We start from the raw sequence: 54556 nt of genomic DNA on the forward strand, positions 1-54556 counted from the left end.
GCCCCGGCCCCCGGCCGGACCAGCCACGACCAGACATCCCCCACCTGATCGTGGATCACCGGCCCGACCCCACCCGAGATGAGCAACTGACTCTGCACCTGCCGCGCGAAGTACCCCGACACCTGCACGGCATCGAACCACCGCCCACAGGGCAACACCTGAACACCCGCGTCCCTGGACGGCATCCAGACGGGGTAAGAACTCTCCACGTGCACAACCCTCCTGCGTCGTCGGTCATCAACTGACGACAGAACGTAAGGAGGGTTGGCAGAGAGCAGGGGCAGGAATCCTGGCCCCATACGTGTGTTCAGGCGGCGAGGATCCCGATCCGCACCGCGAGGGCGGCTGCGCGTCGGCGTCGGTCGGGCGACTTCGCTTCCGTTCCCTCCAGCACGATCCCCCGCGCGTAGCCGTTGTAGCGGATGGTCTCCGGTGCGGCCTCGAAAGCGGACTCCAGCGTGGCCAGGGCCGCTTCCATCTGACCGTCGAGCCGGTACCCCCGGGCCTGCTCGATGCGGTGGCGGGCGCGCCGGGGCCGTGACGGGATCACGCTCGCGTCCGCGGCGGCGGCCTGCCGCACGGCCTCTCCGCCGGCGCGCAGTTCCACGGCGACGGTCACGGCGTGGGCGCCCATGACGGGCCGGGAGAAGCTGGTCACCGGGTGGTAGTAACCGCCCGGAAGCCGGTCGGCCACCTCGCGGGCCTTGTCCCAGTGACCCCAGGCCGTTCCGGCGTCTCCCCGGCGCGCCGCCGTGTACGCCGCCTCGAACCGCAACGCGCCCGTGATCGCCAGCACCGGTGTCGCGGCGCCCGGCAGCAGCGGCTCCAGATACCGCAAGGTGTCCGACACCACCGCGTCGGCGGCCTCGTAATGCGCCGGGCCCGAGTCCCGGTGCGCCTGCGCCGCCAGCCATGCGGCCACGCCGATGGCGTGCGGGTCCCCGGACTCCTGAGCCGCCATCATGCCCCGCTCCGTCACGCGCCACAGCAGCGCGGGCTCGGGCTGATAGGCGAGGAAGAACTGCGCCAGCGCGTACACCTCCGCCAGCACCGACTGCGCCGCCCGCCGCTGCGCGCCGGACTCGGCCTGGCGCACGGCCAGTTGGGCGTCCTGGATGAGGGCGGGGAGCAACGCGCCGAGCACATCGCGGTGGTTCGGCGCGGAATGCCGAGCCGCCCAGGCCCGCGCCACCCGCGCCCGCAGATGCGCGGCGGGCGACGCCTCCCGATCACCCGCCCCCCATGACGGAAAGGCGTTGATGACGGCCGCGACGGCGGGCAGCCGCTCATGCCCCGGACCGACAAACAGCCCAACAGGAAGCGAGGACTGATCTCCGGTCAGCTCGGAGAGATCGCGAACGCGCAGCGCCTCGGCGATGCGGAGGATCATCCCGAGCTTGGGCGTCTGGATCTCCCCCCGCTCGACCTGCTTCACCCACGAGGAGGACCGCCCCACGAGCCCGGCGAGCACCACACGGCTCATGCCCCGCCTTGTGCGCAGCAGTTGCACGCGCTGGCCGAACGACAGGGGATCGGTGTACGGGACCGGAGTAGCGTCAGATGACATGCGCCCGCCTTTCTCCGAACGGCTCGACGATGCCAGCGTAGGCCGCGCGCGTGGCGCGCCGCGTACGTTGCCACCATCGACGTAGCGAGCACAGTCGTGATCAGGTCCGCGTGCTCCGGAAGAGACGCAACGAACGCTCGTTCGGTACCAGTTGCTTGCGGTTCGCCTCCTCCGGAGCTGTGCGGCTAATCTTCGCCTGTGCCTTCCCCCGCTTACGTCGCTTGGCAAACAAAACGGCGCCAGCGCATTGATGAACTTCTTGCCGCCCACCAAGCGGTGCGCGGCAACGGACCCGGGAGGCGCTGGAATACCCAGCAACTGAACTGGGCACTCGTTTTGCGGCTCGCAGCAGAATTCCAAGGCTACGCCCGTGAACTCAACGACCTTGCCTGGGACCACATTATTTCCGCCAGCGGAATCGGGGTACCCCAGGTGGAGCGGGTAATCAGAATCCAGGTGAGCGCCAACCGAAAACTCGATACAGGAAACGCGACGCCTTCGGCACTGGCCGAAGATTTCAAACGGCTTGGTATCGTCAAACTGTGGGATGTCCTCGGCCAGGTGGACAGCAGAGCGCCCGAATGGAACAAGCTGCTCTCAATTCTGAACACCGCTCGCAATGGCTTCGCCCATGCGGATGAATTCAAGGTGGCCGCACTGAAGAGAGACGGCCATTCGATCAACCTTCACAAGATCCGTAGCTGGCTGCGCGATCTGGACAACCTGGCTTCCACACTGGATGATGTGGTTCATGGCTACTTGTCCGCCCTGACAAACAAAGCCCCCTGGTAAGGAGCCCGTCGTGACACAGCCATCACTGGGAGAGCGGGTCCGCGTCCCGTGGGGAGTGGATGAGACCGAGGGGGAAGTAGTAGCGGTCTACGGTGAGGGGGCGGCGCAGCGGGTCGTGGTGCGCCTTGACTCCAAGGATGAGGGCGAGGGCGCGGAGCCGGAGACAGTGGCTGTCCGGGCCAGCGACATCCGAGCGATCGACCAGCTTCCTGGTGCTCCTAGCAGCCCTTCCTGGGTTGAGTCCGTCCGTTACACGCGGCAGCTCCGTAAGGCATTGGAGACCGTGCTGCCCCGCATCGCCACAGGGACTCAGATCACTCCTGCGGGTGACATGCCGGGCATCGGCCACAACGACGTCGGGATCGATCTGACCGTTTCAAGGGCTGGCCGACTGGTCTTGGTTGTTGAAGTGAAGGCCACGACCACAGTCCCCCTGGACGCCGCTCTCGACCAGCTGCACGCCTATCTCGCTCACGCTCCGCACGGTGTCGCCGGGCTCCTGGTATTCCCCGGCTCCCTCAAGAATGCCCCGACCGACAAGGACGACAGCCGAAACCCCATCGCGGTTGTCCAATGGCGCGATGCGCGTGATAACCAGCGGCTCTCCCGCACGCTGAAGAGCTTGCTCTTGCCACCCATGGGAGGGGAAGCTGGCAAGCGATCGGCATAGCCGGGGCATCTCGCGAGACGGACGACGGCCGCACACGGACCCGCCACCACCGCGAAAACCGGCTCCGGGCCGCCGCCGGCGACGGCGCCGGGACCGTGTGGGGGAACGGTCCCGGCGCCTGTGTGGGGGGACGCCGGCTCAGCGGGCCTGTCAGCAGGCGTAGTCGACCAGGTCGAAGGATTCGTAGTGGTCCGCCGTGTAGTAGTCCTCCTGGTGGGACTCCCCGGTCACGATCCGCCGCTCGCCGCGCGTGGAGCTGCCGGGGGTCTCCACGGTGTACTCGTGGTAGTAGCCGGTCGGTTGGCTGGGGAGCAGGCCCTCGCGGTTGTAGAACGTCCCGCCGTCCTGCGGGTACGGGAAGGGGCCGCCGGCCTCGATCAGGTCGAGGGTGTCGTGCGCTTCGGGGGGCAGGTCGCTGTAGCAGATGTCGCCGAAGGCCAGCGGCGCGACGGCGATCGCGGTTGCGGAGGTCGTGGGTGTCGGGGCGTCGGACGCGGTGGCCTGGGTGACCTGGCCGCCGAGGAGCAGGGTCGAGAGCAGTGCGCCGAGGGCGCCGGCCCGGACGATCCTGGATCGCTGATTCATGCCCATGCCAACAGTGTGACGCGCGTAGCACGCGCCGCGTCAACCACGCGTGGCGGAAATCCTTCAGGCGTTCACAGGATGCCGCGCCTGCTCCACACCCTTCACCTCGCGGCTTCTCAGCCGCAACTCAACTCCTTGTAGCGGGCGGCCAGGAGCCGCTCGCCCTCCGGGGTGAGCGAGCCGTGCAGGCGCAGCCGCGCCACGCCGCCGTCCGGGTAGACGTCCAGCCGTGCGTGCGTCGCGGGCGGAACGGCGGTGCTGTCGAGCACGAAACGGTGGACGGTGTCCGCCGACAGCCGGGTCCTGGGCAGGATCTCGTGCCACGCGCCGTCCTCCCGCCGCACCGAAAGGGCCGCCCAGCCGGGCGCGTTGCCCTTGTAGCTGCCGGTGTCGATCTCGACGGCGCGGATCACGCCCTCACCGGCGAGCCGGAACCGCAGCCAGTCGTGGCCGGTGTCGCGGCGGCGGCGGGTCTCCCAGCCCTCGTCCATGGTCCGGGGCCGGCCGGGGTAAATCGTGTGCACGGGCGGCGAGTAGAACCGGTCGGACGCGTCCTCCACCACGCCGCCGTTCTCCAGCGCGGCCAGGTCGAACGTGCCGACCGCCGCCAGCCACGCCGGGTCCGGCACGGCCTCGCCGTGGACCCGGAGCCGGGCCACCCCGCCGTCCGGATACTGCTTCAACCGCACGTGCGTGAGCCGCCGTTCGACCGCGACCGGGAAGACGTTGGCCGCGTGCCCGCCGACCCGGGTGCGCGGCACCAACTCGACCCACTCCCCGCCGTCCTCGGGGTCGGCGGCGCCCTCCAGGCCGACGGCCTGCGGGTAGTTGCCCCGGAAGTGCGCGGTGTCCACGACGACGCCGCGCACGACGCCCGCCACGCCGAGCCGGACGACGGCCCAGTCGTGGTCGCCGTCCGCCGGGTGCGGGGCGTCGGCGGAGGCGCCGCGCCGGCGCCGGGTCTCCCAGCCGTCCATGATCTTGCCCTTGTGGCCGAACGCCTCCGGGTCGAACTCCGGCCGCCCCGGCTTCAGCAGGTTCTCCCGCTCGGCGAAGAACTCGTCGCTGGCGGCGACCACCGAGCCGCCCAGCCGCCGGTCGGCCAGGTCGGGCAGGTGGGCGAACGGGACGGCGGACGGGTCCGGCGCGCGGTAGTCGGCGTACGGGTCGCCGCCGCCGTAGGGGTCGGCGTCACCGATGAAGACGGCTGGTGCGGTGGTCATGTCGGCGGTGCTGTCCTTTCGATGAGCTTCCCGGCCCGTTCGGTGACATGCCCGTGCTCCGCGATCCGACGCCCGCGCAGCCAGGTGGCGAGGACCACACCGTGCAGCAGGCGTCCCGCGTAGGCGGTGACCTGGTTGCGGTGGTGGAGGGCGGCCGGGTCCACGGTGAACGTCGCCTCCGGGTCGAGCACGGCGAAGTCCGCGTCGTGGCCGGGGGCGATGGCCCCCTTGCGGCCGGACAGACCGGCCAGCCGGGCGGGGGCGGTGGCCATCCAGCGGGCCACGTCCGGGAGTCCGAGGCCGCGCCGGCGCGCGGCGGTCCAGACGGCGGGCAGGCCGAGCTGGAGGGAGGCGATGCCGCCCCAGGCGGCCCCGAAGTCGGGCACCTTGAGGTCGGCGGTGCAGGGCGAGTGGTCGGAGACGACGCAGTCGATGACACCGTCCGCGAGCCCGGCCCACAGCAGGTCCTGGTTGGCGGCCTCCCTGATGGGCGGGCAGCACTTGAACTCGGTGGCGCCGTCCGGGACTTCCTCGGCCGTCAGGGTCAGGAAGTGCGGGCAGGTCTCGGCCGTGATCCGCACCCCGGACGCCCTGGCCTCCGCGATCAGCGGCAGCGCCTCGGCGGAGGAGAGGTGCAGCACGTGCACACGGGCGTCCAGCCGCCGGGCCAGGCCGATCAGCCGGGCGACGGCCTCGGTCTCGGCGGTGTGCGGCCGGGAGGCGAGGAAGTCGGCGTACCGGAGGCTGCCGTCGGCGGCCGGTGCGGCGGCCAGGTGGCCGGGGTCCTCGGCGTGCACGATGAGCAGGCCGCCGAACCCGGCGATCTCGCCCATGGCGGCGGCCAGTTCGTCCGGGCCCAGCTCGGGGAACTCCTCGACGCCGGACGGCGACAGGAAGCACTTGAAGCCGAACACCCCCGCCTCGTGCAGGGCCTTGAGCTCGCCGGTGTTGCCGGGGATCGCGCCGCCCCAGAAGCCGGTGTCGACGTGGACGCGCGGGCGGGCGGTCTCCCGTTTGACGTCGAGATGCGCGGGGGTGGTGGTCGGCGGCACGCTGTTGAGCGGCATGTCGATGACAGTGGTGACGCCCCCGGCCGCCGCCGCGCGGGTGGCGGTGGCGAAGCCCTCCCACACGGTCCGGCCCGGGTCGTTGATGTGCACGTGGGTGTCGACGAGGCCGGGCAGCAGCGCGGCGTCGCCGTAGTCCACGAGCCGGGCGCCGTCCGGCACGGGCGCGTCGTGCGGCGACACGGCCGTGATGCGGCCGTCCGCGACGGCCACGCTCGCCGCGCGCACACCCTCGGGCGTGATGACGCGGGTCGAGCGCAGCACGAGTCCGGTGCGGGCACCGGTCACGGCACCCTCCCTCCACCTTCGCCTGATTTTGTCATTCTTTATGATCTTCAACGATCTGTTGAAACGATCCTGCGGTGGCGGAGCGCGCGCGTCAAGCACAGGTAGGCTGCGCCATGACCGCTACTACCGAATGAGGAACGCGACGTGCCGCCCTCCGACGTGCGCAAGTCCTCCGCCAGCGGCGGGGTTCAGTCCCTGGAACGGGCCTTCGGTCTGCTGGAGCAGATGGCAGACGCCGGCGGGGAAACCGGACTGAGCGAGCTCGCCGCCAGCAGCGGACTGCCACTGCCCACCATTCACCGCCTGATGCGGACACTGGTCGCCTGCGGGTACGTGCGGCAGCAGCCCAACCGCCGGTACGCGCTCGGCCCCCGCCTCATCCGCCTCGGCGAGAGCGCGGCCCGCCCCCTGGCGACGTGGGCCCGCCCGCACCTGGCGCGGCTGGTGGAGGAGACCGGCGAGACGGCGAACATGGCGCTGCTGGACGGCGACGCCGTCGTCTACGTGGCGCAGGTGCCGTCGCGGCACTCGATGCGGATGTTCACCGAGGTCGGCCGCCGGGTGCTGCCGCACTCCACGGGCGTCGGCAAGGCGCTGCTCGCGGGCCTGCCGGACGGGGAGGTGCGGGCGCTGCTGCGCCGGACCGGGATGCCGGCGGCGACGGAACGGACGATCACGACGCCGGAGGCGTTCCTCGCGGAGCTGGGGAAGGTGCGGGAGAACGGCTACGCGGTGGACGACAACGAGCAGGAGATAGGCGTGCGCTGCATCGCCGTCCGGGTCCCCGACTCCCCCACGGCCGCCGCGATCTCGGTCTCCGGCCCGGCGGGCCGGGTGACGGACGAGGCGACGGAGAAGATGGTCCCCCTCCTGCGGGACGTGGCCACCGACCTCTCGACAGCCCTGACGGGCACGGGCGAGGACACCTGACGGCCGCCACCGCCGCACCTGTGGCCAGGGCTTTCCCGATCGAGTGATGATGCGCCGGGCGGAACGGTTCGCCCGGCGGCACGCCCACAGCGTGGTTGTGCCGCTTGATGCGCGGTGACCGGAAAGCCCAGACTGAAGGAGGAGGTGCTGCGCCATGACCACTGCTGCCCATGAGGCTCCCGGAAGCATGCCGAATCTCGATCAGGTCCTGTGGCAGGCGTGGAAAGCCATGGAACTCCCCGAGGGCTATCGTGCCGAGATCGTTGAGGGGTTCATCGAGGTGTCGCCCACCGGCCGCCACGTCCACAGCCGGGCCGTCAATGAGATGCGGGACGCCATGGCCGCCTTCCTGGCTTCCGGCCCCTACGCCGCGCGCAATGACATGAATGTGGTCCATGACCTGAAGATCTGGATTCCCGACCTGTTCGTCGCCCCGAGGGACGACGCCGAGTACGTCACAGAAGACGGCCTGGGTGTCGACGCGGCCTGCGTCGAGCTGATCATCGAAGTGGTATCACCGGGGCACGACGGCACCACCCGGGACCGGGTGCGCAAACGCCGGGCCTACGCGCGCGCCGGGGTGCCCGTGTACGTACTCATCGACGAGCACGACTGCCACGGTACGGTCACGGTCCTCACCTCCCCCATTCCCCATGAGGCCGTCTACGCCGCCGAGACCCGGGTGCCCTACGGGACCGAGGTCGTCATCCCCGAGGGACCGGCCAAGGGTTTCGTCATCACCGAGGCCATCACCGGACCGCCGAGGAACGTATGACGCCTCCCCCCGTCGCCGGGCTGTTGCTCGCCGCCGGGGGTGGGCGGCGGCTCGGGGGGCGGGCCAAGGCTCTGCTGACCTACCGGGGGCGGACCTTCGTCGAGCGGGCCGCGGAGGCGCTGCTCGACGCCGGGTGCGGGCCCGTGCACGTCGTCGTGGGGGCGGCCGGACAGGCGGTGCGGGCGCGGCTCGCGGACGCGTACACCGTCGTGGCGAATCCGGAGTGGGAGACCGGCATGGGCTCCTCCCTGCGCGCGGGGCTGGCCTCGCTGGACGGCACCGGGGCCGCCGCCGCGCTCGTGGCGCTGGTCGACCAGCCGTGGGTCGGCGCCGAGGCCATGGCGCGCGTGCGCGCCGCCCACCGGTCCCCGGCGACGCTGGCGCAGGCCGTCTACGGCGGGGAGCGGCGCGGGCACCCGGTGCTCCTCGGGGCCGCGCACTTCGCGGGGGTCGCGCGCGCGGCGCGGGGAGATCAGGGTGCGCGGGCGTATCTGCGGGAACACGCGGGGGAGATCACACTGGTCGAGTGCGGCGATGTCGCCGCGCCCGACGACATCGACGAACCCGGAGACCTCATTGATCTTCCGCAATGAGGAAACTATTATCCGTTTTTACGTCTCGTCAAAGGAGTGCCGCCCATGTCCGCCGTCACCGTCGCAGCACCGGCCACCCTGCCCCGGCAGGACGAGGTGCTCACCGAAGACGCGCTCGGCTTCCTCGCCGAATTGCACCGGCGGTTCACCCCGCGCCGCGACGAGCTGCTCGCCCGGCGGGCGCTGCGGCGGGAGGAGATCGCCCGCACCGGGCGGCTGGATTTCCTCCCCGAGACCAAGGACGTCCGCGACGCCGCGTGGACCGTCGCCCCCGCCCCGCCCGCCCTCCAGGACCGGCGGGTGGAGATCACCGGCCCGACCGACCGCAAGATGACGGTCAACGCCCTCAACTCCGGCGCGAAGATCTGGCTCGCCGACTTCGAGGACGCCTCCTCCCCCACCTGGGCCAACGTCATCGGCGGCCAGCTCAGCCTGGCCGACGCCTACCGCCGCCGCATCGACTTCACCGACGAGCGCGGCAAGGAGTACGCCCTCAGGCCCGACGCCGAGCTGGCCACCGTCGTCATGCGCCCGCGCGGCTGGCACCTGGACGAGCGGCACCTGACCGTCGGGGACCGGGCCGTGCCCGGCGCGCTGGTCGACTTCGGGCTCTACTTCTTCCACAACGCGCGCCGCCTCCTCGACCTCGGCAAGGGCCCGTACTTCTACCTGCCCAAGCTGGAGTCCCACCTGGAGGCGCGGCTCTGGAACGACGTGTTCACGTACGCGCAGGAGGCCCTCGGCATCCCCTACGGGACCGTCCGCGCCACGATCCTCATCGAGACGATCACCGCCGCCTTCGAGATGGAGGAGATCCTCTACGAGCTGCGCGACCACGCCTCCGGCCTCAACGCGGGCCGCTGGGACTACCTGTTCTCCATCGTCAAGAACTTCCGGGACGGCGGCGAGAAGTTCGTGCTGCCGGACCGCAACGCCGTGACGATGACGGCCCCGTTCATGCGCGCCTATACCGAACTGCTGGTCCGCACCTGCCACAAGCGCGGCGCGCACGCCATCGGCGGCATGGCCGCGTTCATCCCGTCGAAGGACGCGGCCGTCAACGCCGTCGCGTTCGAGAAGGTCAGGGCCGACAAGGACCGCGAGGCGGGCGACGGGTTCGACGGATCCTGGGTGGCGCACCCGGGCCTGGTGCCGGTGGCCAGGGCGTCGTTCGACGCGGTGCTGGGCGACCGGCCGCACCAGAAGGAGCGGCTGCGCGAGGACGTCGAGGTGACGGCGGACGACCTGCTGGCCATCGACTCCCTCGACGCGCGCCCCACGGCCGAGGGCCTGCGCAACGCGATCCAGGTCGGCACCCGTTACCTCCAGGCGTGGCTCGCGGGCCGGGGCGCGGTCGCCGTGTTCAACCTGATGGAGGACGTGGCCACCGCCGAGATCTCCCGCTCCCAGATCTGGCAGTGGATCAACGCGGGCGTGGTCCTCGACACCGGCGACCGGGTGACGCACGAGTGCGTGCGGCAGGTGGCCGCCGACCAGTGCCTGGCGATGCGCGACGAGGTCGGCGAGGACGAGTTCATCTCCGGCGGCTGGCAGCGGGCGTTCGACCTGCTGATGCGGATCGCGCTGGACGAGGAGTACGTCGACTTCCTCACGCTGCCCGCCTACGAGCTGCTGGACTGACCCGCCGCCCGGCCGCGCCGGACCAGGCCGCTGACGCCGGGCCGGCGGCCCGGCGTCAGCCTCCGGTGGCGGCGATCTCCGCCAGGCGGCGGGCCTGGGTGCGGGCGGTGCGGGCGACGGCGTCCTCGTCGGCCGTCAGCAGGCGGCCGTGCTCCACGACCGGGACGCCGTTGATCAGCGACAGCGCGACCGGCGCCGGGGGGCCGAGGACCAGGGCGGCGACTGGGTCGGCGATCGTGGAGTGACCGAGGCCCGTCAGGTCCCACAGCACCACGTCGGCCAGCTTCCCCGCCTCCAGTGAGCCGATCTCCCGCTCCCGGCCCAGGACCCGGGCGCCGCCCGCGGTGCCCAGGCGCAGCGCCTGGCGCGCGGTGAGGGCCTTCTCGCGGTGCGGGCCGAGCCGGTTCACCAGGAGGGCGTTGCGCAGCTCGGTGTGCAGCTCGCCGGACTCGTTGGACGCGGTGCCGTCCACGCCGAGGCCGACCGGGACGCCAGCGGCCAGCAGGTCGGGCACGCGGGCGATCCCGGCGGCGAGGCGGGCGTTGGAGGACGGGCAGTGCGCGACGCCGGTGCCGGTGCGGGCGAAGGCGTCGATGTCGGCGTCGGTCATGTGCACGCAGTGCGCCATCCACACGTCGTCACCGAGCCAGCCGGTGGACTCGAAGTACGCGGTCGGGCCCATCCCGAACAGCTCGTGGCAGAACTTCTCCTCCTCCACCGTCTCCGAGCCATGGGTGTGCAGCCGCACGCCGAGGCGGCGGGCCAGCGCGGCGGACTCCCGCATCAGCTCGGTGGAGACGGAGAACGGCGAGCAGGGCGCGGCGACGATCCGCAGCATCGAGCCCGGCGACGGGTCGTGGTGGTCCCGCACCGCCTGTTCGGTGGCGCGCAGCGCGTCCTCGGTGGACTCCACCGCGAAGTCCGGCGGCAGCCCGCCGTCCGACGCGCCCCGGTCCATCGAGCCGCGGGCGGCGGTGAAGCGGACGCCGATCTCGCGGGCGGCCCGGATCTCCGCGCCGAGCAGGTCGCCCGCACCGCGCGGGAAGACGTAGTGGTGATCCATGGCGGTGGTGCAGCCGCCCCGCACCATCATGGCCAGCGAACCCCGGGCGGCGGCGTGGACCATCGGCTCGTCGATGCGCGCCCAGACCGGGTAGAGGGCGACCAGCCAGTCGAAGAGGTTGCAGTCCTGGGCCAGGCCCCGGGTGAGCCACTGGTAGAAGTGGTGGTGGGTGTTGACCAGGCCGGGGGTGGCCAGGTGGCCGGCGGCGTCCACGCGGCGCGCGACGTCCGCGAGGCCGGGGGGCGCCGGGCCGGGGCCGACCGCCTCGATGCGGTGGTCCGCGACGACGATGTGTCCCGAGGCGTGCTCGGTGCCCTCGGCGTCGACGGTGGCGATGGCGCAGTTCTCGATCACGACGCGCCGGTGCGCGGTCACGGAAGCCGTCACGGGGGAAGCCCTCACAGATTGGTCATGTCCACCGGTATCCGCGCCTGCGCGCCGTCGCGCAGCACGGTGGCCTCGATCAGGCCGTAGGGGCGGTCGGCGGCGAAGTAGACGGCGCCGTCGGCCGTGTCGTTCTTCATGCCGAAGGGTTCGAGATCGACCAGGAAGTGATGCTTGTTGGGCAGCGAGAGCCTGATCTCGTCCACCTCGGGGAGGTTGTCGATCACCCGCGCTCCCATCGCGAACAGCGTCTGCTGGAGGGAGAGCGAGTACGTCTGGGCGAAGCCGTCGAGGACGTGCCGCCTGGCCGCCGCCCAGGAGCCGTCCCAGTCACCGACGGGCGCCTGCGCCGGGTCGCCGGTCCAGGCGTGCCGCCACACGGCGGTGACGTCGGTGGCCAGGATGCGGTCCCTGGTCTCCTGGAGCGTGGTGTAGCGGTCCTTGACGAAGCCGGAGAACTCCGAGTCCGTCGAGTTCAGCACCGTCAGCCCGGTGAGCCCGCTGAGGAATTCCCAGGAGTAGCCGTCGTACGTGATCTGCGCGGTCCGTGTCCCGCCGCCGGTCCGGACGAAGGAGTGCTCGCCCCGGCCGGGGGTGGGGACGCGGTCCCAGGCGTACTCCTCGACGCGGACGCGGGCCCGGTGGATCGTCGGCTGCGAGGTGACGAAGTGCCGGGCGAGCAGGGCGGCGAACGCCTCGGGCGAGGCGATCCCGTGCTCCTTGGCGAAGGCGTAGACGGTGTTCTTGGTGGTGTCGGTGGGCAGCACGGTGGCGTTGGAGCCGGAGAGGTGCACGTCCGTCATGTCGCCGGAGAGGGCGACCGACACGTTGAGGTCCCGGATGTGGTGCCGGGCGCCGTCCCGGGTGACCCGGACGACGCGGGTCTCCGCCTTGCCGTACTGGTTCTGGCCGAGCGCGGGCATGGAGGTCAGCTCCCTCGGTAGACGGAGTATCCGAACGGGGTGAGAAGCAGCGGGACGTGGTAGTGCTCGCCGGGTACCACGGCGAACGGGACCGTCACCTCGGGGAAGAACGCGGCGCCCGTCCCGGTCCGGCTCAGGTACGGATCGACGGCGAACGTCAGCCTGGCCAGCACCGCGTCACCGGGCAGCGCGGGCAGGTCCGCGCAGCGGCCGTCCGCGTCCGTGCGGGCGGTGCCGTGCGCGGTCCAGGCCGCGTCGCCGCCGCCCGGCCGCACGGACAGGGACACCGCGACGCCGGGCGCGGGGCGGCCCGCGCTGGTGTCGAGGATGTGGGTGGAAACGGTGGCGGTGGACTCGGCCAGCCGGGTGAGGCGGATCCGGTTGATCTTGCCCAGCTCGGCGCGGACGGTCTCCCGTTCCGTCTCCGGCGGGTTGTCCATGCGGGCGCGCAGCGCGTCGCGCATCCGCTCGCCGCTGAGGCCGGTGGCACAGATGAGGAAGACGTGGCCGAACCGCTCCTGGTACGCGAGGTTGAGGTCGAGCATCTCGGCCCTGAGCGCGTCCGGGGCGTCGGCCATGCCGCGCTGCTCGCGGGCGGAGGCCGGGTCGGCGGGGTCGGGGCGGCCGATGGGCGGGTGGCCCGCCAGCGCCTCGGCGAGGCCGGAGGCGGTCAGGGCGGCGGTCGCGGCGTCGCTCGCGGCGAGCAGGGCGCCGGCGTCCGCGAAGGGGCGGGCCGCCAGCAGCGCGTCGCCGTAGGCGCGGGCGGCGCAGACGTGGCGCAGGGCGTCCCGCACGGCGCGCTCGTCGGCTCCGTTGAGCCAGGCAAGCCCTGGCGCCGGACTCGGCGTCACGCAACGCCCTCCTCGCTCTCGTCGGTCGTCGGCAGGCACCCAGCTAACCGGCCCGGCGAGAAAACGTCAACAGTTTGTTGAACGATTGAGGTAGTTGTAGACGGTGAAGCGGCTGACCCCCAGCGCGGCGGCGACCGTTTCGACGCCGTGCCGCATGGCGAACGCGCCGCGCGTCTCCAGCGTCCGCACCACCTGCTGCTTGGTCCGCCGGTCCAGCTCGGACAGCGGCACCCCGTACCGGCGCCGCAGCTCGCCGAGGATGTGCTCCAGCGAGTCGGACAGGTGCGGCAGCCGCACCGCGACCGCCTCCGTGCCCTCCCAGCTGAGCACCACGTCGTCGTCCCGCGCCTCCCCGGGCGGGACCAGCTCGCCGCCGATGGCGTCCACCAGCGGCCTGATCGCGTCGATGAACAGGCGCTCCCCCGGAACGCTCACGTCCGGCCCTCCTCGTCGGCGGCACCGCCGGTGGCTATGGCGTTGACCTGGAGCGATATCCGGGTGGCGCCCACCGCGAGCGCCCGGCGCAGCAGCTCGTCCACCGCGGCCAGGACCGCGTCGGCCGGGCCCTCGGCGGTGTTGCCGAAGGGACCGACGTCCACGGCGTCGAGGGGGGCGTCGCGCATCACCTCGCGGGCCACCAGCGCGTGCTCCGGCGGCTCGTCCAGGTCGAACGGCTCGGTGGTGAACTCAAGTCTCAGTCGCACGCGGCCAACCTAACGCGTCGCCCGGCGATCAGCGGATGATCGGCCGACTGGGCTGGACGCGCGGGTGCGACACGCCGAAGAGCTCGACCGCCTGCCGGAGCTGGTGCACGCCGGGCGCCAGCGCGCTGACCGAGCCGACCGCGGCGGCGATCAGCAGCAGCGACTGCCCCAGCAGGGAGGTGTCCGGCACACCGGCGGCATGCATGCCGTCGAGGGCGCTCAATTCCCGCTCGGCGACCTCGCGGTCCGCGAGCGTGGCCGGGTACGCGCGCAGATCTCTGCGCAGCCGGTCCACCGCCGCACGCAAGGCCAGCAGGCGGGGGTCCATCCCGCTGGGCGGGAAATTCCGCACCATATGGGCAGTCTCCGCTTCTCCTGCCGCCACTCGGCCCTCCCCTGCCGTCTCCGTTGACGTCGGCCGTGTCCGCGGACGCGCATGGGTGGCGAGCGCCCGACGGACCGAACAGGGAAAGTAAATATCACTGTCCGCGCATCACGCCATACGGAGGGCGAGATTCCGTGTCACATTCGGATGAACAAACGCGGTCGGCGCGGCATGAGTGAGCACTACCACCTTACGCCTGCGCGGGCTCCCCCCGGTCCGGGAGACTGTGAGAATCTCGCAGAGAAGTTCCGTCCTTGGAGCGCCAGATGGCGAAAAGCGTGCCTGTGAGGTGCCCGGCGTGCCGCCGGGAGCACACCTACGTCCCGCCCGATTACCCGTGTTCCTGCGGTGCCCCGGTGACCGTCCCCCTGCTGCACGGCAGTTCACCCGTTCCGGTGCGTCACCGGTCGTGGGCGGGCGCGTGGACCGAGCTCGACTGCCCGTCGTGCGGGCGGCCGGGGCAGTGGCCGCAGCCGGAATTCGACTGCCCCTGCGGGGTGACGGTCCGGCTCGCGGCTGACGGGAAGGCTCCGGAGGCCCTGCCCGTGGAGGACGGCCGGCGGACGCCGTTCCCGCCGCTGACGATCAGGACCGCGTACGACGTGGTGGCCTGCGCCGCCCAGTTCCTGCGCTGGCTGGGCTTTCCCGAGGTGCGGGTCTCGGTGCCGCGCCCGGTCTCCGGGATCGACCTGCGCGGGCCCACGGTGGTCGGCCTGGTCAATCCGACCACCGAGCCGACCGCGGCCGGGGACATCGAGACGGTGTGGCTGTACGGCCTGGTGGAGTCGGCGGCGCCGGTCGCGTTCTCGCTGGCCGGGTACCAACGGCGGGCCCGGGCACGGGCGGACGAGCTGGCCCTGCCGCTGTTCGTGCTGGACCTCGCGGGCACCCCGCAGCCGGTGAACGACCCGGCCGACAGGCTGCTCCGGGACGGACCGGCGGCAGGCCGGGAGGGCTGACGCCGAAGCGCGCCGGCCCGGCTCACTCCCAGCGCAGGTCGTGGACGGCGCCCGGGGTGTGAAAAGTGAGCAGGCGCGCGCCCTCCGCCGCCAGGCCGTCCCGCTCGGCGGTGGTCAGCCGGTCGAAGGGGGTGAGGGTGAGCGTGGCCGCGGTGCGCCGGGCGTCCGCGTCGATGCGCCAGACGCCGCGGACGAAGCCGTCGGCGAGGAAGACGGGGAGGCCGCGGTTCCCGGCCCAGGTGCGGGCCTTGGCGACCGCCGATATGACGCGGCTCCGGTCCGCGTGGCCGATGAAGAGGTTGTCGTACTCGGGCAGGAAACGGGCCGGCGCCCGGACGTCCTCGCCGGGGCGCGGGGCGTCCGGCAGGTCGAACAGCTCGACGCCGTTCGCGTCCTGGAACCGTTCAAGTCGCGGCAGCAGCCGGTCGAACACCTCGCGCAGTCTGGTCAGTCCCGACCACATCTGGGCGTCCTTGACCGAAGCCGGTCCGAAGGCGGCGAGGTAGCGGAGCACCAGGCCGTCCGGGGCGGTGTCGTCCGACTGCTCCGCGCCGAGCCAGGACTCGGCCGTGGTGTGCCGGGCCGCGCCCCCGCGCTGCCACAGCCCGCGCGGCGGCACCTGCACCAGCGCCAGGGCGTGCCGGGCGACCTGGGCCAGGGCCGGCCGGTCGGCGTCCGGCCACTCCTCCCCCAGCTCGGCGCCCAGCTCCTGGAACGTGCGCGGCCGTTGCTCCACCAGCTCCCTGGCGCGCGCCGCCACCCGGTCCAGATCCACGCCGGTCAGCCGCTTCCCCCACGCGGAGCGGAAGGGCCGCTCGTGGCCGGGCCGCAGCACCGGGCGCAGCGCGAGGCAGTCGCGGGCGGTGACCGTGTGGATGGTGGAGCGCTGGAGGCTGATCCGGACGAACTCCCGCGCCTCGAACCGGCGGGAGAAGGCGTCCGGGTCGAAGCCCTCCAGCCGCGACCACAGCGCCGTGTAGTGGTTGCCCGGCACCTGGGTCTGGAGCCCTACCAGGTGCTCGACCGCCGCCCCGGCGTCCATGGCCGACCGCCGCAGGAGCAACTGCCGGTCAAGCAGCGCGCGGTTCAGCTCCCGGAGGGAGAGCCGGCGAGTCGTTGTCATGCCCCGACCCTACGTCCCGGGCGCCGTCGTGATGGATGGGGCCGGCGGTGGCCGTGAGGGGGACGCCCGCGCCGCCGCGCCGCACGGCGACGATCTCGGCGGCGATGGACAGCGCCGTCTCCTCCGGCGTCCTGGCGCCCAGGTCGAGGCCGATCGGCGAGCGCAGCCGGGCCAGTTGGTGCTCGGTCACCCCGGCCTCGCGCAGCCGCCGCAGCCGGTCGGCGTGGGTCCGGCGGGAGCCCATCGCGCCGACGTAGGCCAGCGGCAGGCGCAGGGCGCGTGTGAGCAGCGGCACGTCGAACTTGAGGTCGTGCGTCAGCACGCACACCACGGTGCGGGCGTCGAGGCGCTGGGTGTCCAGGTAGCGGTGCGGCCAGTCCACGACCACCTCGGCGGCGCCGGGGAACCGGGCCGGGGTGGCGAAGACGGCCCGGGCGTCGCAGACGGTGACCCGGTAGCCGAGGAACGCCCCGGCCCGCACCAGGGCGGCGGCGAAGTCGACGGCGCCGAAGACCAGCATGCGCGGCGGCGGCACGCTGGACTCCACCAGCAGGGTGACCGGTTCGCCGCACCGGCCGCCCTCGGCGGCGACGTCGGCGGTGCCGGTCCGGCCCTGCTCCAGCAGGGCCGCGGCCTGGGCCGCGGCCGTCCCGTCGAGGGCCGGCGGGCCGCCGAGCGTGCCGTGCCGGGTGCCGTCGGGCCGCACCAGCAGGGCGCCGCCGAGCAGGTCTTCCGGCCCGGCGACGACCCGGGCCAGGGCCACGGCGCCGTCCTCGGCGACGGCGCGGAGCGCGGCGGCGAGCACCGGCCGGGCGGCGGAGCCGGCGAGCACCGGGGTCACCAGGACCTCGATGCCGCCGCCGCAGGTCAGGCCGACGGCGAACGCGGCGTCGTCGCCGTAGCCGAAGCGCTCGGTGCGGACCGCGCCCGTCGCCAGGGCCTCCTGGCACAGCTCGTAGACCGCGCCCTCCACGCAGCCCCCGGAGACACTGCCGACGACGGTGCCCCCGGCGTCCACGGCGAGCGCCGCGCCCGGCGGGCGGGGGGCGCTGCCGTGCACGGCGACGACCGTGGCCACGGCGAAGTCGCGCCCGTCGTCGCACCAGGCGAGCAGCTCGGCGGCGATGTCCAGCATGGCCGTTCCCCCTGTCCTACGCCGGTGCGACGATGTGCTCGGGCCGGACCGGGACGCGCGTCAGGGCACGCCCGGTGGCCTGGCGGATGGCGGCGACCACGGCCGGGGTGGAGGACAGGGTGGGCGCCTCGCCGACGCCGCGCAGCCCGTAGGGGGCGTGCTCGTCGGCCAGTTCCAGCACGTCGACCGGCATGGTGGGGGTGTCGAGGATGGTGGGGATCAGGTAGTCGGTGAAGGACGGGTTGCGGATCCTCCCGTCCGGTCCGACGACGATCTCCTCCAGCACCGCGAGCCCCAGGCCCTGGACGCTGCCGCCGTGGATCTGCCCGACGACGGCCTGCGGGTTGATCGCCTTGCCGACGTCCTGGGCGGCGGCCAGCTCGATGACCTTGACCAGGCCGAGGTCGGTGTCCACCTCGACGACGGCGCGGTGGGCGCAGAACGAGTACTGCACGTGGCCGAAGCCCTGCCCGGTCTCCGGGTCGAACGGCTGGGTCGGCCGGTGCCGGAACTCCAGCTCCATGTCGATCGCCTCATCCCCGAGGACGTCGGCGAGCGCGGCGAGCACCTCGCCGTCCGCCGTGACGACCTTGCCGCCCTCCAGCCGCAGCCGCTCCGGCGCGGCCCAGCCGTACCGGGCCGCGCCGCGCCGCAACACCTCCGCGCGGACCGCCTCGCAGGTGTTCCGGACGGCGCCGCCGGTCATGTAGGTCTGCCGCGAGGCGGAGGTGGAGCCGGCCGAGCCGACCCGGGTGTCGGCGGGGAGGATGCCGACCTGGGTGACGCCCAGTTCGGTGCGGGCGATCTGCGCGTGGACGGTGACGCCGCCCTGGCCGACCTCGGCCATCGCCGTGTGGACGGTGGCGACCGGCTCGCCGCCGATGGTCTCCAGGCGGACGCGGGCGGTGGAGTAGTCGTCGAAGCCCTCGGAGAAGCCGACGTTCTTGATGCCGACCGCGTAGCCGACGCCGCGCACGATGCCCTCGCCGTGGCTGGTGTTGGACAGCCCGCCGGGCAGGGCCCGGACGTCCGTGGCGCGGGTGCCGCCGGTACCGGTGGTCTCCCACTGCCGCTCGGGCGGCAGCGGCCTGGCCTTGACGCGGCGCAGCAGCTCCGCGACCGGGGCCGGGGAGTCCACGACCTGGCCGGTGGGGAGGACGGAGCCCTCGCTCATGGCGTTGCGCTGCCGCAGCTCCACCGGGTCCATGCCGAGGGCGGCGGCGAGCTTGTCCATCTGCGCCTCGTACGCGAAGCACGCCTGGACGGCGCCGAAGCCGCGCATCGCGCCGCAGGGCGGGTTGTTGGTGTAGAGGGCGAGGGCCTCGACCTCGGCGTGCGGCACCTCGTAGGGGCCGAGGCCGAGGGAGGCGGCGTTGCCGACGACGGCCGGGGAGGACGAGGCGTAGGCGCCGCCGTCCAGGACGATGCGGGCCCTGACGTAGACGAGCTTGCCGTCGCGGGTGGCGCCGTGCTCGTAGGACAGCTTCGCGGGGTGGCGGTGGACGTGCCCGAAGAACGACTCGCGGCGGTTGTAGACGATCTTGACGGGCCGTCCGGTGCGCAGGGCCAGCAGGCAGGCGTGGGCCTGCATGGACAGGTCCTCCCGGGCGCCGAACGCGCCGCCGACGCCGGAGAGGGTGAGCCGGACCTTCTCCCGCGGCAGGCCGAGGACGGGCGCGAGCTGCTGCTGGTCGACGTGCAGCCACTGGGTGGCGATGTAGAGGTCGACGCCGCCGTCCGGGGCGGGCACGGCGAGCCCGGATTCGGGGCCGAGGAACGCCTGGTCCTGCATGCCGACCTCGTACGTGCCGGTGACGACGACATCGGCGGTGGGGGCCGCGGCGGCGACGTCGCCGTGCCGGATCGGCTGGCGGTGCACGATGTTGGGGTGCGGCGCGTGCGCGGCGTGGTGGTCGGCGCGGCCGGGGTGGAGCACGGGCGCGCCGGGGCCGGTGGCGCTCGCCTCGTCGTGGACGACGGGCAGTTCGGTGTAGGCGACGCGGATGCGGGCGGCGGCGCGGCGCGCGGTCTCGGGGTGGTCGGCGGCGACGAGGGCGACCGGCTCGCCCTGGTACCGGACGACGTCCCTGGCCAGCACCGGCTGGTCGTGGATCTCCAGCCCGTAGTGGGTGGCGGCGGGCAGGTCGTCGTGGGTGAGGACGGCGTGCACGCCGGGCACGGCGAGGGCGGCGGAGATGTCGATGCCGTCGATGCGGGCGTGGGCGTGCGGGCTGCGCAGGGTGTGGCCCCACAGCATGTCCTCGTGCCACAGGTCGGAGGAGTACGCGAATTCGCCGGTGACCTTCAGCACGCCGTCCGGCCGGGGCGTGGACTCCCCGATGCCGCCGGTCCCGCCGCCGGTGTCGCCGCGCTGGGTGAGCCCCTCGGGGGCGCGGGTGACACTCATGCCCCGGCCGTCCCTTCCGGCCCGGCGCCGCCTGCCGGCCCGGTGTCGCCTGCCGTCCTGGCGGCGGCCAGGCGGACGGCGTCGAGGATCTTCTCGTAGCCGGTGCAGCGGCACAGGTTGCCGGAGAGCGCCTCGCGGATGTCGGCGTCGGCGGGGTCGGGGACACGGGTCAGCAGGTCGTCGGCGGCCATCAGCAGGCCGGGGGTGCAGAAGCCGCACTGGACGGCGCCCGCCGCCACGAACGCCTCCTGGATCGGGGCCAGCCGGCCGTCCTCGGCGGCCAGGCCCTCGACGGTGGTGATCTCGCGGCCCTCGGCCTGCCCGGCGGCCACCAGGCAGGCGCACACCAGGTCGCCGTCGAGCCGGATGGTGCACGAGCCGCACTCGCCCTGCTCGCAGGCGTTCTTGGCGCCGGGCAGGCCGAGCCGCTCGCGCAGCACGTAGAGCAGGCTCTCGCCCTCCCACACGTCGTCGGCCGTGCGGGGGCGGCCGTTCACGGTCAGGTTCACGCGCACCGTGCGCCTCCTTCGTTCCCGGCGTACGCCGTCCAGGTCCAGTGCAGGGTGCGGCGGGCGAGCACGCCCACCGCGTGCCGGCGGTAGTCCGCGCTGCCGCGCACGTCGTCGATGGGCGCGCAGGCCGCCGCGGCCAGCTCCGCGAAGCGGCGGGCGGCGGACGGCGGGACGGGCCGGCCGGTGTCCCAGTGGCCGCCCTCGGCCAGCACGCCGCCGAGGAAGTCCTCGGCCTCCCGCGCCCGGACGGGGGTCGGCGCGGCCGAGCCGATGCCGGTGCGCACGGTCCGGGTGGCCGGGTGCAGGGCGAGGCCGAACGCGCAGACCGCGATGACCATCGCGTTGCGGGTACCGACCTTGGCGAACTGCTGCGGGCCGTCCGCGACGTCGATGTGGACGGCGCGGATCAGCTCGTCGGGCGCCAGCGCGTTGCGCTTGGGCCCGGTGTAGAACTCCTCGACGGGGATCAGCCGCGTGCCGCGCACCGACGCCGCCTCCACGCGGGCCCCGGCGGCGAGCAGCGCCGGGTGGGCGTCGCCGGCCGGGGAGGCGGTGCCGAGGTTGCCGCCGACGCTGCCGCGGTTGCGGATCTGCGGGGAGCCGACGGTGTGGGCGGCCAGGGCGAGGCCGGGCAGCGCGGGCCTGAGCCGTTCGATGACGGCGCTGTACGGGACGGCGGCGCCGAGCCGTACCGTGTCCGCGCCGTTCTCCCACTCGTACAGCTCCCGGACGCGGGAGAGGTCGAGCAGCCGCTCGGGGCGGCGGTGGTCGAAGTTCAGCTCGACCATCAGGTCGGTGCCGCCCGCCAGGGGCACGGCGTCGGGGTGCGCCGCCTTGGCCGCGAGCGCCTCCTCCCAGCCGGCCGGGCGAAGGAATTCCATCTGTGTGCTCTCCCGCTCGTACGACAACACCACGACAGGGCGGACGGACCGGCCCTGTCCCAGTACACCGGGATCATGGCCGCCCCCGGCAGTCACGGATGGGCCGAAGCACCGGACCGAGCTTCTCTCCATTCTTGTAGATTCATACGAACAAGCGGCACCGGCAACCGTCCGGCAGCGGACGCGCAACACCGGGGACACACGAGCACGAACACGAGAACAGGGACGGGAACCGCGATGCGACTGAGCGCGCTGCTGGAGAGCGGGCACCTCGGCCTGCGGCTGCTCAGCGGCACCGCCGGACTGGGCCGGCGCGTGCGCGGTGTGATGACGACCGACCTGCGCGACCCCAGCCGCTATCTGCGCGGCGGCGAGCTGGTGCTGACCGGCCTGGCCTGGTGGCGCGGCCCGGAGGACTCCGAGCCCTTCGTGCGCATCCTCGCCGACGCGGGCGTGGCCGCGCTGGCGGCCGGCGAGGCGGAGTTCGGCGCGGTGCCCGAGGACCTGGCGGCGGCCTGCGCGCGGCACCGGCTGCCGCTGTTCGCGGTGGCCGAGGAGGTCGGCTTCGCGGAGATCACCGAGCACGTCGTCCGGCAGGTCTCGGGCGAACGGGCCGGCGACCTGGCCGCCGTGGTGGCACGGCACCGGCGGCTGATGTCCGCCGGCCCGGCGGGCGGCGGCCCGCGGGCGGTGCTCGACCTCCTCGCCTCCGACCTCGACCTGCGGGCCTGGCTGCTGTCGGCGACCGGGCGCCCCCTCGCCGCAGCCCGGCAGGAGCGGCTGCCCGGGGGCCTGGGCGCGGAGCTGGCCGCGCACCAGCTCACCGCCGCGCGGACGGGCCGGCGCGGCCCGTACCGGGCGGTCGTGGACGGCGTCGTCTACTCCCTCTTCCCCGTGCGCGCCGGAACGGGTGGCGACGTGCGGCGCACGCTGCTGTCCGACTGGCTGCTGGCCGTACGGGCGGACGCGCGGGACTGGCCGGCCCAGCGGCTGGACCTGCTGGACGGCGTGGCCCAGCTCATCGCCGCCGAGCGGGACCGCCGGGAGGCCACCCGCGCGGTGCCGCGGCGGCTCGCGCAGGAGGTGCTGGACCTGCTGGCCTCCGGCGCGCCGCCCGCCGAGGTCGCCGCCCGGCTGCGGGTGGCCGCGCCGGGGCCGGTGCCGGGCCCGGCGGCCGTGCGGTGGCAGGTGGTCACGGCCCGGGTGACGTGGCCGGACGCGGACTTCGACACCGGGCCGGTGGGCCGCGCCCTGCTGGAGGAACTGCTGACGGACGCCGGGGCGCACGAGGCGGGCGCCGCGGTGGCGCACGGCGGGGGCGAGGCCGTGGCGCTGGTGCCCGTCCGGGCGGAGGACGGTGACAGCGCCACGGTCGCCGGGGGCGGCGGCGGGCCGCTGCGCGCCGAGACGGTCCTCGGCCCGGTCCGGGAGGTGCTGGCCGCGGGGCTCGGCGGCGAGGGGCGGCTGACGCTCGGCGTGTCCGCGGCGGTGCCCTCGGCGGAGGGCCTGCGCGGCGCGCTGGAGGAGGCCCGGCACGCGCTGCGGGTGGCCGCGGCCCGGCCGGGGCAGGTGTCCGGCGCCGGGCACGGGGAGCTGGCGTCGCACGTGCTGCTGCTGCCGTTCGTCCCCGACGACGTGCGGCGCGCGTTCACCGCGCGGCTGCTGGAGCCGCTGCGGGACTACGACCGGCGGCACCGGGCCGAACTGGTGCCGACGCTGGAGGCGTTCCTCGCGGCGGACGGCTCCTGGACCCGGTGCGCCGCCCGGTTGCACCTGCACGTCAACACCCTCCGCTACCGCATCGGACGCGTCGAGCAGCTCACCGGCCGCGACCTGACGCGTCTTGAGGACAAGCTGGACTTCTTCCTGGCGCTCCGGATGAGCTGACGCGCCGCCAGGCCCTCGCCGGTGCCGCCCTACTGGAAGCTCAGCTCGTCCAGCGACGAACGCGGGCCGCCGCGCATCCTGGCGAACAGCACGGTGCACACGGCCCCCGCGACCGCCCAGGCCGTGAGCACCAGCAGCGGCCCGAGGACGGCCCGTCCGTCGAAGTACGCGATGGACCGCGCGATCCACGTGCCCGCGCCGGGGATCAGCGCCGGGCCGATGGCCTGCCAGAACGGCGGCAGCAGCGGATACGGGTAGGGGCCGCCCGCGCTGGGGTTGCCCAGCACCACCACGATCAGCAGGGCGACCCCGATGCCGATGATCCCCATCAGCCCCTGGAGCGCGAGCGTCAGCGCCCCGGTCGCGAACACCACCAGCGCGCCGAGCCCGGCCAGGGCGAGCACCCGCCCCGGCAGCGCGTCCAGCACCGGCCCGGCGAGCACCGCTCCGGCGAGCCCGGCGAGGACCGCGTACACCCCGAGCAGCACCAGGCGCCGCACCGCCCGCCCGGCCGTGGCCGGGCGGGCACCGGCGCTGACGGCGAGGGCCGCCGCGCACAGATAACCGCCCACGCACCAGCCGACGATCAGATAGAACGCCGACAGTCCGCGGCTGTCCCGCTCGCCGGCCGGGGCGACGTCCTCCACGGTCACGGACCGCTGCTCGGCCGCCTCCGCCTCGCGGACCACGTCGGTCAGCGCCTGCGCGAGCGAGGAGCCGCCGCCCGTGGCGACGTAGAGGATGTCGGCCGTGCCGCCGGGATCCACGATCAACGCGCCGTCGACATCGCGCCGTTCCACCTGGCGCCGGGCGTCCTCGGCGTCCTTCGCCCGGTGGTCCGGGTCGAGCGGCCCGCCGGGCAGCGCGTCGAGGCGGCTCACCAGCCGGTCGCGCATGTCGTCGGGCGCGACGACCGCGAGGGGGACGCCGTCGGGCTCCGGATCGTGGAGAGCGCCGAGGTAGGAGGCGATGAACGCGAGGTGGAGCAGCAGCACGCCGAGGACGAGCAGCGCGGCGCGCGGCGTCACGGCGCCGCGCGCCTCGGCTCGGCTGTCGGCTGTGCCGTATCCGGCTATCCGGTCCATGGCGCCCATCGTGGTCGCCGGGGCACGGGCCCGCGACCGCGGCAAGACCGATCGGCTGACGCGGCCGGTTTGTGAAGTGTTTCACGCACCCCTCTTGGCCGGGCCGGGCCGCTCGTGCTGAGATGCACTCACATCACGGACGACCGGCTCGACAACGTGCCCCCAGGAGGCCATGTGACGGAAACCGCCGTACCCCATCAGGTTCGGGCGGCGGGGGCGGTTGTCGCGGACGGCGCCGTGTGGCGGCTGCGCTCGCGGGGCTGCTGGGACGAGGCCGCGGCGCTGCTCGACGAGCCCGCCAGGACGGAACCGTGGGCGGCGCTGGTGCGCGCCGAGTTGCTGGCGGAGCGCTGCATGTTCACCGGCGAGGGCTGGGAGCGGGCCGAGGAGGCCCTGCGGGCGGCCGAGTCGATGTCCCTGGACGACGAGGAACGGGGCACCGCCGCGTGCGAGCGCGGCTATCTGGCGTACGCCTCGACGCTGCTGCGGGTGCGCGACCGCGCCGACGAGGCGCGCGCCGCGCTGGGCCGGGCCGCAGCGCTGCTGGCGCCGGACTCCCCCGGCCGCGCACTGCTCGACTTCCGGCGCGGGCTGGTCGCCCAGCACGTGACGGGCAACCCGCAGGCCGCCGAGGCCGGGTTCCGCCGCGCCCACAACGCGGCCCTCGGCCACGGCGACGCGCTGCTCGCCTCCTGCACCTGGCGCCACCTGGCGGCCCTGGCCCTGGCCGCGGGCGACCTGGCGGAGGCGCGGAACGGCTTCGCGGAATCCCTGCGGCTGCGCGAGGAGACCGGCTTCCTGGTCGGCATCGCCCCGGCCCTGGTCTCCCTGGCCGAGGTCCGGCCGGAGCCCGAGGCGGAGCGGCTGCGCGCGGAGGCGTTCCGCCTCCACCGGGCCCTGGGCGGCGTCCCCCGCTGGCTGGCCCCCGCCTTCGACCCGGCACCCTGAGCCGCCCGGCGGGCCGGTCCGGTCAGTCGCCGGACGGGGGCCGCGGCGGTGACTCCCGCTGCGCCGGGGGCGTCAGGTGGCGCAGGGCCAGGCGTTCCGCCTCCGCGTGGTGGCCGGCGCGGAGGGTGTCGAGCAGGGTCAGGTGTTCCCGGGCGTCCGCGAGGAGTTCGCCCGCGTCGGGGAGCGCGCCGTGCGCGGCCGGGGCCTGGGCCCTGCGGTGCAGGTCCTCGGCGACCGCGACCAGGTGGCGGTTCCCGGTCGGCTCCAGCAGCGCCCGGTGGAAGGCGCGGTCCGCCTCCGCGTACGCGGCCCGGTCGCCCGCCGCGGCGGCGCGCACCGTGGCGTCGGCCAGCGGGCGCAGCCCGTCCCAGTGCTCCGGCGGCAGGGCGCGGGCCAGCCGCATGACGGCCGGCACCTCCAGCGCGGCGCGCACCTCGGCCAGTTCGGCCATGTCGCGCGCGCTGCGCCCGGCGACGCGGAATCCCCGGTTGGGCACGATCTCCACCGCGCCCTCGCTGGCCAGCCGCTGCATCGCCTCCCGCACGGGCGTCGCCGACACGCCGTAGCGCTCGGCGAGCACGGGCGCCGAGTACGTCTCGCCCGGGGCGAGTTCGCCGCGGGCCAGGGCCTCGCGCAGCGCGGCCAGCACCTGGTCGCGCACCGAGTGCCGTTCGGGCAGCGGGCGCGGGCCGGGTCGCCGTCCGGCCCGGAGCGTGTCCGGCGACGGCACCGGTACGGCTGAGTCCGTTCGGGTGGGCTTCATCCGTCGCTCCGTCCCATCCCGCCTGTGTGTCAACGGTGTTCAGTTTCGCCACCCTAGGGGCACTCGCCCCTCCGGCACACCCCCGCGCCCTCTCGGGTAAGGTAAGCCTTACCTGTCCACGGTCGGCATTCGATCCAGAACGGTGGCTCATGAACGTGCCCGCCCTCGCCCGGACCACGCCCCTCGCACCGGCCTTCGCCCGCGTCGCCGAGGTGATGCCCGCGCTGCGCGTCAGCGAGGAGGCGCCGCGGCACGGCGACGGGTGGACGCGGGCGAGCGAGCTGGCGGCCGGCGGCCCGGCCCTGGCCGAGCTGCTCGCCAGGAACGACGAACGGCTCCGGGCCGAGTACGGCACCCGCGCCCGGCCCGACGTGGTCGCCGGTTTCGCGCTCCACCGCTACGCCTGGCCGGCCGCCGTCCTGTTCACCTTCCCGTACTTCCTGCTGCGCCGCGTTCCGTGGCTGACGCCCGACGACGTCTCGTTCAACCCGGGCGAGGGCCGGGTCACGGTCCGCGCCACCGCGTTCACCTGCCTGCCCGACGACCCGGCGGCGAGCCACCCGCTGGCGCGCGTGGTCCACGGCGACGAGGCGCTGCGCGCCGCCGTGCGGCGGGCCGCCGCCGATCATTTCGGGCCGATTCTCGCGGCGTTCGGCCCGCACATGCGGCGCGGGCCGCGCGCGCTGTGGGGCGCGGCGACCGACGAACTGGTGGAAGCGCTCTGGTACATGGGCAGCCTCGTCGGCGAGGAGGAGCGGGCGATGACCGAGGCCGGACTGCTGCTGCCGGGCTCCACCGCGCCGTTCGCGCGCGGTGCCGCGTTCCGCGAGCTGACCGGGCCCGACGGGAAGCGGCTGCGGACCAGGGACCGGGCGAGCTGCTGCATGTACTACACGCTGCGGCCCCAGGACACCTGCGTCACCTGCCCCCGCACCTGCGACGCCGAGCGAGTTATCAGGCTGGCCGCAAGCTGATAACAGATTCCCTTCCCCCCGACGCAACTTTCCGCGGAATATCATCCGTTGGCGTGATTCCACCCGAAATCATGCTGGCGGGACCTCGGTTAGCATCACGATGCTCGGCAGAGGCACAGCCACCACAGGATCACCACAAGGCACCGCGATCGCACCGCGAAGGCACACCCAGGCGAGGGGCATACCCGTATGACATCGACGGACATAGAATTCAGCTGGGTGCTCGCGGCAGCGGTGCTGCTGCTCGGATTCCTGGCGGCCGTCGCGCTGTTGACCCGTGGCCGCAAGGCTCCCAAGCACGCCGGCGCGGAGTCGGACTCCTGGGAGCGCCTTGAGGCGTCACGCCGGCGCCGGGAGCGCATCTACGCCTCCGCCTCCTACACGCTGCTGTTCTGCTGCGCCGGGGTGGCCGCGGCGCTGTCGTTCCAGGGCCTGGTCGGCTTCGGCCGGGAGAACCTGGACCTGTCGGGCGGGTGGGAGTACCTGGTGCCGTTCGGCCTCGACGGCGCGGCGATGTTCTGCGCGGTGATCGCGGTGCGCGAGGCCAGCCACGGCGACTCCTCGATGGGCTCGCGGATGCTGGTGTGGCTGTTCGCCGGTGCCGCGGCCTGGTTCAACTGGGTGCACGCGCCGCGCGGCGCCGGGCACGCGGGCGCCCCGCACTTCTTCGCGGGCATGTCCCTGTCGGCCGCCGTCCTCTTCGACCGCGCGCTGAAGCAGACCCGCCGGACCGCGCTGCGCGAACAGGGCCTGGTGCCGCGCCCGATGCCGCAGATCCGCTTCGTCCGCTGGATGCGGGCGCCGCGCGAGACGTTCGGCGCCTGGTCGCTGATGCTGCTGGAGAACGTGCGGACGCTGGACGAGGCCGTCGAGGAGGTCCGCGACGAGCGCCGCAAGAAGGACGAGCAGCGCACCGTGCGGCGCGAGCAGCGCAAGCTGGAGCGCGCCCGGATGCGGGCGCTGGGCCGCGAGCACCGGATGCTGGGCCAGGGCACACCGGCCCAGGCCCCGGCGCCCAGCGAGCCCGCCGCCCTCGAAGCGGGCTACCCACGCCGCGCCCTGCACGCCACCCCGGACGACTCCCGCGGCGGACGTGAGGACTCCCTGGACCCGACGTCCATGTCCCAGGCCGCGCCGAGGCTGGACTCCCTGGAGGAGAAGCTGGCCCGGATCGAGCGCTCCTTCGGCTGAGCGGGCGGACCACCACATCCCCGATGCCCCGGCCACCGGCTCCCCGGCGGCCGGGGCATTCGTGCGCGCCGCGCGGGCGGGCCGGTCCGGCTAACCCCCGGCGGGCAGGACGCCCTCCAGTGTCAGCAGGTGGCGTTTGCGGGGCAGACCGCCCGCGTAGCCGGTCAGGGAGCCGTCGGCGCCGATGACGCGGTGGCAGGGGCGGATCACCGTCAGGGGGTTGGCGCCGACCGCGCCGCCCACCGCGCGGACCGCGCGGGGAGAGAGCCCGGCGAGCGCGGCGAGCTGGCCGTACGTCACGGTCGAGCCGTAGGCGACGCGGTCCAGCGCCGCCCAGATCCGGATCCGGAACTCCGAGCCGCGCGGGGCCAGCGGGATGGCGAACTCCTTCAGCTCGCCCGCGAAGTACGCGTCGAGCTGGCGCGTCGCCGCGGTGAACGCCGCGTCGTCGCGCCGCCAGTCCGCGCCGATCGTCGCGCCGCCCTTCTGGCCCGGGACGGTGACCGAGGCGAGGGTGCCCGGCTCGGGCCCGGCGATCAGCAGGTCCCCGAGCGGGCTGGGGTGGGTGGTGTACAGCATCAGGGCCTCTCCGGGGTCGTCGGACGGGTCGGGTTCACAGCGTTCGTCGCGTTGGCCGCGTTGGTCGCGTTGGTCGCGTTGGTCGCGTTCCACAGGTGGTGCAGCGCGTAGGAGCGCCACGGGCGCCACGCCTCCGCCGCGCGGGCGGGGGCGCCGGTGACCCGCAGGCCCTGACGGACGCCCGCGTCGCCCGTCAGGAAGACGTCCGGGTCGCCCAGGGCCCGCATCCGGATGTAGCCGGCCGTCCACGGGCCGATGCCGCGCAGCGCGAGCAGCCCGCGTTCGGCCTCGTCGCGGTCCGCCCCCGGGCCGAGCGCCACGGCGCCGTCCGCGAGCGCGGCGCACACCGTGCGGAGGGTCCGGCGGCGGCTCTCCGGCATGCCGAGTTCGGTCAGCGGCGCCTCCGCCAGCGCGGCGGGCTCGGGAAAGACGTGGGTGAGCCCCCCGTCCGGCGCGGGCAGCGGCTTCCCGTACGCCGCCACCAGCGTCCCGGCGAGCGCGCGGGCCCCGGCCACGGTGACCTGCTGGCCGAGGACCGCGCGCACCGCCAGTTCCTCCGGGTCGGCGGCGCCCGGGGAGCGCAGCCCGGGGCGGGCGGCGACCAGCGGGCCGAGGAACGGATCGCCGCCGAGCCGTTCCGCCACCGCGTAGGGGTCCGCGTCGAGGTCGAACAGCCGCCGCGTCCGCTGCACGGCGGTCGTCAGGTCGCGCGGGTCGGCCAGCAGCAGCCGGCAGTCCAGCCACCGGGCGCCGGGCGCGCCCGCGGACTCGGTCACCTCCGCCACGCCCGTGCCGTGCGGCAGGGCGAGCGAGCGCCGGTACGTCCTGGCGCCCGGCGCGCCCAGCACCTCCTCGATCCCGGCGATCGCGCGGCGCTGGAGGAAGTCGAAGACCTCGCGCGCCGCGTACGGTCCCCGGTAGGCGAGCCGCAGCGGCACCCCCGCCGGGCGGGCCGGGCCGGCCGGGCGGCGGGACGGCGCGGCGGCGCGCAGCCCGGACGGGGTCAGGTCGTAACCGGCCCGCACGGTGTCGTTGAACTGCCGGACGCTGGAGAACCCCGACGCGAACGCGATCTCCGTGATCGGCAGGTCCGTCGTCTGGAGCAGGATGCGGGCGGTGTGCGTGCGCTGCGCCCGTGCCAGGGCGACCGGGCCCGCGCCCAGTTCGGCGGTGAGCTGCCGCCGCACCTGCCGGGCGCTGTACCCGAGCCGCCGGGCGAGCCCGGCGACGCCCTCGCGGTCCACCACGCCGTCGGCGATCATCCGCATCGCCCGGCCCACGGCGTCGGCCCGCGCGTTCCACTCGGCCGAGCCGGGCACCGCGTCCGGGCGGCAGCGTCGGCAGGCGCGGAAACCCGCGGCCTGGGCGGCGGCGGCCGAGGGGAGGAAACGGACGTTCCGCCGCTTCGGCGTGGTCGCCGGGCAGCTCGGCCGGCAGTAGATGCCGGTGGTCAGCACGGCCGTGAAGAACACCCCGTCGAAGCGTTCGTCGCGACTGCGCACCGCCTCGTACCTGCTGTCATCGTCCATCACGCGGTCCAGTGTGCCGGGCCGGGAGGCCGGGCACTGGCGGAAATCGGACGCGGCGGTTTACGGGGCGGCGTACGGCCAGGCTTCGCGCCGCGGTCTACGTGCCGGCGAGCCGCGCGGGGAAGCCGCCGGTGGCGATCGGGCCCCAGCGGTGGGGGGTGACGCGGATCAGCGACTTGCCCTGCCGCAGCATCGCCGCCCGGTACTCGCCCCAGTCGGGGTGCTCGCCCGCGATCGTGCGGTAGTACTCGACCAGCGGCTCCACCGCGTCCGGCACGTCCAGCACCTCGGCGGTGCCGTCGATCTGGACCCAGGGGCCGTCCCAGTCGTCGGACAGGACGATGACGCTGACCCCGGCGTCCCGCCGGGCGTTGTGACTCTTCGCGCGCTCGGGGTAGGTGGCGACGACCAGCCGCCCCTCGGCATCGACGCCGCAGGTCACGGGGGACCCCTGCGGGGAGCCGTCCGCCCGCCGGGTCAGCAGGATCGCGCGGTGGCGCGCGCGGACGAAGTCGAGCAGCCGGGGCTTGTCGACGCTCGTCGTCTTCGCGATCGAAGGACTCATGGCGCAGCAGACTACGCGCCCGGCCGGGCGCGCGGCGCGGTGCCCCGAGCCCCGGCGCGGGGCGGGGTCAGGCCGCCGCGACGACCGCCTCCGTACCGGCCGGGGTCAGGGCCAGCTCCAGCACCTGGCGGACGTCCGTGACCGGGTGGACGTCCAGCGTGTCCAGGATCTCCTTGGGCACGTCGTCCAGGTCCGGCTCGTTCCGCTGGGGGATGATCACGGTCGTCAGCCCCGCCCGGTGGGCGGCGAGCAGCTTCTGCTTCACGCCGCCGATCGGCAGCACCCGCCCGGTCAGCGAGACCTCACCCGTCATCGCCACGTCGGGCCGCACCTGCCGGCCGCTGAGCAGCGAGGCCAGCGCGGTCGTCATGGTGATGCCCGCGCTCGGCCCGTCCTTGGGCACGGCGCCCGCCGGGACGTGCAGGTGCACGCCGCGCTCCTTCAGGTCGCCCACCGGCAGCTCCAGCTCGGCGCCGCGCGACCGCAGGTAGGACAGGGCGATCTGGCCGGACTCCTTCATCACGTCACCGAGCTGACCGGTCAGGGTCAGTCCCGCGCCGCCGGTCTCCGGGTCGGCCAGGGACGCCTCGATGTAGAGGACGTCGCCGCCGGTGCCGGTGACCGCGAGACCGGTCGCCACGCCCGGCACCGCCGTACGCCGCGCGGCCGGTTCCTGCGCCGCCTCGGGCGTGTGGTGCGGGCGGCCGATCAGGTCCCGCAGCTTCTCCTCGGTGACCCGGAACGGCAGCGTGACCTCCGCCAGCTCGGCGCGGGCCGCGATCCTGCGCAGCAGCTGGGCGATGGTGCGCTCCAGGCCGCGGACGCCCGCCTCCCTGGTGTACTCGCCGGCGAGCTTGCGCAGCACGCCGTCCTCGATGACGACCTCCTCGCCGGTCAGCCCGGCGCGGTCGAGCTGCCGGGGAACGAGGTGGCCGCGCGCGATGGTGACCTTCTCGTCCTCGGTGTAGCCGTCGAGGCGCACCAGCTCCATGCGGTCGAGCAGCGGCTGCGGGATGGCCTCCAGGACGTTCGCCGTGGCCAGGAACACCACGTCGGACAGGTCGAGTTCGACCTCCAGGTAGTGGTCGCGGAAAGTGTGGTTCTGCGCCGGGTCGAGGACTTCGAGCAGGGCGGCGGCCGGGTCGCCCCGGTAGTCGCTGCCGACCTTGTCGATCTCGTCCAGCAGCACGACCGGGTTCATCGAACCGGCCTCCTTGATGGCCCGCACGACCCGGCCGGGCAGCGCGCCGACGTACGTGCGCCGGTGGCCGCGGATCTCGGCCTCGTCGCGGACGCCGCCGAGGGCGACGCGGACGAACTTCCGGCCCATGGCGCGCGCCACACTCTCCCCGAGGCTCGTCTTCCCGACGCCGGGCGGCCCGACCAGGGCCAGCACCGCGCCGCCGCGCCGGCCGCCGATGACCCCGAGACCGCGGTCGCCGCGCCGCTTGCGGACGGCGAGGTACTCGGTGATGCGGGCCTTGACGTCCTCCAGGCCCGCGTGGTCGGCGTCGAGCACGGACTTGGCGCCGGGGATGTCGTAGGAGTCCTCGGTGCGGGTGTTCCACGGCAGTTCGAGCACGGTGTCGAGCCAGGTGCGGATCCAGCTCCCCTCGGGGCTGTTGTCCGAGGCCCGTTCCAGCTTGCCGACCTCCTTCAGGGCCGCCTCGCGCACCTTCTCCGGCAGGTCGGCGGCCTCGACGCGGGCGCGGTAGTCCTGGCCCTCGTCGGCGGCGTCGCCGTTGAGCTCGGCCAGCTCCTTGCGCACGGCGTCGAGCTGGCGGCGGAGCAGGAACTCGCGCTGCTGCTTCTCGACTCCGTCCTGGACGTCCTTGGCGATGGTCTCGGCGACGTCCTCCTCGGCGAGGTGGTCGCTGAGGAGCTTGATGGCGAGCCGCAGCCGCTCGACGGGCTCGGTGGTCTCCAGCAGCGTCAGGCGCTGCTCGGCGGTGAGGAAGGGGAGGTAACCGGCGTTGTCCGCCAGCAGGCCGACTTCCTCGATCTGCTGCACCCGGTCCACCACCTGCCAGGCGCCGCGCTTGCGGAGCCAGCTCGTGGTGAGCGCCTTGTACTCCTTGACCAGCTCGGCGACCGCGCCGGGCAGGGGGCTGGGAACGGTCTCCTCCACCACCGTCCCCTCCACCCACAGCGCGGCGCCCGGCCCGGTGGTCCCGGAGCCGATGCGGACCCGCCGCAGACCGCGGACGAGGGCACCCGGGTCACCGGCGGCCAGCCGCCCGACCTGCTCGACGCGGCCGAGCACGCCGAACCGGGCGTACGTCCCGTCCACGCGCGGCACGAGCAGCACCCGGGGCTTCTCCCCCCGCGCCGCGGCAGCCTGCGCCGCCTCGACGGCGGCCCGCACCTCGGAGTCGGACAGCTCCAGCGGAACCACCATCCCCGGCAGCACCACCTCGCCGTCGAGAGGCAGGACCGGCAGGGTGAGCACCTCGAACGATGAAGTCATGACCTCTCCCTAGGCAGGCATGTTGAGTTACATCGACTCAATGCTGGGAGGGAGAGGGTTGTTCCCGGCCCCCGGCGCTGTTCGCTGTGAGCGATCACCGCCGGCCCGGGCCCACCGGATACAGCACGAACCCCCCATCGGTTAGTCCCGCCGGGCGGCACCGGAACAGAAGCGGGGCCCCGTACCACCGGGGCTGACCGGGCCTCGGGCCCGACCGCCACCGGGCGGACACCGGACAACCCCGCCCGAGGAGGCACCGGAAAGCCCGCCACGACACGACACCGCCATGCGCGACGACGGCCGAACCACCGCCGGAGTCCGCCCCGGACAGACCACCAACGGGCGGACACCCCCGCCCGGGGGCTGACCGGGCATCCGGCCCGTGCCGCCGCGCCGTCACCGGATCGCTTCGGGAGGCCGCCACGACACGCCGCCGCGGGCGGCGGCGACCGACCGCCCCGCAGGTGTCCGCAGCCGGCGGAGTGCCAACGCGTCCCACGGTGACCGGCATGGCCCACCGGCACCGGCACCGCCCTCACGAGGCCGCCGCCGAGCGCGCCCGAGCAGGGCGGGGCGGGGCAGAGCGGGGCTACGTGTCGCGGCGGAGGCGGTACAGGAAGTCGCGGGTGGCCGCGGGGGCTTCTGCCTCGACCACCAGGCGGTTCATCGTGTGGCGGTACTGCTCTATCTCGGACGGCTTGTCCGGGTACACCCCGCCGGTGAGCTGTTCCAGGTACACCACGTCCGGCAGCTCCCCGCCCGGCGGGCGCAGGACCGTGATCGGGCCGCAGATCGCCGCGTGGCCGCCGACCGTGAAGGGGACGACCTGGATCGTCACGTGGGGCAGCTCCGACACGTTCAGCAGGTGGTCGAGCTGGCGCCGCATCAGCCCGGCGTCACCCATCGAGCGGCGCAGCGCCGCCTCGTCGATCACGACCCACAGGTGCGGCGGCTGCGACCGGTGCAGGATCTGCTGGCGCGCCATCCGCAGCGCGACGCGGCGTTCGATCCGGTCGCGGGTGTCCTCGGGGCCGAGCGTCAGCAGGGCGCGGGCGTACTCCTCGGTCTGCAGCAGCCCGGGGACGAACTGCAGCTCGTAGCCCCGGATGACGACGGCGGTCTGCTCCAGGCCGAGGTAGACGTTGAGCCAGCTCGGCACCACGTCGTGGTAGACGTGCCACCAGCCGGGGGTGTTGGACTGCCGGGCCAGGGCGAGGAGGGTGGCGCGTTCGGACTCGTCGGTGACGCCGTAGAGCGTCAGCAGGTCGGCGACGTCCCGGGTCTTGAAGCCGGTCCTGCCCATCTCCAGGCGGCTGATCTTGGAGTGCGAGGCACGGATCCGGTGCCCGGCCTCGGCGCCGGTGATGCCGCGGGCCTCGCGCAGGCGGCGCAGCCGGGCGCCGAGGATCATGCGCGGGACGGTCGGCCCGCTCTGCTGGAGGTCGAGGTCGCGCGTCGTTCTGGAGCCGGAACCGACGGCATCGTTCACGCTCAGATTCAGGCCCATGTACGCTCCCCTGCCGCCACTGAGACCGCCCAACTGTACTAGATCCCTTTCCCGCCGCAACGGGTCGGACAACACCCGTTGAGCCGGGGCTGGTCACCTGGCGCCCGCGCTCCTACCGTAGCGGTATGACCGCCAGCACCCACTCGGTGACCAACCAGGTTCCGCCCCTGGTCGATTACGACGTTTTCGGCCAGGACGCCGCCCTCGCCGAGGCCTTCGCCCGGCACGTCGGGGCGGGCGTCGCGGCGGAGGCGACGGCGGAGCTGAGCGCGCTGGGCCGCGCCGCGGGGTCGGCCGAGGCCCAGGAGTGGGGCACGCTGGCCAACGCCCACCCGCCGGTGCTGCGGACCCACGACCGCTACGGGCACCGCGTCGACGAGGTCGACTTCCACCCGGCCTGGCACCGGCTGCTGGAGCGGGCCGTCGCGGCCGGGCTGACGGACGCCTGGTCGCGGCCGGACGGGCAGCTCCGGCGGGCGGCCGGGTTCCTGGTGTGGAGTCAGGTCGAGGCCGGGCACGGCTGCCCGGTGTCGATGACGCACGCGGCGGTGCCCGCGCTGCGCCACGAGCCGGAGCTGGCGCGGCAGTGGGAGCCGCTGCTGACCTCGCGGGCGTACGAGCCGGGGCTGCGGGCGCCGCTCGGCAAGGCGGGTGTGCTGGCCGGGATGGGGATGACGGAGAAGCAGGGCGGCTCGGACGTCAGGACCAACACCACGCGCGCACAGCCGCTGGCCGAGCCGGGCACGTACGCGCTGACCGGGCACAAGTGGTTCTGCTCGGCGCCGATGTCCGACGTCTTCCTGGTGCTGGCCCAGGCGCCGGGCGGGCTGACGTGCTTCCTGCTGCCGCGCGTGCTGCCGGACGGCACCCGCAACGCGTTCCGTATCCAGCGGCTGAAGGACAAGCTGGGGAACCGGTCGAACGCGTCGGCCGAGGTCGAGTTCGACGGCACCACCACGGCCTGGCGGGTGGGCGAGGAGGGGCGCGGCATCCCGACGATCCTGGAGATGGTCGGCGCGACCCGGCTGGACTGCGTGACGGGCTCGGCGGCGATCATGCGGCAGGCGGTGGCGCAGGCGACGCACCACGCCGCGCACCGGGAGGCGTTCGGCGGGCCGCTCATCGACAAGCCGCTGATGCGGAACGTGCTGGCGGACCTGGCGCTGGAGTCGGAGGCGGCGACCGTGCTGGCGATGCGGCTGGCGGCGGCGTGCGACGGGGCGGCCGGGAACAGCGCGGCGGAGCGGCAGTTGCTGCGGCTGGCGCTGCCCGCCGCGAAGTACTGGGTGACCAAGCGCTGCACCTGGCTGGCGGCCGAGGCGCTGGAGTGCCTGGGCGGCAACGGCTATGTGGAGGAGTCGGGCATGCCCCGGCTGCTGCGCGAGGCCCCGGTCAACTCGATCTGGGAGGGCTCGGGCAACGTTCAGGCGCTGGACGTGCTGCGGGCGCTGCGGCGGGAGCCGGGCGCGCTGAACGCGTACTTCGCGGAGGTCGGGAAGGCGGCCGGCGGGGACCACCGGCTGGACGGCGCCATCAAGGCGCTGCTGGGCGAGCTGTCGGACCTGGAGGGCATCGAGGCCAGGGCGCGCCGACTGGTGGAGCGGCTGGCGCTGGTGCTCCAGGGCGCGCTGCTCGTGCAGTACGCGCCACCGGCGGTGGCGGACGCGTTCTGCGCGTCGCGGCTGGGCGGGGACTGGGGCGGCGCGTTCGGCACCCTGCCGCACGGCACCGACCTGCGGGCGATCGTGGCGCGGGCCTGGCCCGTTGACGGCGCGTAACCGCGCCGGGTTTGGCGCCCGTTCATCGGGTTACGCGATGTCGTGACAAACCTCGCACGAGCGGATCTCCGTACGAGGAGTTCTCTGCGAAAGGGAAGTCATGACCACAGCGATCATCATCCTGGCCGTGACGGTCGTCGCCGTCGTCCTCGTCGGACTCCTGGTGGGCCTGCCGCGCGGGGGCGTCGGCAACGGGCGGCTCCAGCGCCGTTTCGGGCCGGAGTACGAGCGGACCCTGGCACACCACGGCGGGGACGCCAAGGCGGCGAAGAAGGAGCTCGCCGAGCGGCTGCGGCGGCACGGCGGGCTGCGGGAGCGCCCGCTGGCGGCCGGCGAGCGCGAACAGTACGAGATCAGGTGGACGCGGGTGCAGGAACGGTTCGTCGACTCGCCCGGCGCGGCGGTGATCGAGGCCGACCACCTGCTGACCCGCCTCGTCCACGACCGGGGCTTCCCGTCCGACTCGTACGACGACCAGGTCGCCGCGCTGTCGGTGCACCACCCGCGCCTCGTCGACGGATACCGGCGGGTGCACGCCCTGGCCCGGCCGGGCGAGTCGGTCCGCGCGGACGGGACCGGCGGGCCGACCACCGAGGAGTTGCGCGAGGCCGTGCTGCGCGCCCGCGACCTGTTCCGGGAACTGCTGGCCTCCGGCCCGGAGCAGCACGGCGGGCGGCGGACGGCACGGTCGCACGGCGCCGGCGGGCGGACCGTGCGCCTGCGCCTTCCGGGCACCGTGCGGCATTCGGACGCCACGACGAAGGGCGGTGTGTGATGGCGAAGCAGGCGGAGGAGTACGGGACGGTGCCGCGGGCGGCCGGGGACCCGGCGGAGCCGGGGCTCGGGCCGGTCCCGCCGGGCGGGCCGACGGCGGACGAGGGCGTCGGCGTGGAGGTGCGCGACGGCGCGCTCTTCCCGCCGGAGGACGCCGAGCGGCTGCGGGCCGGGCTGCAGAGCGCGGTCGTCGGCTTCGTGGACAGCCCCGACCGGGCCGTCGCGCAGGCGGACACCCTGCTGGACGAGGCGATGACCTGCCTCGCGGACCGGCTGGCCGAGAGCCGGGGGCGGCTGCGGGAGCACTGGCAGGGCAACGCCTCCCTCGGCACCGAGGAGCGCCGGACCCTGCTGCTGGAGTACCGGGAGCTGATGTCGCGGCTCCTCGCCGTCTGACCCGACCCCCTCTTACCGATCCTCACCGATCCCTTCCGGCCCCGCGATCCCCCCACCGGCCCCGGGCCCACGCGCCCGGGGCCGGTCGCGGCGCATGGGCGACAATGCCCGGGTGAACGATTCCGCCCCCGGCACCGTCAGCGTGACCACCTGGTCGCTGGAGCAGACCTCGCCCGCCGACCTCCCGTCCGGCACCGGCACCGGCACCGGCACCGAGGGGACGGTGCGGACGGTCCGGGCCGAGGTGCCGAGCCCGGAGTTCAGCCGCTTCCTGTATACGGCGGTCGGCGGAGACATCCACTGGACGGACCGGCTCGGCTGGGACTACGGACAGTGGCGCGCCTTCCTGGAACGGCCGGGCGTGGAGACGTGGGTGGCGTACGACCGGGGGACGCCCGCCGGGTACGTCGAGCTGGATCCGCAGGACGAGGGCGCCGTCGAGATCAGTTACTTCGGTTTGCTCCCGGCGTTCCGCGGCCGGGGCATCGGCGGCCCGCTGCTGTCGTTCGGCACCGCGCGGGCCTGGGACCTCGCGGAACGCTGGCCCGGCCGGGAGCCGACCCGGCGGGTGTGGGTGCACACGTGCAGCAAGGACGGCCCGTTCGCGCTGGAGAACTACCGGCGGCGCGGCTTCCGGGTGTTCGCCACCACCGTCGAGGACGAGCCGGTACGGGCCGCTCCCGGGCCATGGCCAGGGGCCGGACACCACATGTGACGGACATCTCACAGATCTCACATAACGGGACAGCTTCGTCCACATTGTGGACAACGGTGGACTCGCGCGTCACCGCGTGCCACGCTGCCGTCATGCAGCGAGCTGGAATTGCCCTGGTGAGTCGGCGCGATGTCGACTTCGGTCGAATGTCCAGCGCCATCTGTCCGGTGTCCTGAGAGCCGCGGGACCGCCGAGCCCCGTTGTCCCCCCTCCCCCTCGTGCGCGGGCGCGCGCCCCGCACCTGACCTCGCATGACTCCGCCCCGACGTCCGCAGCGCCGCGGCCGTCCCGCCGGAGCCGCCCCTGCTGCTGCCCGCAGAAAGATCTGACGATGTCCGACTCCGCGAAGAAGCCCGCCCCGACCCGCCGCAAGGCAAGCCGCCACCGCGGCGAAGGCCAGTGGGCGGCCGGGCACTTCACGCCGCTCAACGGCAACGAGCAGGTCAAGAAGGACGACGACGGTCTCAACGTCCGCACCCGCATCGAGACGATCTACGCCCACCGGGGCTTCGACGCCATCGACGGCGGCGACCTGCGCGGCCGGATGCGCTGGTGGGGCCTCTACACCCAGCGCCGCCCGGGCATCGACGGCGGCAAGACGGCGGTGCTGGAGCCGGAGGAGCTGGACGACGAGTTCTTCATGCTCCGGGTCCGCATCGACGGCGGGCAGCTCACCACCGCGCAGTTGCGCGTCGTCGGTGAGATCTCCCAGGAGTTCGCGCGCGGCACGGCCGACATCACCGACCGGCAGAACGTCCAGTACCACTGGATCCGCATCGAGGACATGCCGGAGATCTGGCGGCGCCTGGAGGGCGTGGGCCTGTCCACCACCGAGGCGTGCGGCGACACCCCGCGCGTCATCGTCGGCTCGCCGGTCGCCGGTATCGCCGAGGACGAGATCATCGACGGCACCCCGGCCATCGAGGCGATCCACCGCCGGGTCGTGGGGAACAAGGCGTACTCGAACCTGCCCCGCAAGTTCAAGACGGCCGTCTCGGGTTCGCCGCTGCTCGACGTGGCGCACGAGATCAACGATGTCGCGTTCGTCGGCGTCGTCCACCCCGAGCACGGCCCCGGCTTCGACGTCTGGGTCGGCGGCGGCCTGTCCACCAACCCGAAGATCGGCGTCCGGCTCGGCGCCTGGGTGCCGCTGGACGAGGTGGCCGACGTCCACGAGGGCATCGTCTCCCTCTTCCGCGACTACGGGTACCGGCGGCTGCGGACCCGGGCCAGGATCAAGTTCCTGGTCGCGGACTGGGGCGCGGAGAAGTTCCGCCAGGTGCTGGAGGACGAGTACCTGCTGCGGAAGATGATCGACGGCCCCGCGCCCGAGCAGCCGGTCCACCACTGGCGGGACCACGTGGGCGTGCACCGGCAGAAGGACGGCCGTTTCTACGTCGGGTTCGCCCCGCGCGTCGGCCGCGTGGACGGCACCACCCTGACCAAGATCGCGGACCTGGCCGAGGCGCACGGCTCGGGGCGGGTGCGCACGACGGTCCAGCAGAAGATGCTCATCCTGGACGTGCCCGAGGACCAGGTCGCCCGCCTCACCGAGGGCCTGGAGGCGCTGGACCTCATGGTGACGCCCTCGGCGTTCCGGCGCGGCACCATGGCCTGCACGGGCATCGAGTTCTGCAAGCTCGCCATCGTCGAGACGAAGGGCCGGGGTTCCTGGCTCATCGAGGAGATGGAGCGCCGCCTGCCGGACTTCGACGAGCCGATCACCATCAACATCAACGGCTGTCCCAACTCCTGCGCCCGTATCCAGATCGCGGACATCGGTCTCAAGGGCCAGCTCGTCACCGACGACAACGGCGAGCAGGTGGAGGGCTTCCAGGTCCACCTCGGCGGCTCCCTCGGCCTGGAGCCCGGCTTCGGCCGCAAGGTCCGCGGCCTGAAGGTCACCGCGGCGGGCCTGGCCGACTACGTCGAACGAGTGCTCCGCGCCTTCCAGGAACAACGAGCGGACGGCGAGCGCTTCGCTCAGTGGGCCGCGCGTGCCGACGAAGGGTCTCTGTCATGAGTGAGTTGTCATGAGTGAACGGGCCGCCCCGTTCTACTGCCCGTACTGCGGGGACGAAGACCTGCGTCCGAACGAGGAGGGGCACGGCGCCTGGGAGTGCGCGGCCTGCAACCGCGCCTTCCGGCTGTCGTTCCTCGGCCTCCTCGCCAAGGGGCTCGCGCGCCCCGCCGCCGCCGACCGCGGCGGCGAAGCCCGCTGAGAGAGCTTGAGAGAAGGGGCATCATGACCACCGCCACCACCAGGGAGTCCCATAGAGCTCAGGAGCTGCGCGCCCTCGCCGAGCGGGCGGGCCGCGAGCTGGAGGACGCCCCGGCGCTCGACATCATGCACTGGGCCGCCGAGACGTTCGGCTCCCGGCTGTGCGTGACGTCCTCCATGGAGGACGCCGTCGTCGCCCACCTGGCCTCCCGCGCGCTGCCGGGCGTGGACGTCCTGTTCCTGGACACCGGTTACCACTTCGTGGAAACCATCGGCACCCGCGACGCCGTCGCCGCCGTGATGGACGTGAACGTCGTCACCCTCACCCCGGAGCTCACCGTGGCCGAGCAGGACGCGCGGTACGGCCCGCGCCTGCACGACCGCGACCCCGACCTGTGCTGCGCGATGCGCAAGGTCAAGGTGCTGGAGGCGGGGCTCGCCCCGTATGACGCCTGGGCGACCGGGCTCCGCCGTGACGAGTCCTACACACGTGCGAATACTCCGGTGGTCGGATGGGACGCCAGGCGGGAAAAGGTGAAGATTTCCCCGATTGCCCGTTGGACGCAGGCGGATGTGGAAGCCTACGTGGCGGAGCACGGGGTGCTCACCAACCCGCTCCTCCAGGACGGCTACGCCTCCATAGGGTGCGCCCCCTGCACGCGGCGCATAGCCGAGGGCGAGGACGCGCGCGCCGGACGCTGGGCCGGCCTGGGCAAGACCGAGTGCGGACTGCACGCCTAGATCCGCCATGGACGACGCACACCACGCCACCACACCACCGGCACAGCGAGAACGACGAGGGAGCGAGCGGGAGATGAGCGAGACTCGGCAGGGCGCCACCATCTGGCTCACCGGCCTGCCCAGCGCGGGCAAGACCACCATCGCCCGCGCGCTGGCGGCACGGCTGACGGCCGAGGGCCACCGGGTCGAGGTCCTGGACGGGGACGAGATCAGGGAGTTCCTCTCCGCCGGTCTCGGCTTCACCCGCGAGGACCGCCACGTCAACGTCCAGCGCATCGGTTTCGTCGCCGAACTGCTCGCCTCCCACGGCGTGAAGGTGCTGGTGCCGGTCATCGCCCCCTACGCGGACAGCCGCGAGGCGGTCCGCAAGCGCCACCAGACGGCGGGCACCGGCTATGTGGAGGTGCACGTGGCCACGCCCGTCGAAGTGTGCTCGGTCCGGGACGTCAAGGGCCTGTACGCCCGGCAGGCCGCCGGCGAGCTGTCCGGGCTCACCGGGGTCGACGACCCGTACGAGGAGCCGGTGGACCCAGACCTGCGGATCGCCGCACACGAACAATCCGTCGAGGAGTCAGCGGACGCGCTGTACGCCCTGCTGGGCGACCGGGGACTCCTGTGAACCACGCACGACAAGACGAAAGGAGCGCGGCATGACCGTCACCGTGCGCAGGACCGGCGAGACCGCCGGCGGCAGCGCGTACGCCCTGTCGCATCTGGACGTACTGGAGTCCGAGGCCGTCCACATCTTCCGTGAGGTGGCCGGGGAGTTCGAACGCCCGGTCATTCTCTTCTCGGGCGGCAAGGACTCCATCGTCATGCTCCACCTGGCGCTGAAGGCGTTCGCCCCCGCGCCACTGCCCTTCTCCCTCCTGCACGTCGACACCGGGCACAACTTCCCCGAGGTCATCGCCTACCGCGACCGCGTCGTCGCCCAGCAGCACCTGCGCCTGCACGTCGCGTCCGTCCAGGACTACATCGACCGCGGACAGCTCCGCGAGCGCCCCGACGGCACCCGCAACCCGCTGCAGACCGTCCCCCTGCTCGACGCCATCGACACCCACCGCTTCGACGCCGTCTTCGGCGGCGGGCGCCGCGACGAGGAGAAGGCCCGCGCCAAGGAGCGCGTGTTCTCCCTGCGCGACGAGTTCGGCGGCTGGGACCCCCGCCGCCAGCGCCCCGAACTGTGGCAGCTCTACAACGGCCGCCACGCCCCCGGCGAACACGTCCGCGTCTTCCCCCTGTCCAACTGGACCGAACTCGACGTCTGGCAGTACATCGCCCGCGAGAAGATCGAGATCCCGGCGATTTATTACGCGCACGAGCGGGAGGTGTTCCACCGCGACGGCATGTGGCTCGCCCCCGGCGACTGGGGCGGCCCCCGGGACGGCGAAGTGCTCGAACAGCGTCTCGTCCGTTACCGCACCGTCGGGGACATGTCCTGCACCGGCGCCGTCGACTCCGACGCCGAGACCATCGAGCAGATCATCGCCGAGATCGCCGCCTCCCGCCTCACCGAACGCGGCGCCACCCGCGCCGACGACAAACTCTCCGAGGCCGCCATGGAGGACCGCAAGCGCGAGGGCTACTTCTGATGACGACCCCCGCCCCCACCCACGCCGCCAACCCGGCCGACGCCACCGGCACCGCGCTGCTGCGCTTCGCCACCGCGGGCTCCGTCGACGACGGCAAGTCCACCCTCGTCGGGCGGCTGCTGCACGACTCCAAGTCCGTGCTGGCCGACCAGCTGGAGGCCGTGGAGCTGGCCTCCCGCAACCGCGGCCAGGACGCCCCGGACCTCGCGCTGCTCACCGACGGCCTGCGCGCCGAGCGCGAGCAGGGCATCACCATCGACGTCGCCTACCGCTACTTCGCCACCCCCCGCCGCCGGTTCATCCTCGCCGACACCCCCGGGCACGTGCAGTACACGCGGAACATGGTGACCGGCGCCTCCACCGCCGAGCTGGCCATCATCCTGGTCGACGCCCGCAACGGCGTGGTCGAGCAGACCCGCCGCCACGCCGCCGTCGCCGCGCTCCTGCGCGTGCCGCACGTCGTGCTGGCCGTCAACAAGATGGACCTCGTCGGCTACGCCGAGGACGCCTTCGCCCGGATCGCCGGGGAGTTCACCGCCTACGCGGCCTCCCTCGGGGTCCCCGAGATCACCACGATCCCGATCTCGGCGCTGGCGGGCGACAACGTGGTGACCCCCTCGGCTGCCATGGACTGGTACCCCGGCCCGACCGTGCTGGAGCACCTGGAGACCGTGCCCGTCACGCACGACCCGACCGCGGACCCCGCCCGGTTCCCGGTCCAGTACGTCATCCGGCCGCAGACCGCCGAGCACCCCGACTTCCGCGGCTACGCCGGACAGATCGCCTCCGGTGTGCTGCGCGTCGGGCAGCGCGTCGTCGTCCAGCCCTCGGGCCGGACCAGCGTCATCGAGCGGATCGACGTCCTGGGCCAGTCCGTCGACGCCGCCTGGGCGCCGCAGTCGGTCACCCTCACCCTCACCGATGACCTGGACATCTCGCGCGGCGACCTGATCGCCCCGGCCGACGGCGCCGCGACCCCGTCCCAGGACATCACCGCCACCGTCTGCCACCTGCACGACCGGCCGCTGACCCCGGGTGCCCGGGTGCTGCTGAAGCACGCCACCCGCACGGTCAAGGCCATCGTCAAGGAGATCCCGTCCCGCCTCACGCTGGACGACCTCTCCCACCACGCCGAGCCGGGCGAACTGCTGCCCAACGACATCGGCCGCGTGGTGATCCGCACCTCGGAGCCGCTGGCGATGGACGCCTACGCGGACTCCCGCTCGACCGGATCGTTCCTGCTGATCGATCCGGCCGACGGCGCGACCCTCACGGCAGGCATGGCCGGCGACGCCTTCGGGGGCGCCGCCGCGCCGGCACCCGACGACGACACGGATGGGTGGGACTTCTGACCATGACGGACGACGTCTTCTCGACGTTCGCCAAGGAAGGCGGACGGATAGGCAGCGGTGCCCTCGGCAGTGGCGAGGGCGGCATGGGGCCCTGTGCGGTGCGCTGACCCGACAGCGCTGACCGACGTCCCTGCCCGCACCGACACAGCCTTTCCGAGAAGAGAGACTCCATCATGAACACCGCTCGTTCGCACGCGCCTGCCATAAGACCAGCCCGCCGCCTCCTCAGAGCCGCGGCGGCGCTTCCCCTGCTCCTCGGCGCGCTGGCCGCCTGCGGCTATGGCTCCGACGCCGACGACGACGGCTCGGACCCGTCGGGCGACGCGACCGCCGGCGGTGAGGCCCTGTCCACCGACGAGGTGGCGATCGGGTACTTCGCCAACCTCACGCACGCCACCGCCGTCGTCGGCCTCCAGGAGGGCGGCCTCATCCAGCAGGAGCTGGGTGGCACCGAGGTGACCCCCCAGATCTTCAACGCCGGCCCCGCCACCATCGAGGCGCTCAACGCGGGCTCGATCGACGTGGCGTTCATCGGCCCCAACCCGGCGATCAACGGCTTCGCCCAGTCCGGCGGCGAGAGCCTGCGCATCGTCTCCGGCGCGGCCTCCGGCGGCGCCTCCCTGGTGGTCAACCCGGACGAGATCAGCGGCCTCGACGACCTGGCGGGCAAGGACATCGCGACTCCGCAGCTCGGCAACACCCAGGACGTGGCGCTGCTCAACTACCTGACCGAGCAGGGCTACGAGGTGGACGCGGAGTCCGGCACCGGCGACGTCTCCGTCCTGCGCATCCAGAACGCGGACATCCCCGCCGCGTTCGACAGCGGCGAGATCGACGGTGCCTGGGTCCCCGAGCCCACGGCCTCCAAGCTGGTCGCCGGCGGCGCCGAGACCCTGCTGGACGAGGGCGAGCTGTGGGAGGGCGGGCAGTACGTGACGACCCACGTCATCGCCTCCCAGGAGTTCCTGGCCGAGCACGAGGACGTCGTCGAGGCCATCGTCCGCGGCGTGGTCCGCACCACCGCCTGGATCAACGAGAACCCGGAGGAGGCCAAGACCGAGTTCAACGCGGCGCTGGGCTCCCTGGACGGCGGCAGTGAGCTCCCGGCGGAGATCCTCGACCCGGCGTTCGAACACGTCACGTTCACCTACGACCCGCTGGCCACCACGCTGGCCACCGGCGCCGAGCACGCGGTCGCCGCGGGCCTGCTGGAGGAGACGGACCTGACGGGCATCTACGACCTGTCGATCCTGAACCGGGTGCTGGCCGAGGAGAACCTGCCGGAGATCACCGACGACGCCGGTCTCGGCGTCGAGTAACACCCGCCGGACGACCACCCAGGAGGTGACACCGATGGCCATCGCCCTCGAGAAGACGGAACGGGAAAGCACCACCGACACGGCCGAGTACGCGGTCCGCTTCGACCACGTGTCGAAGTCCTTCGGCCGTGCCGGCAAGCAGCAGCTCGTACTGGACGACATCAGCCTCGATGTCGCCCCTGGAGAGTTCGTCACCCTGCTCGGCGCGTCGGGCTGCGGCAAGTCGACCTTGCTGAACCTGACCGCCGGGCTCGACGCGGCGTCCGCCGGGACCATCTCGGTCCCCGGCGGGCGCCCCGCCCTGATGTTCCAGGACCACGCCCTCTTCCCGTGGCTGACCGCGGGCAGGAACGTGGAGCTGGCCCTGCGCCTGCGGGGCGTCCCCAAGGGCGAGCGCCGCCCCGAGGCCGAGCGGCTGCTCGCCCTCGTCCGGCTGCAGGGCTCCTACCACAAGCGCGTCCACGAGCTGTCCGGCGGCATGCGGCAGCGCGTCGCGCTCGCCCGGGCGCTCGCCCAGGCCAGCAATCTGCTGCTGATGGACGAGCCGTTCGCCGCGCTCGACGCCATCACCCGGGACGTGCTGCACGAGGAGCTGACCCGGATCTGGACCGAGACCGGCGTCTCGGTGCTGTTCGTCACGCACAACGTGCGGGAGGCCGTGCGGCTGGCGCAGCGCGTCGTTCTGCTGTCCTCCCGGCCCGGCCGGATCGCGCACGAGTGGCGCGTCGACATCGAGCAGCCGCGCCGCATCGAGGACTCCGCCGTCTCCGCGCTCTCCGTGGAGATCACCGAACGACTCCGGGAGGAGATCCGCCGCCATGGCCAGCAGTGAGTCGACCACGAAGACGGCCTCCCCCGGCGGTCCGGTCAGCAAGCAGCCCGACCTCGCCGGGCTGGAGGCCGGCCTCGACGCGCTGGAGACCGGCGGCGGCACCGAACGGACGCCCGTCGGCCGTGTCGTCCTGACCAAGATCGTGCCGCCGCTGGTCGCGGTGGCGCTCGTGCTGCTGGTGTGGCAGCTCGTGTACTGGGCCGATGTCCAGAAGGACTACCTGCTGCCCAGTCCGGGCGACGTCTGGGCCGAGTACGAGGAGATGTGGACCGAGGGCACCCTCTTCGAGTTCATCTGGACCAGCATCTCGCGCGGCATCCTCGGCTTCCTGATCGCCGTCGGCATCGGCACCCCGCTGGGCCTGCTCGTGGCCCGGGTGAAGCTGGTACGGGCCGCGATCGGGCCGATCCTGACCGGTCTCCAGTCGCTGCCGTCCATCGCGTGGGTGCCGGCGGCGATCATCTGGTTCGGCCTCAACAACAGCGCGATCTACGCCGTGGTGCTGCTCGGCGCGGTGCCGTCCATCGCCAACGGCATCGTGGCCGGCGTCGACCAGATCCCGCCGCTGTTCCTGCGGGCCGGGCGGATGCTGGGGGCCCGGGGGCTGACCAGTGTGCGGCACGTGCTGCTCCCCGCGGCGCTGCCGGGCTATCTGGCCGGGCTGAAGCAGGGCTGGGCGTTCTCGTGGCGGTCGCTGATGGCGGCCGAGCTGATCGTGCAGTCGCCGAGCCTGGGCACCGGGCTCGGGCAGTTGATGGAGACCTACCGGACGCTGCAGAACATGGCGGGCGTGCTCGGCACGATCATCCTCATCCTGATCGTCGGCGTCGCCATCGACCTGCTGTTCTTCTCCCCGCTGGAGCGGCGCGTGCTGCGCAGCCGCGGCCTGCTGTCCCGGGTCTCGTGACACCCGCGTGGCCCTCGTGAAACCGCCCGTCCTGCTCCTCGTCGCCCACGGCAGCCGCGATCCGCGGCACGCGGCGACCGTGTCCGCGCTCACCGCGCGGGTGCGGTCGCTCGCACCGGGGCTGCGGGTGGCGACGGGCTTTCTCGACTTCACCGTGCCCCGCGTGGAGCAGGTCCTCGCGGGGCTGCACGCGCGCGGCGAGCGTGACGTCGTGGCGGTGCCGCTGCTGCTGAGCCGTGCCTTCCACGCCAGGACCGACATTCCCGCGGTCCTGGCCGAGAGCGCGGCCCGCCTGCCGGAGCTGACCGTCCGGCAGGCGGACGTGCTCGGGCCGTCGCCGCTGCTGACCGCCGCGCTGGAACGGCGGCTGGCGGGCGCCGGGATCTCCCCCGCCGACCGGGCGGAGACGGGTGTGGTGCTGGCCTCGGCGGGCTCCAGCGACCCGCGGGCGCTCGCCGCGATCACCGACCTGGCGCGGGCCTGGCGGCGGTCGGCGGGCTGGTGCGCGGTGCGGCCCGCGTTCGCCTCGGCGGCCTCGCCCACCACGGCCGACGCCGTCCGCGCGCTGCGCGCGGACGGCGTCCGGCGGGTAGCTGTGGCCCCCTACGTGATCGCGCCCGGCCGGCTGCCGGACCGCATCCTGGCCGGCGCCCGCGAGACACGGGCCGACGCGGTCGCCCCGGTCCTCGGCGCCGCCCCCGAACTGGCCGCGCTCCTGCTGCGCCGCTACACGGAGACCCGGGACCGCCACCGCCCGGCCCTGCTGGCGGGCTGACCCGGCGGCGGTCCCCTCGCGTGCCCAGGGCCCGTCTTCGCGGAGGCCGCCCTGCCCACGACGCTCCCCCGGCCCGGAGGCCGGGCGGTACCCCCGGGCACGCACGCCCGCCGCGTCGCCGGATCGCACGCGCCGGACGGCGTGGGCGGCCGGACGCCCCTGGGCAGACGGACCCTTCGGCGCGTCGCGGAAGCCGGGAGCGGCACGCTTCCGGCCGTGACCGAAAGCGACGCCCGGCCGCTTGTGTGCCGATGTGGCCTGGCGGTCGACCCGCTCTCGAAGGCATCCGGAAGGGGATCGACGGGCCATCCGGCGGCTTCCGCAACGCGCTTCAGCCCGCCTGGGGCACGTACTTGTACCCGACGCGGCGCACGGTCACGATCCGCTCGCGGTAGGGCGCCCCGAGCTTGCGGCGCAGCCGTGCGATGTGGACGTCCACGGTGCGCTGGTCGCCGACCGGGCCGTAGCCCCAGATGGTGGCGACCAACTGCTCCCGGCTGTACACCCGGTGCGGGTGCCGCACCAGGTGGGCCAGCAGCTCGAACTCCAGATAGGTGAGGCTGAGCGGCGCGCCGTCCACGACGGCGGACCGCTTGTCGGTGTCCACGACGATGCCGCGCTCCGGCACGGGTGCCACGGGCGGCGGCACGGGCGCCGGAGCGGCCCGCGCCGACGCGAGCAGTTCGGTGAGCTGGGCCGGCTGGGTTCCGGCCGGGGCCAGCACCAGGTAGCCGACGAGCGGCACCGGGCTGTCCTTGCCCCCCGCCGTTTCCTGGGCGGCGTCCGGGACCAGCGTGACGGTCACGTCGGAGAGGTCACTCAGGTCGGGGAGGGCGGTGAGGTGCCGCATGATCGGGTCCCTTCCTCGGGATGGGTCAGGCCGCCACGTCGGGGGTGTCGTGCTGGGCGTCGTCATCGGGGATCCGCCCGCGGAAAACCGGTGATGGTCATGCCGGTGGTCGCCTTTCGCGAAAAGCATGTTTTCTGTGCGTGGGCCGTTCGGTGACGGCGGCAGCCGAATTCGCCCCGCGCGGCAGAGAGACCTGGTACGACACGGCTCGGAAAGGCCGGATTTCGGCACCAGACTCAGGGAAAAGCCCGTGGGAGGAAGGGAGAACGTCGGCTGGGCGCGGTTCAGTGACCGGTGGCACAGATGGCGCTGGCCTGCCGTCGGAGATCGACGTGCAGCCGCGCTACAAGAAAGGCAGCCTGACTCACAATATGTGAGCATGCCAGTCAAGCCGTCGGCGCGTCAAGGCATTTCTTCCGGACCGGGAAGTGAATTTGACCTCGGCCGGGCGGCGCTGTCACTGTTGCGCCATGCCGACCAGCAAGCGCTTCTTTTCCCGATGGCACGTGGACCTCGTCCGCGTGGCCAGCGCGCTGTGTCGCCGCGGTCGTCCCTGACGACCGCGCCCGGTGTTCGCCGCGGGTGCGGTGCTCTTCCGCGTTCCCTCTTCCGCGTTCACACCGTTTCCGAGGAATCATGTCCGCGCTTTTCTCCGCGCCTTCCGTCGGCGCGCCCTCCGTCACGACGTCTTCCGTCGCCGCGCCCTCCGTTCCCGCGCCCCCCGTTCCCGCGTCCACCTCGCCCGCTCAACTCGCCGCGATCGCACGCCGTTTCGCCGCCCACCCGGGCACCTGGCGACCGCATGTGCGCTTCACCCGGCCGGACCGCTGGTACCGGCGGCTGGAGCACACGGTCCACTTCGAGGTGTGGCTGCTGACCTGGCTGCCCGGCCAGGGCACCGAGATCCACGACCACGGCGGCTCGTCCGGGGCGTTCACCGTCGTGGACGGGGCGCTGACCGAGCGGGCCTTCCCCGCCCCCGGACGCCGGGGGACCGTCCCGGTGCGGCGGCTGGACATCGGCGGGCTGCGCTCGTTCGGCCCCCGGTACATCCACGAGGTGCGCAACGAGGGCCCGTTGCCCGCCGTCAGCGTCCACGTCTACGGACCGGCCCTCAGCAGCCAGTCGTTCTACCGCCCGGACACGGACGGCACGCTGGCGCTGGACCGCACCGAACCCATCGCCCACTGACAGGGGATCCCGGTCATGACCATCGACGCCCATCTGGCCGCCGTCCGCGAGACGTTCGAGCGGCTCGATCCGCACCAGGCGCACGCCGCCGCCGAGCACGGCGCCGTGCTCGTGGACACCCGGCCCGCGTTCCAGCGCGCCGCGTCCGGCACCATCCCCGGCGCGCTCGTCATCGAGCGCAACCACCTGGAGTGGCGCTGCGATCCGGCCAGCGGCGCCTCGGTCCCCGAGGCGACCGGCACCGACGTGCGGTGGATCGTCTTCTGCGACGAGGGGTACGCCTCGTCGCTGGCCGCCGCCTCGCTGCGGTCCATCGGCCTGCGCAACGCGACCGACCTGGCCGGCGGCTTCCAGGCCTGGCGCCGGGCCGGTCTGCCGGTGACCCCGCCGTCCGCCGCCTGACCGCGGGGGTCCTACCCTGCCTGTCATGGGAGTGGCGGGAGCGCCGGAAGGGGCGGGGGCGGCGGAGGCGGAGCGCCTGCCGTTCTTCGTCTACGGCACCCTGCGCCCCGGGCAGGTCAACCACGCCTGGGCGCTGCGCGGCCGGACGGCGGCCGAGGAGCCGGCGCGGCTGCCGGGCGCGGTGCTGTACGACGGGCCCGGCTACCCGTACGCGGTCCCCGCGCCGGGGGACGGCGCGGGAGCGGTCGTCAGCGGCGAGCTGATCCACCCGCTGCCGGACCACTACGCCGAGGTGCTGGCCGTGCTGGACCGGCTGGAGGAGTACGCGCCGGGCGCGCCGGACAACGTGTACGAGCGGGTGGCCGTCGACGTGCTGCGGGCGGCCGGCGGCACGGCCCGCGCCTGGGTGTACCTGGCCGCCGCGCCGCTCGCCGCCCGCCTGCGCGCCTCGGGCACGCCGATCCCGGGCGGCGACTGGCTCACGGGCTGACGCCCAGCGCCCGCGCCTCCTTCTCCGGGTCGAGGCCGACCGGGGAGCGCTCGGGGCGGCCGGGGATCCCGGTGCCGGGGCTCGTCACCCAGGCCCAGGTGTCGGCGACCGTCGCGGCGACCGGGCGGCAACGGAGCCCGGCCGCCAGGGCCTTGGCGACGCCGGAGCGGTGGAGCGCGTCGTGTGCCTCGCCGGGCGGGAGCCAGACCGGCAGCTCGGTCCAGGGCTCGATCCCGGCGGCGAGGATCTTCTCCGGCGCGGTCCACCGGAGTTCGGCGCCGGATCCGGTCACCTCGACGCAGGTGTCGAGGAGTTCGCCCATGGTGGTGTGGCCGGAGGGGCTGACCAGGTCGTAGGGCCCGGCCAGGCCGCGTCCGGCCGCGTCGAGGGTCCAGATCGCGAGGTCCCGGGCGTCCACGTACTGCAGCGGCAGCTCGCGCGGGCCGGGCGCGAGCACCGGGCCGCCGCGCGCCACGCGGGTCAGCCACCACGGCAGCCGGCCGACGTCCTCGTGCGGGCCGAGGATGAGGCCGCAGCGGACGAGGAGGGTCCGCTCCGCCCCGAAGGCCGCGACGGCGGCCCGTTCGCCGCCGCGCTTGTCGTTCGCGTACGCGGTGGTCCCCGCGTCGGGCGAGCCGTCCACCAGCGGCCCGTCCTCGGTGAGCCCGGCCGCCATCGGCCAGGCGTACACCGACCGGCTGGAGATGTAGGTGAGGTGCCGCGCCCGGCCGGCCAGCAGCCGGGCCGCGTCCCGCACGGCGACCGGCGCGTGGCTCCAGGTGTCGACCACCAGGTCCCACTCCCCCGCCGCGAGCGCCGCGAGGCCGCCGTCCGCCGTGCGGTCGCCGCGCAGCGCGGTGACGCCGGGCGGCGGCGCGGCGCTGCCCCGGTTGAAGACGGTGACCTCCCAGCCCCGGGCCGTGGCCTCCCCGACGATCGCGCGGCCGACGAAGGCCGTGCCTCCGAGCACCAGCAGTCTCATGCGGCCAGCCTGCCGGGCCCGGTCCGGTGTCCGGAAGGCGTCCCTGCCCTCGGCAGAATCGCGGAGAGCGGAACGGCCGCGCGCTCCCCGGGCGGCCGGGTCACGAGACGGGACGGGACTGCTCCCACGTCCACTCGAACTCCTCGCGGTACGTCTCGTACAGGCTCAGCTCGCCGTCCGCCGCCGGGTCGTCGCGTGCCACTATCTCCCGGCCGCCCCGGCGCAGCACCAGCGCGGGTGTCTCCATGCCGCGGCTGCGCCGCAGGTAGGACTGGACGACGGCGACGCCCTCGGGGCTGTCGGCGTCCACGAAGTAGGCGCTGAAGCGCGGCGTGTCGTCGAAGACGTGGATCTCGAACGCCTCGGGGTCGCGGACCCGGCTGCGCACCCGGCGCACGTGCAGGATGCTCGTCTCCACGGAGCGGCCCAGCTCGCCGCGTTTCAGGCCGAGTTCGCGCTCCCGGCGCCGCATGGCGCCGCTGGCCGGGTTGAGGAACAGCAGCCGCACCCGGCAGCCGTTCTCGGCGAGCCGGACCAGGCGGCGGCCCGGGTAGTTCTGCACGAGGAGGCCGAGGCCTATGCCGATGGCGTCGAGCCGCCGGGCGCCCGCGAACAGTTCCTCGGGCGGGAGCTGCCGCTGGAGGCGGACGCGGTCGGGGTGGACCCCCGCCACGTCGGTGAACCGGTCCCCGATCAGCCGTTCCACGGCGTCCGTGGGCAGCCGCCCGGCGGACGGCGGCGCCCCGGAGTCCAGCAGGCGCAGCAGCCGGGCGCAGCCGCGTTCGGCCTGCTCCAGCACGGCCCGGCTCATGCCGCGGTTGCGGCTGACGGCGCTGCGCGCGACCTCCAGCTCGTCCAGGGTGAGCTCCAGCTCGCGCCGGTTGTCCAAATACGGCGCGAAGCAGGGCCAGTGCTGCACCATGAGTTCACGCAGTTGCGGAAGGGTCAGGAAGGCGAGCACCGTGTCATCGGCAGGATCGATCAGATGCCCCTTGCGGCGGCTGACCTCGCGCAGGGCCGCGGCGCGCTGCACCCACTCCTGCCCGGTCGGTCCCGCGGCGGCCGTCTCCCACTCGGCGCCGTGCACCGGCTCGTACACCGGGCGCAGCACGGCGGCGACCACGGACCGCAGCCGCTGCTCCACCAGGTTCAGCCATATGTACGCGCGGCCGGCGCGTTCCACGCGGACCCGTACCTCGGACCAGTCCTCCGCGGTCCACTCCAGGTCGGCCCCGATCTCCACCGGACGCGGCACGGACACCGCTCCGGCCTGGGCCTCGGCGGTCTCGCCCCCGTTTCCCGAGGGCAGTTCCAGCCCGGAGGAGCTCACCGCCTGCACCACCTTCCGCCCTGCCGATGGATCAAGGAAGCCTACTGCGGCACCGCGCGCGTGTGCAGCACAGTCCGGAATCAACTGCGCTTGTCCGCGCGGCCGTCGGGGCAGAGGGTTGCCATGACGCCAGCGCGACGTACACCCACGTCAACCTACCGGGTGCAGCTCCAGCCGGACTTCCCGTTCGCGGCGGCGGCCGGAATCGTCCCTTATGTCGCGGCCCTCGGCGTCTCGCATCTGCACCTCTCCCCCGTGCTGGAGGCCGTGCCCGGTTCGGACCACGGGTACGACGTCACCGACCACGGCCGGGTGCGGGCCGAGCTGGGCGGGGAGGAGGGGCTGCGCCGGCTGGCGGCCACGGCGCACGACCACGGCCTCGGCATCGTGCTGGACATCGTGCCCAACCACATGGCCGTGCCGTCCGACGCCGGGCTCAACGCGCCGCTGTGGGAGGTGCTGCGGGACGGCCCGGCGGCGGAGCGCGCGGACTGGTTCGACATCGACTGGGACGCGGGCAGCGGGCGGCTGCTGCTGCCGGTGCTGGGCGGGCCGCTGGGCGAGGAGCTGGCGGCCCTGACCGTGACGGACGGCGAACTGCGGTACGGCGACCGCCGTTTCCCGCTGCGGCCGGGCACCGGGCACCTGCCGCTGCCCGAGCTGCTGGACGCCCAGCACTACCGGCTCGCCTGGTGGCGCCTGGGCCGCACCGAGCTGAACTACCGCCGCTTCTTCACCATTTCGGAGCTGATCGGGGTGCGGGTGGAGGACCCCGGGGTCTTCGAGGCGACGCACGCGCTGATCTTCCGGCTGATGGCCGAGGGGCTGATCGACGGGCTGCGCGTGGACCACCCGGACGGCCTGGCCGACCCCGGCGGCTACCTCCGGCGCCTCCACCAGCGCACCGGCGGCGCGTGGATCGTGGCCGAGAAGATCCTCGGCGCCGACGAGCAGCT

General features: G+C 73.8%; 56 protein-coding genes and 1 pseudogene (1 of these 57 cut by a window edge). 30 read left to right on the top strand and 27 right to left on the bottom strand.

The genetic code is table 11. The features are described from left to right. Both ACSNOC_RS05110 and ACSNOC_RS05115 read right to left on the bottom strand, forming a co-directional pair. Positions 1-185, bottom strand: a pseudogene (locus ACSNOC_RS05110) (hypothetical protein); the annotation flags it as partial. Between the two features lie 122 nt (positions 186-307). Continuing rightward, positions 308-1567 (bottom strand): helix-turn-helix domain-containing protein, encoded by a 1260-nt coding sequence (locus ACSNOC_RS05115; protein WP_436746021.1) that lies wholly within the window; start codon positions 1565-1567, stop codon positions 308-310. Positions 1568-1765: 198 nt separating this feature from the next. Here ACSNOC_RS05115 and ACSNOC_RS05120 point away from each other — a divergent pair, with 198 nt between their 5' ends. Next, positions 1766-2359 carry a hypothetical protein gene (locus tag ACSNOC_RS05120; protein ID WP_436746022.1) on the top strand — a complete coding sequence of 198 codons (594 nt, stop codon included), beginning with the start codon at positions 1766-1768 and terminating at the stop codon, positions 2357-2359. A gap of 10 nt (positions 2360-2369) precedes the next feature. Then, positions 2370-3029 (top strand): hypothetical protein, encoded by a 660-nt coding sequence (locus tag ACSNOC_RS05125; protein ID WP_436746023.1) that lies wholly within the window; start codon positions 2370-2372, stop codon positions 3027-3029. 150 nt (positions 3030-3179) lie between these two features. Here the strand turns inward: ACSNOC_RS05125 and ACSNOC_RS05130 are convergent, their stop codons facing one another. The 3 genes from ACSNOC_RS05130 to allB all read right to left on the bottom strand — a co-directional run bounded on the left by ACSNOC_RS05130 (position 3180) and on the right by allB (position 6192). After that, the gene (locus ACSNOC_RS05130; protein ID WP_436746074.1) at positions 3180-3614 is read right to left on the bottom strand and encodes a ribonuclease domain-containing protein; all 435 of its coding nucleotides are present in this window, start codon (positions 3612-3614) and stop codon (positions 3180-3182) included. 116 nt (positions 3615-3730) lie between these two features. Next, the gene (alc, locus tag ACSNOC_RS05135) at positions 3731-4837 is read right to left on the bottom strand and encodes an allantoicase (RefSeq protein WP_436746024.1); all 1107 of its coding nucleotides are present in this window, start codon (positions 4835-4837) and stop codon (positions 3731-3733) included. Then, complete coding sequence (gene allB / locus ACSNOC_RS05140) at positions 4834-6192, bottom strand: allantoinase AllB (RefSeq protein ID WP_436746025.1); 1359 nt, start codon at positions 6190-6192, stop codon at positions 4834-4836. Before allB ends, alc begins: the two co-directional genes overlap by 4 nt. Positions 6193-6336: 144 nt before the next feature. Between allB and ACSNOC_RS05145 the strand changes: the two genes are divergently transcribed. The 4 genes from ACSNOC_RS05145 to aceB all read left to right on the top strand — a co-directional run bounded on the left by ACSNOC_RS05145 (position 6337) and on the right by aceB (position 10131). Continuing rightward, on the top strand, positions 6337-7122 hold the full coding sequence (locus ACSNOC_RS05145) for an IclR family transcriptional regulator (protein WP_436746026.1): 786 nt from the start codon (positions 6337-6339) through the stop codon (positions 7120-7122). Positions 7123-7309: 187 nt separating this feature from the next. Further along, on the top strand, positions 7310-7897 hold the full coding sequence (locus ACSNOC_RS05150) for a Uma2 family endonuclease (RefSeq protein WP_436746027.1): 588 nt from the start codon (positions 7310-7312) through the stop codon (positions 7895-7897). Then, positions 7894-8490 carry a nucleotidyltransferase family protein gene (locus ACSNOC_RS05155; protein ID WP_436746028.1) on the top strand — a complete coding sequence of 199 codons (597 nt, stop codon included), beginning with the start codon at positions 7894-7896 and terminating at the stop codon, positions 8488-8490. Before ACSNOC_RS05150 ends, ACSNOC_RS05155 begins: the two co-directional genes overlap by 4 nt. A 45-nt stretch (positions 8491-8535) precedes the next feature. After that, a complete protein-coding gene (gene aceB, locus ACSNOC_RS05160) occupies positions 8536-10131 on the top strand; it encodes a malate synthase A (RefSeq protein ID WP_436746029.1) in 1596 nt (531 codons plus the stop codon). Positions 10132-10186: 55 nt separating this feature from the next. Here the strand turns inward: aceB and ACSNOC_RS05165 are convergent, their stop codons facing one another. From ACSNOC_RS05165 to ACSNOC_RS05190, 6 genes are all read right to left on the bottom strand, one after another. Next, entirely contained in the window at positions 10187-11569 is a 1383-nt protein-coding gene (locus ACSNOC_RS05165) for an 8-oxoguanine deaminase (protein ID WP_436746075.1), read from the bottom strand. 23 nt (positions 11570-11592) lie between these two features. Next, the gene (gene pucL / locus ACSNOC_RS05170) at positions 11593-12501 is read right to left on the bottom strand and encodes a factor-independent urate hydroxylase (protein ID WP_436746030.1); all 909 of its coding nucleotides are present in this window, start codon (positions 12499-12501) and stop codon (positions 11593-11595) included. 5 nt (positions 12502-12506) lie between these two features. After that, positions 12507-13352, bottom strand: a complete 846-nt coding sequence (gene uraD, locus ACSNOC_RS05175) for a 2-oxo-4-hydroxy-4-carboxy-5-ureidoimidazoline decarboxylase (protein WP_436746031.1) — start codon at positions 13350-13352, stop codon at positions 12507-12509. A 66-nt stretch (positions 13353-13418) separates the two neighbouring features. Continuing rightward, positions 13419-13787 carry a helix-turn-helix domain-containing protein gene (locus ACSNOC_RS05180; protein WP_436746032.1) on the bottom strand — a complete coding sequence of 123 codons (369 nt, stop codon included), beginning with the start codon at positions 13785-13787 and terminating at the stop codon, positions 13419-13421. After that, positions 13784-14056, bottom strand: a complete 273-nt coding sequence (locus ACSNOC_RS05185) for a hypothetical protein (protein WP_436746033.1) — start codon at positions 14054-14056, stop codon at positions 13784-13786. Before ACSNOC_RS05185 ends, ACSNOC_RS05180 begins: the two co-directional genes overlap by 4 nt. A gap of 28 nt (positions 14057-14084) precedes the next feature. After that, positions 14085-14411, bottom strand: coding sequence for a DUF5955 family protein (locus ACSNOC_RS05190; RefSeq protein WP_436746034.1), 327 nt, complete (start codon positions 14409-14411; stop codon positions 14085-14087). Positions 14412-14707: 296 nt separating this feature from the next. Here ACSNOC_RS05190 and ACSNOC_RS05195 point away from each other — a divergent pair, with 296 nt between their 5' ends. Further along, a complete protein-coding gene (locus ACSNOC_RS05195) occupies positions 14708-15400 on the top strand; it encodes a hypothetical protein (protein ID WP_436746035.1) in 693 nt (230 codons plus the stop codon). A gap of 22 nt (positions 15401-15422) precedes the next feature. On the opposite strand, the gene ACSNOC_RS05200 is transcribed toward ACSNOC_RS05195, so the two are convergent. The 5 genes from ACSNOC_RS05200 to ACSNOC_RS05220 are packed head-to-tail and all read right to left on the bottom strand — an operon-like array spanning position 15423 to position 21458. Further along, the gene (locus ACSNOC_RS05200) at positions 15423-16523 is read right to left on the bottom strand and encodes a winged helix DNA-binding domain-containing protein (protein ID WP_436746036.1); all 1101 of its coding nucleotides are present in this window, start codon (positions 16521-16523) and stop codon (positions 15423-15425) included. Further along, the gene (locus ACSNOC_RS05205) at positions 16471-17658 is read right to left on the bottom strand and encodes an XdhC family protein (RefSeq protein WP_436746037.1); all 1188 of its coding nucleotides are present in this window, start codon (positions 17656-17658) and stop codon (positions 16471-16473) included. The genes ACSNOC_RS05200 and ACSNOC_RS05205 overlap by 53 nt, the downstream gene beginning before the upstream one ends. 16 nt (positions 17659-17674) lie before the next feature. After that, the gene (gene pucD, locus ACSNOC_RS05210) at positions 17675-20065 is read right to left on the bottom strand and encodes a xanthine dehydrogenase subunit D (protein ID WP_436746038.1); all 2391 of its coding nucleotides are present in this window, start codon (positions 20063-20065) and stop codon (positions 17675-17677) included. Continuing rightward, positions 20062-20580, bottom strand: coding sequence for a (2Fe-2S)-binding protein (locus tag ACSNOC_RS05215; RefSeq protein WP_436746039.1), 519 nt, complete (start codon positions 20578-20580; stop codon positions 20062-20064). Before ACSNOC_RS05215 ends, pucD begins: the two co-directional genes overlap by 4 nt. Next, positions 20571-21458, bottom strand: coding sequence for an FAD binding domain-containing protein (locus ACSNOC_RS05220; protein WP_436746040.1), 888 nt, complete (start codon positions 21456-21458; stop codon positions 20571-20573). Before ACSNOC_RS05220 ends, ACSNOC_RS05215 begins: the two co-directional genes overlap by 10 nt. Positions 21459-21695: 237 nt before the next feature. On the opposite strand from ACSNOC_RS05220, the gene ACSNOC_RS05225 reads away from it, so the two are divergent. Continuing rightward, positions 21696-23345, top strand: a complete 1650-nt coding sequence (locus ACSNOC_RS05225; RefSeq protein WP_436746041.1) for a PucR family transcriptional regulator — start codon at positions 21696-21698, stop codon at positions 23343-23345. 29 nt (positions 23346-23374) lie between these two features. On the opposite strand, the gene ACSNOC_RS05230 is transcribed toward ACSNOC_RS05225, so the two are convergent. Then, complete coding sequence (locus tag ACSNOC_RS05230) at positions 23375-24430, bottom strand: DUF3533 domain-containing protein (protein WP_436746042.1); 1056 nt, start codon at positions 24428-24430, stop codon at positions 23375-23377. Between the two features lie 174 nt (positions 24431-24604). Between ACSNOC_RS05230 and ACSNOC_RS05235 the strand changes: the two genes are divergently transcribed. Next, positions 24605-25378, top strand: coding sequence for a hypothetical protein (locus ACSNOC_RS05235; protein ID WP_436746043.1), 774 nt, complete (start codon positions 24605-24607; stop codon positions 25376-25378). 22 nt (positions 25379-25400) lie between these two features. Here the strand turns inward: ACSNOC_RS05235 and ACSNOC_RS05240 are convergent, their stop codons facing one another. Next, entirely contained in the window at positions 25401-26141 is a 741-nt protein-coding gene (locus ACSNOC_RS05240) for a GntR family transcriptional regulator (RefSeq protein WP_436746044.1), read from the bottom strand. 149 nt (positions 26142-26290) lie between these two features. Here ACSNOC_RS05240 and ACSNOC_RS05245 point away from each other — a divergent pair, with 149 nt between their 5' ends. Then, complete coding sequence (locus ACSNOC_RS05245; RefSeq protein WP_436746045.1) at positions 26291-27115, top strand: (2Fe-2S)-binding protein; 825 nt, start codon at positions 26291-26293, stop codon at positions 27113-27115. A 189-nt stretch (positions 27116-27304) separates the two neighbouring features. Continuing rightward, positions 27305-28306, top strand: a complete 1002-nt coding sequence (locus ACSNOC_RS05250) for a DUF2637 domain-containing protein (RefSeq protein WP_436746046.1) — start codon at positions 27305-27307, stop codon at positions 28304-28306. Positions 28307-28396: 90 nt separating this feature from the next. Here the strand turns inward: ACSNOC_RS05250 and ACSNOC_RS05255 are convergent, their stop codons facing one another. From ACSNOC_RS05255 to ACSNOC_RS05275, 5 genes are all read right to left on the bottom strand, one after another. Then, entirely contained in the window at positions 28397-28885 is a 489-nt protein-coding gene (locus tag ACSNOC_RS05255) for a methylated-DNA--[protein]-cysteine S-methyltransferase (RefSeq protein WP_436746047.1), read from the bottom strand. Beyond that, positions 28885-30414 (bottom strand): AlkA N-terminal domain-containing protein, encoded by a 1530-nt coding sequence (locus ACSNOC_RS05260; protein WP_436746076.1) that lies wholly within the window; start codon positions 30412-30414, stop codon positions 28885-28887. Before ACSNOC_RS05260 ends, ACSNOC_RS05255 begins: the two co-directional genes overlap by 1 nt. Positions 30415-30511: 97 nt before the next feature. Beyond that, positions 30512-30979, bottom strand: a complete 468-nt coding sequence (locus tag ACSNOC_RS05265; protein WP_436746048.1) for a PPOX class F420-dependent oxidoreductase — start codon at positions 30977-30979, stop codon at positions 30512-30514. Between the two features lie 67 nt (positions 30980-31046). After that, positions 31047-33446 (bottom strand): endopeptidase La, encoded by a 2400-nt coding sequence (gene lon / locus ACSNOC_RS05270; protein WP_436746049.1) that lies wholly within the window; start codon positions 33444-33446, stop codon positions 31047-31049. Between the two features lie 589 nt (positions 33447-34035). Then, a complete protein-coding gene (locus ACSNOC_RS05275; protein ID WP_436746050.1) occupies positions 34036-34953 on the bottom strand; it encodes a helix-turn-helix domain-containing protein in 918 nt (305 codons plus the stop codon). Positions 34954-35078: 125 nt separating this feature from the next. Between ACSNOC_RS05275 and ACSNOC_RS05280 the strand changes: the two genes are divergently transcribed. The 14 genes from ACSNOC_RS05280 (at position 35079) to ACSNOC_RS05345 (ending at position 48355) form a co-directional block, all read left to right on the top strand. After that, positions 35079-36731 (top strand): acyl-CoA dehydrogenase family protein, encoded by a 1653-nt coding sequence (locus ACSNOC_RS05280; RefSeq protein WP_436746051.1) that lies wholly within the window; start codon positions 35079-35081, stop codon positions 36729-36731. A 100-nt stretch (positions 36732-36831) separates the two neighbouring features. Next, on the top strand, positions 36832-37506 hold the full coding sequence (locus ACSNOC_RS05285; RefSeq protein WP_436746052.1) for a hypothetical protein: 675 nt from the start codon (positions 36832-36834) through the stop codon (positions 37504-37506). Then, complete coding sequence (locus ACSNOC_RS05290) at positions 37506-37901, top strand: hypothetical protein (RefSeq protein ID WP_436746053.1); 396 nt, start codon at positions 37506-37508, stop codon at positions 37899-37901. Before ACSNOC_RS05285 ends, ACSNOC_RS05290 begins: the two co-directional genes overlap by 1 nt. Positions 37902-37995: 94 nt before the next feature. After that, positions 37996-38616, top strand: a complete 621-nt coding sequence (locus tag ACSNOC_RS05295) for a GNAT family N-acetyltransferase (RefSeq protein WP_436746054.1) — start codon at positions 37996-37998, stop codon at positions 38614-38616. Positions 38617-38947: 331 nt separating this feature from the next. Next, positions 38948-40639: a nitrite/sulfite reductase gene (locus ACSNOC_RS05300; RefSeq protein ID WP_436746055.1), complete on the top strand. Its 1692-nt coding sequence runs from the start codon at positions 38948-38950 to the stop codon at positions 40637-40639. A gap of 10 nt (positions 40640-40649) precedes the next feature. Continuing rightward, complete coding sequence (locus ACSNOC_RS05305; RefSeq protein WP_436746056.1) at positions 40650-40838, top strand: hypothetical protein; 189 nt, start codon at positions 40650-40652, stop codon at positions 40836-40838. A 23-nt stretch (positions 40839-40861) separates the two neighbouring features. After that, complete coding sequence (locus ACSNOC_RS05310) at positions 40862-41578, top strand: phosphoadenylyl-sulfate reductase (RefSeq protein WP_436746057.1); 717 nt, start codon at positions 40862-40864, stop codon at positions 41576-41578. Positions 41579-41651: 73 nt separating this feature from the next. Further along, positions 41652-42197, top strand: coding sequence for an adenylyl-sulfate kinase (gene cysC / locus ACSNOC_RS05315; RefSeq protein WP_436746058.1), 546 nt, complete (start codon positions 41652-41654; stop codon positions 42195-42197). Between the two features lie 31 nt (positions 42198-42228). Further along, on the top strand, positions 42229-43170 hold the full coding sequence (gene cysD, locus ACSNOC_RS05320; protein WP_436746059.1) for a sulfate adenylyltransferase subunit CysD: 942 nt from the start codon (positions 42229-42231) through the stop codon (positions 43168-43170). Continuing rightward, on the top strand, positions 43170-44522 hold the full coding sequence (locus ACSNOC_RS05325; protein ID WP_436746060.1) for a sulfate adenylyltransferase subunit 1: 1353 nt from the start codon (positions 43170-43172) through the stop codon (positions 44520-44522). Before cysD ends, ACSNOC_RS05325 begins: the two co-directional genes overlap by 1 nt. Before the next feature lie 173 nt (positions 44523-44695). Beyond that, entirely contained in the window at positions 44696-45841 is a 1146-nt protein-coding gene (locus ACSNOC_RS05330; RefSeq protein WP_436746061.1) for an ABC transporter substrate-binding protein, read from the top strand. A gap of 34 nt (positions 45842-45875) precedes the next feature. Continuing rightward, positions 45876-46673, top strand: a complete 798-nt coding sequence (locus ACSNOC_RS05335; protein WP_436746062.1) for an ABC transporter ATP-binding protein — start codon at positions 45876-45878, stop codon at positions 46671-46673. Then, positions 46660-47580, top strand: coding sequence for an ABC transporter permease (locus ACSNOC_RS05340; protein WP_436746063.1), 921 nt, complete (start codon positions 46660-46662; stop codon positions 47578-47580). The genes ACSNOC_RS05335 and ACSNOC_RS05340 overlap by 14 nt, the downstream gene beginning before the upstream one ends. Before the next feature lie 16 nt (positions 47581-47596). Continuing rightward, positions 47597-48355 carry a sirohydrochlorin chelatase gene (locus tag ACSNOC_RS05345; RefSeq protein WP_436746077.1) on the top strand — a complete coding sequence of 253 codons (759 nt, stop codon included), beginning with the start codon at positions 47597-47599 and terminating at the stop codon, positions 48353-48355. 331 nt (positions 48356-48686) lie between these two features. On the opposite strand, the gene ACSNOC_RS05350 is transcribed toward ACSNOC_RS05345, so the two are convergent. Next, positions 48687-49205, bottom strand: a complete 519-nt coding sequence (locus tag ACSNOC_RS05350) for a winged helix-turn-helix domain-containing protein (RefSeq protein ID WP_436746064.1) — start codon at positions 49203-49205, stop codon at positions 48687-48689. A gap of 284 nt (positions 49206-49489) precedes the next feature. Next, positions 49490-49573, bottom strand: coding sequence for a putative leader peptide (locus ACSNOC_RS05355; RefSeq protein ID WP_436746078.1), 84 nt, complete (start codon positions 49571-49573; stop codon positions 49490-49492). A gap of 102 nt (positions 49574-49675) precedes the next feature. Here ACSNOC_RS05355 and ACSNOC_RS05360 point away from each other — a divergent pair, with 102 nt between their 5' ends. From ACSNOC_RS05360 to ACSNOC_RS05375, 4 genes are all read left to right on the top strand, one after another. Further along, complete coding sequence (locus ACSNOC_RS05360; protein WP_436746079.1) at positions 49676-49762, top strand: putative leader peptide; 87 nt, start codon at positions 49676-49678, stop codon at positions 49760-49762. A 79-nt stretch (positions 49763-49841) separates the two neighbouring features. Next, the gene (locus tag ACSNOC_RS05365) at positions 49842-50396 is read left to right on the top strand and encodes a cysteine dioxygenase (RefSeq protein ID WP_436746065.1); all 555 of its coding nucleotides are present in this window, start codon (positions 49842-49844) and stop codon (positions 50394-50396) included. Between the two features lie 15 nt (positions 50397-50411). Beyond that, entirely contained in the window at positions 50412-50798 is a 387-nt protein-coding gene (locus tag ACSNOC_RS05370; protein ID WP_436746066.1) for a rhodanese-like domain-containing protein, read from the top strand. Between the two features lie 25 nt (positions 50799-50823). After that, the gene (locus ACSNOC_RS05375; protein WP_436746067.1) at positions 50824-51288 is read left to right on the top strand and encodes a gamma-glutamylcyclotransferase family protein; all 465 of its coding nucleotides are present in this window, start codon (positions 50824-50826) and stop codon (positions 51286-51288) included. Here ACSNOC_RS05375 and ACSNOC_RS05380 read toward each other — a convergent pair. Continuing rightward, positions 51278-52270 carry an NAD-dependent epimerase/dehydratase family protein gene (locus ACSNOC_RS05380; protein WP_436746068.1) on the bottom strand — a complete coding sequence of 331 codons (993 nt, stop codon included), beginning with the start codon at positions 52268-52270 and terminating at the stop codon, positions 51278-51280. The two genes, ACSNOC_RS05375 and ACSNOC_RS05380, sit on opposite strands and share 11 nt — an antisense overlap. A 100-nt stretch (positions 52271-52370) precedes the next feature. Next, complete coding sequence (locus ACSNOC_RS05385) at positions 52371-53600, bottom strand: SAV2148 family HEPN domain-containing protein (protein ID WP_436746069.1); 1230 nt, start codon at positions 53598-53600, stop codon at positions 52371-52373. 123 nt (positions 53601-53723) lie between these two features. On the opposite strand from ACSNOC_RS05385, the gene treY reads away from it, so the two are divergent. Next, a protein-coding gene (gene treY / locus ACSNOC_RS05390; protein ID WP_436746070.1) for a malto-oligosyltrehalose synthase crosses the window boundary here: on the top strand, positions 53724-54556 show its start. The gene runs 1591 nt beyond the window's last position; the window shows 833 of its 2424 coding nt (coding positions 1-833); it begins with the start codon at positions 53724-53726; the stop codon falls past the right edge of the window.

The sequence above is a fragment of the Streptomyces sp. URMC 129 genome (genome assembly GCF_051386415.1).
GTDB lineage: Bacteria > Actinomycetota > Actinomycetes > Streptomycetales > Streptomycetaceae > Streptomyces.

Bases quoted from the DNA above. Each gene is read 5' to 3' on its own strand.
- ACSNOC_RS05115 (WP_436746021.1), bottom strand. From the start codon at position 1,567: ATGTCATCTGACGCTACTCCGGTCCCGTACACCGATCCCCTGTCGTTC.
- ACSNOC_RS05130 (WP_436746074.1), bottom strand. From the start codon at position 3,614: ATGAATCAGCGATCCAGGATCGTCCGGGCCGGCGCCCTCGGCGCACTG.
- alc (WP_436746024.1), bottom strand. From the start codon at position 4,837: ATGACCACCGCACCAGCCGTCTTCATCGGTGACGCCGACCCCTACGGC.
- ACSNOC_RS05150 (WP_436746027.1), top strand. From the start codon at position 7,310: ATGCCGAATCTCGATCAGGTCCTGTGGCAGGCGTGGAAAGCCATGGAA.
- ACSNOC_RS05155 (WP_436746028.1), top strand. From the start codon at position 7,894: ATGACGCCTCCCCCCGTCGCCGGGCTGTTGCTCGCCGCCGGGGGTGGG.
- aceB (WP_436746029.1), top strand. From the start codon at position 8,536: ATGTCCGCCGTCACCGTCGCAGCACCGGCCACCCTGCCCCGGCAGGAC.
- pucL (WP_436746030.1), bottom strand. From the start codon at position 12,501: ATGCCCGCGCTCGGCCAGAACCAGTACGGCAAGGCGGAGACCCGCGTC.
- ACSNOC_RS05190 (WP_436746034.1), bottom strand. From the start codon at position 14,411: ATGGTGCGGAATTTCCCGCCCAGCGGGATGGACCCCCGCCTGCTGGCC.
- ACSNOC_RS05195 (WP_436746035.1), top strand. From the start codon at position 14,708: ATGGCGAAAAGCGTGCCTGTGAGGTGCCCGGCGTGCCGCCGGGAGCAC.
- ACSNOC_RS05200 (WP_436746036.1), bottom strand. From the start codon at position 16,523: ATGACAACGACTCGCCGGCTCTCCCTCCGGGAGCTGAACCGCGCGCTG.
- ACSNOC_RS05205 (WP_436746037.1), bottom strand. From the start codon at position 17,658: ATGCTGGACATCGCCGCCGAGCTGCTCGCCTGGTGCGACGACGGGCGC.
- pucD (WP_436746038.1), bottom strand. From the start codon at position 20,065: ATGAGTGTCACCCGCGCCCCCGAGGGGCTCACCCAGCGCGGCGACACC.
- ACSNOC_RS05220 (WP_436746040.1), bottom strand. From the start codon at position 21,458: ATGGAATTCCTTCGCCCGGCCGGCTGGGAGGAGGCGCTCGCGGCCAAG.
- ACSNOC_RS05225 (WP_436746041.1), top strand. From the start codon at position 21,696: ATGCGACTGAGCGCGCTGCTGGAGAGCGGGCACCTCGGCCTGCGGCTG.
- ACSNOC_RS05230 (WP_436746042.1), bottom strand. From the start codon at position 24,430: ATGGACCGGATAGCCGGATACGGCACAGCCGACAGCCGAGCCGAGGCG.
- ACSNOC_RS05240 (WP_436746044.1), bottom strand. From the start codon at position 26,141: ATGAAGCCCACCCGAACGGACTCAGCCGTACCGGTGCCGTCGCCGGAC.
- ACSNOC_RS05245 (WP_436746045.1), top strand. From the start codon at position 26,291: ATGAACGTGCCCGCCCTCGCCCGGACCACGCCCCTCGCACCGGCCTTC.
- ACSNOC_RS05250 (WP_436746046.1), top strand. From the start codon at position 27,305: ATGACATCGACGGACATAGAATTCAGCTGGGTGCTCGCGGCAGCGGTG.
- ACSNOC_RS05255 (WP_436746047.1), bottom strand. From the start codon at position 28,885: ATGCTGTACACCACCCACCCCAGCCCGCTCGGGGACCTGCTGATCGCC.
- ACSNOC_RS05260 (WP_436746076.1), bottom strand. From the start codon at position 30,414: ATGGACGATGACAGCAGGTACGAGGCGGTGCGCAGTCGCGACGAACGC.
- ACSNOC_RS05265 (WP_436746048.1), bottom strand. From the start codon at position 30,979: ATGAGTCCTTCGATCGCGAAGACGACGAGCGTCGACAAGCCCCGGCTG.
- lon (WP_436746049.1), bottom strand. From the start codon at position 33,446: ATGACTTCATCGTTCGAGGTGCTCACCCTGCCGGTCCTGCCTCTCGAC.
- ACSNOC_RS05275 (WP_436746050.1), bottom strand. From the start codon at position 34,953: ATGGGCCTGAATCTGAGCGTGAACGATGCCGTCGGTTCCGGCTCCAGA.
- ACSNOC_RS05280 (WP_436746051.1), top strand. From the start codon at position 35,079: ATGACCGCCAGCACCCACTCGGTGACCAACCAGGTTCCGCCCCTGGTC.
- ACSNOC_RS05285 (WP_436746052.1), top strand. From the start codon at position 36,832: ATGACCACAGCGATCATCATCCTGGCCGTGACGGTCGTCGCCGTCGTC.
- ACSNOC_RS05290 (WP_436746053.1), top strand. From the start codon at position 37,506: ATGGCGAAGCAGGCGGAGGAGTACGGGACGGTGCCGCGGGCGGCCGGG.
- ACSNOC_RS05295 (WP_436746054.1), top strand. From the start codon at position 37,996: ATGGGCGACAATGCCCGGGTGAACGATTCCGCCCCCGGCACCGTCAGC.
- ACSNOC_RS05300 (WP_436746055.1), top strand. From the start codon at position 38,948: ATGTCCGACTCCGCGAAGAAGCCCGCCCCGACCCGCCGCAAGGCAAGC.
- ACSNOC_RS05305 (WP_436746056.1), top strand. From the start codon at position 40,650: ATGAGTGAACGGGCCGCCCCGTTCTACTGCCCGTACTGCGGGGACGAA.
- ACSNOC_RS05310 (WP_436746057.1), top strand. From the start codon at position 40,862: ATGACCACCGCCACCACCAGGGAGTCCCATAGAGCTCAGGAGCTGCGC.
- cysC (WP_436746058.1), top strand. From the start codon at position 41,652: ATGAGCGAGACTCGGCAGGGCGCCACCATCTGGCTCACCGGCCTGCCC.
- cysD (WP_436746059.1), top strand. From the start codon at position 42,229: ATGACCGTCACCGTGCGCAGGACCGGCGAGACCGCCGGCGGCAGCGCG.
- ACSNOC_RS05325 (WP_436746060.1), top strand. From the start codon at position 43,170: ATGACGACCCCCGCCCCCACCCACGCCGCCAACCCGGCCGACGCCACC.
- ACSNOC_RS05330 (WP_436746061.1), top strand. From the start codon at position 44,696: ATGAACACCGCTCGTTCGCACGCGCCTGCCATAAGACCAGCCCGCCGC.
- ACSNOC_RS05335 (WP_436746062.1), top strand. From the start codon at position 45,876: ATGGCCATCGCCCTCGAGAAGACGGAACGGGAAAGCACCACCGACACG.
- ACSNOC_RS05340 (WP_436746063.1), top strand. From the start codon at position 46,660: ATGGCCAGCAGTGAGTCGACCACGAAGACGGCCTCCCCCGGCGGTCCG.
- ACSNOC_RS05350 (WP_436746064.1), bottom strand. From the start codon at position 49,205: ATGCGGCACCTCACCGCCCTCCCCGACCTGAGTGACCTCTCCGACGTG.
- ACSNOC_RS05360 (WP_436746079.1), top strand. From the start codon at position 49,676: ATGCCGACCAGCAAGCGCTTCTTTTCCCGATGGCACGTGGACCTCGTC.
- ACSNOC_RS05365 (WP_436746065.1), top strand. From the start codon at position 49,842: ATGTCCGCGCTTTTCTCCGCGCCTTCCGTCGGCGCGCCCTCCGTCACG.
- ACSNOC_RS05370 (WP_436746066.1), top strand. From the start codon at position 50,412: ATGACCATCGACGCCCATCTGGCCGCCGTCCGCGAGACGTTCGAGCGG.
- ACSNOC_RS05375 (WP_436746067.1), top strand. From the start codon at position 50,824: ATGGGAGTGGCGGGAGCGCCGGAAGGGGCGGGGGCGGCGGAGGCGGAG.
- ACSNOC_RS05380 (WP_436746068.1), bottom strand. From the start codon at position 52,270: ATGAGACTGCTGGTGCTCGGAGGCACGGCCTTCGTCGGCCGCGCGATC.